The organism is Parafilimonas terrae, from assembly GCF_900115755.1.
Taxonomy (GTDB): Bacteria; Bacteroidota; Bacteroidia; order Chitinophagales; family Chitinophagaceae; genus Parafilimonas; species Parafilimonas terrae.
Window position 1 is genome coordinate 1 of the sequence record NZ_FOXQ01000005.1, and the last position, 57,671, is coordinate 57,671.

At 42.7% G+C, this 57,671-nt stretch carries 44 protein-coding genes (1 of these 44 running past the window's edge); 24 read left to right on the forward strand and 20 right to left on the reverse strand.

Annotation, left to right across the window (positions count from 1 at the left end):
• Window positions 1–527, forward strand: a 527-nt coding sequence (locus BM015_RS21715) for a hypothetical protein (protein ID WP_218148471.1), incomplete at its 5' end; no start/stop codon positions are given.
• 138 nt (window positions 528–665) lie between these two features.
• Window positions 666–911, forward strand: a complete 246-nt coding sequence (locus BM015_RS09450) for a hypothetical protein (protein WP_090657697.1) — start codon at window positions 666–668, stop codon at window positions 909–911.
• A gap of 241 nt (window positions 912–1,152) precedes the next feature.
• Here BM015_RS09450 and BM015_RS09455 read toward each other — a convergent pair whose 3' ends face one another.
• Genes BM015_RS09455 through BM015_RS09465 form a run of 3 tightly spaced genes read right to left on the reverse strand, consistent with a single transcriptional unit; the run spans window position 1,153 to window position 7,034 of the window.
• Window positions 1,153–2,049, reverse strand: a complete 897-nt coding sequence (locus BM015_RS09455; RefSeq protein WP_090657699.1) for a hypothetical protein — start codon at window positions 2,047–2,049, stop codon at window positions 1,153–1,155.
• Between the two features lie 36 nt (window positions 2,050–2,085).
• The gene (locus tag BM015_RS09460) at window positions 2,086–3,759 is read right to left on the reverse strand and encodes a SusD/RagB family nutrient-binding outer membrane lipoprotein (RefSeq protein ID WP_090657700.1); all 1,674 of its coding nucleotides are present in this window, start codon (window positions 3,757–3,759) and stop codon (window positions 2,086–2,088) included.
• A gap of 29 nt (window positions 3,760–3,788) precedes the next feature.
• Window positions 3,789–7,034, reverse strand: a complete 3,246-nt coding sequence (locus BM015_RS09465; protein WP_090657702.1) for a SusC/RagA family TonB-linked outer membrane protein — start codon at window positions 7,032–7,034, stop codon at window positions 3,789–3,791.
• Between the two features lie 993 nt (window positions 7,035–8,027).
• Between BM015_RS09465 and BM015_RS09470 the strand changes: the two genes are divergently transcribed.
• Window positions 8,028–8,456 (forward strand): MauE/DoxX family redox-associated membrane protein, encoded by a 429-nt coding sequence (locus BM015_RS09470; protein WP_177191861.1) that lies wholly within the window; start codon window positions 8,028–8,030, stop codon window positions 8,454–8,456.
• Between the two features lie 310 nt (window positions 8,457–8,766).
• On the forward strand, window positions 8,767–9,078 hold the full coding sequence (locus BM015_RS09475) for a hypothetical protein (protein WP_090657706.1): 312 nt from the start codon (window positions 8,767–8,769) through the stop codon (window positions 9,076–9,078).
• 72 nt (window positions 9,079–9,150) lie between these two features.
• On the opposite strand, the gene BM015_RS09480 is transcribed toward BM015_RS09475, so the two are convergent.
• The 4 genes from BM015_RS09480 to BM015_RS09495 all read right to left on the reverse strand — a co-directional run bounded on the left by BM015_RS09480 (window position 9,151) and on the right by BM015_RS09495 (window position 15,741).
• Window positions 9,151–10,494, reverse strand: a complete 1,344-nt coding sequence (locus tag BM015_RS09480; RefSeq protein WP_090657708.1) for a RagB/SusD family nutrient uptake outer membrane protein — start codon at window positions 10,492–10,494, stop codon at window positions 9,151–9,153.
• A gap of 10 nt (window positions 10,495–10,504) precedes the next feature.
• Window positions 10,505–13,705 (reverse strand): SusC/RagA family TonB-linked outer membrane protein, encoded by a 3,201-nt coding sequence (locus tag BM015_RS09485; protein ID WP_090657710.1) that lies wholly within the window; start codon window positions 13,703–13,705, stop codon window positions 10,505–10,507.
• The gene (locus BM015_RS09490) at window positions 13,702–14,859 is read right to left on the reverse strand and encodes a TlpA family protein disulfide reductase (RefSeq protein WP_090657712.1); all 1,158 of its coding nucleotides are present in this window, start codon (window positions 14,857–14,859) and stop codon (window positions 13,702–13,704) included. The genes BM015_RS09485 and BM015_RS09490 overlap by 4 nt, the downstream gene beginning before the upstream one ends.
• Window positions 14,860–15,387: 528 nt before the next feature.
• Window positions 15,388–15,741, reverse strand: coding sequence for a hypothetical protein (locus BM015_RS09495; protein ID WP_090657714.1), 354 nt, complete (start codon window positions 15,739–15,741; stop codon window positions 15,388–15,390).
• A 780-nt stretch (window positions 15,742–16,521) separates the two neighbouring features.
• Between BM015_RS09495 and dndC the strand changes: the two genes are divergently transcribed.
• Genes dndC through BM015_RS09525 form a run of 5 tightly spaced genes read left to right on the forward strand, consistent with a single transcriptional unit; the run spans window position 16,522 to window position 23,336 of the window.
• Window positions 16,522–17,844 (forward strand): DNA phosphorothioation system sulfurtransferase DndC, encoded by a 1,323-nt coding sequence (dndC, locus tag BM015_RS09505; protein WP_090657717.1) that lies wholly within the window; start codon window positions 16,522–16,524, stop codon window positions 17,842–17,844.
• Window positions 17,845–17,849: 5 nt separating this feature from the next.
• Window positions 17,850–19,946: a DNA sulfur modification protein DndD gene (dndD, locus tag BM015_RS09510; RefSeq protein ID WP_090657720.1), complete on the forward strand. Its 2,097-nt coding sequence runs from the start codon at window positions 17,850–17,852 to the stop codon at window positions 19,944–19,946.
• A complete protein-coding gene (locus tag BM015_RS09515; protein ID WP_090657722.1) occupies window positions 19,936–21,504 on the forward strand; it encodes a DndE family protein in 1,569 nt (522 codons plus the stop codon). Before dndD ends, BM015_RS09515 begins: the two co-directional genes overlap by 11 nt.
• Before the next feature lie 3 nt (window positions 21,505–21,507).
• The gene (locus BM015_RS09520) at window positions 21,508–22,083 is read left to right on the forward strand and encodes a hypothetical protein (protein WP_143075810.1); all 576 of its coding nucleotides are present in this window, start codon (window positions 21,508–21,510) and stop codon (window positions 22,081–22,083) included.
• A gap of 11 nt (window positions 22,084–22,094) precedes the next feature.
• Window positions 22,095–23,336, forward strand: a complete 1,242-nt coding sequence (locus tag BM015_RS09525; RefSeq protein WP_090657726.1) for a DNA sulfur modification protein DndB — start codon at window positions 22,095–22,097, stop codon at window positions 23,334–23,336.
• On the opposite strand, the gene BM015_RS09530 is transcribed toward BM015_RS09525, so the two are convergent.
• The 4 genes from BM015_RS09530 to BM015_RS09545 all read right to left on the reverse strand — a co-directional run bounded on the left by BM015_RS09530 (window position 23,333) and on the right by BM015_RS09545 (window position 27,977).
• Entirely contained in the window at window positions 23,333–24,514 is a 1,182-nt protein-coding gene (locus tag BM015_RS09530) for a cysteine desulfurase family protein (RefSeq protein WP_090657728.1), read from the reverse strand. The two genes, BM015_RS09525 and BM015_RS09530, sit on opposite strands and share 4 nt — an antisense overlap.
• A 37-nt stretch (window positions 24,515–24,551) precedes the next feature.
• The gene (locus BM015_RS09535) at window positions 24,552–25,748 is read right to left on the reverse strand and encodes a hypothetical protein (protein ID WP_090657730.1); all 1,197 of its coding nucleotides are present in this window, start codon (window positions 25,746–25,748) and stop codon (window positions 24,552–24,554) included.
• Window positions 25,749–25,801: 53 nt separating this feature from the next.
• On the reverse strand, window positions 25,802–26,689 hold the full coding sequence (locus BM015_RS21840) for a DNA cytosine methyltransferase (protein WP_090657732.1): 888 nt from the start codon (window positions 26,687–26,689) through the stop codon (window positions 25,802–25,804).
• A 514-nt stretch (window positions 26,690–27,203) separates the two neighbouring features.
• Window positions 27,204–27,977, reverse strand: a complete 774-nt coding sequence (locus BM015_RS09545) for an HNH endonuclease (RefSeq protein ID WP_090657734.1) — start codon at window positions 27,975–27,977, stop codon at window positions 27,204–27,206.
• 598 nt (window positions 27,978–28,575) lie between these two features.
• On the opposite strand from BM015_RS09545, the gene BM015_RS09550 reads away from it, so the two are divergent.
• From BM015_RS09550 to BM015_RS21550, 7 genes are all read left to right on the forward strand, one after another.
• Window positions 28,576–28,902, forward strand: coding sequence for a hypothetical protein (locus tag BM015_RS09550; protein ID WP_090657736.1), 327 nt, complete (start codon window positions 28,576–28,578; stop codon window positions 28,900–28,902).
• Window positions 28,903–28,906: 4 nt separating this feature from the next.
• The gene (locus BM015_RS21390) at window positions 28,907–29,557 is read left to right on the forward strand and encodes a hypothetical protein (RefSeq protein WP_143075811.1); all 651 of its coding nucleotides are present in this window, start codon (window positions 28,907–28,909) and stop codon (window positions 29,555–29,557) included.
• Window positions 29,518–30,273 (forward strand): sensor histidine kinase, encoded by a 756-nt coding sequence (locus BM015_RS09555; RefSeq protein ID WP_090657738.1) that lies wholly within the window; start codon window positions 29,518–29,520, stop codon window positions 30,271–30,273. Before BM015_RS21390 ends, BM015_RS09555 begins: the two co-directional genes overlap by 40 nt.
• Window positions 30,260–30,937, forward strand: a complete 678-nt coding sequence (locus BM015_RS09560) for a response regulator transcription factor (protein WP_177191862.1) — start codon at window positions 30,260–30,262, stop codon at window positions 30,935–30,937. The genes BM015_RS09555 and BM015_RS09560 overlap by 14 nt, the downstream gene beginning before the upstream one ends.
• A gap of 635 nt (window positions 30,938–31,572) precedes the next feature.
• The gene (locus BM015_RS09565; RefSeq protein ID WP_143075812.1) at window positions 31,573–32,634 is read left to right on the forward strand and encodes a hypothetical protein; all 1,062 of its coding nucleotides are present in this window, start codon (window positions 31,573–31,575) and stop codon (window positions 32,632–32,634) included.
• Between the two features lie 829 nt (window positions 32,635–33,463).
• A complete protein-coding gene (locus BM015_RS09575; RefSeq protein WP_090657746.1) occupies window positions 33,464–34,219 on the forward strand; it encodes a hypothetical protein in 756 nt (251 codons plus the stop codon).
• Between the two features lie 11 nt (window positions 34,220–34,230).
• Window positions 34,231–34,401, forward strand: coding sequence for a hypothetical protein (locus BM015_RS21550; protein WP_177191863.1), 171 nt, complete (start codon window positions 34,231–34,233; stop codon window positions 34,399–34,401).
• A gap of 98 nt (window positions 34,402–34,499) precedes the next feature.
• Here BM015_RS21550 and BM015_RS09580 read toward each other — a convergent pair whose 3' ends face one another.
• A complete protein-coding gene (locus tag BM015_RS09580) occupies window positions 34,500–35,741 on the reverse strand; it encodes a multidrug effflux MFS transporter (RefSeq protein ID WP_090657748.1) in 1,242 nt (413 codons plus the stop codon).
• Between the two features lie 352 nt (window positions 35,742–36,093).
• Here BM015_RS09580 and BM015_RS09585 point away from each other — a divergent pair, with 352 nt between their 5' ends.
• The gene (locus tag BM015_RS09585; protein ID WP_090657750.1) at window positions 36,094–36,996 is read left to right on the forward strand and encodes a bifunctional 5,10-methylenetetrahydrofolate dehydrogenase/5,10-methenyltetrahydrofolate cyclohydrolase; all 903 of its coding nucleotides are present in this window, start codon (window positions 36,094–36,096) and stop codon (window positions 36,994–36,996) included.
• A gap of 61 nt (window positions 36,997–37,057) precedes the next feature.
• Entirely contained in the window at window positions 37,058–37,660 is a 603-nt protein-coding gene (locus tag BM015_RS09590) for a 7-carboxy-7-deazaguanine synthase QueE (RefSeq protein ID WP_090658191.1), read from the forward strand.
• Window positions 37,661–38,052: 392 nt separating this feature from the next.
• Here the strand turns inward: BM015_RS09590 and BM015_RS09595 are convergent, their stop codons facing one another.
• The 6 genes from BM015_RS09595 to BM015_RS09620 all read right to left on the reverse strand — a co-directional run bounded on the left by BM015_RS09595 (window position 38,053) and on the right by BM015_RS09620 (window position 45,244).
• Window positions 38,053–38,301: a DUF4342 domain-containing protein gene (locus BM015_RS09595; protein ID WP_090657752.1), complete on the reverse strand. Its 249-nt coding sequence runs from the start codon at window positions 38,299–38,301 to the stop codon at window positions 38,053–38,055.
• Window positions 38,302–38,421: 120 nt separating this feature from the next.
• Window positions 38,422–39,117 (reverse strand): toll/interleukin-1 receptor domain-containing protein, encoded by a 696-nt coding sequence (locus tag BM015_RS09600; RefSeq protein ID WP_090657754.1) that lies wholly within the window; start codon window positions 39,115–39,117, stop codon window positions 38,422–38,424.
• 192 nt (window positions 39,118–39,309) lie between these two features.
• The gene (gene dapA, locus BM015_RS09605) at window positions 39,310–40,197 is read right to left on the reverse strand and encodes a 4-hydroxy-tetrahydrodipicolinate synthase (RefSeq protein ID WP_090657757.1); all 888 of its coding nucleotides are present in this window, start codon (window positions 40,195–40,197) and stop codon (window positions 39,310–39,312) included.
• 113 nt (window positions 40,198–40,310) lie between these two features.
• Entirely contained in the window at window positions 40,311–41,033 is a 723-nt protein-coding gene (locus tag BM015_RS09610) for a YebC/PmpR family DNA-binding transcriptional regulator (RefSeq protein WP_090657759.1), read from the reverse strand.
• 159 nt (window positions 41,034–41,192) lie between these two features.
• Entirely contained in the window at window positions 41,193–42,245 is a 1,053-nt protein-coding gene (gene rlmN, locus BM015_RS09615) for a dual-specificity RNA methyltransferase RlmN (RefSeq protein WP_090657761.1), read from the reverse strand.
• Window positions 42,246–42,385: 140 nt separating this feature from the next.
• Window positions 42,386–45,244, reverse strand: a complete 2,859-nt coding sequence (locus BM015_RS09620) for a TIM-barrel domain-containing protein (RefSeq protein WP_090657764.1) — start codon at window positions 45,242–45,244, stop codon at window positions 42,386–42,388.
• Between the two features lie 129 nt (window positions 45,245–45,373).
• On the opposite strand from BM015_RS09620, the gene BM015_RS09625 reads away from it, so the two are divergent.
• The 6 genes from BM015_RS09625 to uvrC all read left to right on the forward strand — a co-directional run bounded on the left by BM015_RS09625 (window position 45,374) and on the right by uvrC (window position 55,511).
• On the forward strand, window positions 45,374–46,567 hold the full coding sequence (locus tag BM015_RS09625) for a thiolase family protein (RefSeq protein WP_317040529.1): 1,194 nt from the start codon (window positions 45,374–45,376) through the stop codon (window positions 46,565–46,567).
• A 181-nt stretch (window positions 46,568–46,748) separates the two neighbouring features.
• Window positions 46,749–49,127, forward strand: coding sequence for an endopeptidase La (gene lon / locus BM015_RS09630; RefSeq protein ID WP_245751341.1), 2,379 nt, complete (start codon window positions 46,749–46,751; stop codon window positions 49,125–49,127).
• Window positions 49,128–49,410: 283 nt separating this feature from the next.
• A complete protein-coding gene (locus tag BM015_RS09635; protein ID WP_090657769.1) occupies window positions 49,411–51,222 on the forward strand; it encodes an ABC transporter ATP-binding protein in 1,812 nt (603 codons plus the stop codon).
• 296 nt (window positions 51,223–51,518) lie between these two features.
• Window positions 51,519–52,094, forward strand: coding sequence for an RNA polymerase sigma factor (locus BM015_RS09640; RefSeq protein ID WP_090657771.1), 576 nt, complete (start codon window positions 51,519–51,521; stop codon window positions 52,092–52,094).
• Window positions 52,095–52,117: 23 nt separating this feature from the next.
• Complete coding sequence (locus BM015_RS09645) at window positions 52,118–53,611, forward strand: porin family protein (protein ID WP_090657773.1); 1,494 nt, start codon at window positions 52,118–52,120, stop codon at window positions 53,609–53,611.
• 103 nt (window positions 53,612–53,714) lie between these two features.
• Window positions 53,715–55,511 carry an excinuclease ABC subunit UvrC gene (gene uvrC / locus BM015_RS09650; protein ID WP_090657775.1) on the forward strand — a complete coding sequence of 599 codons (1,797 nt, stop codon included), beginning with the start codon at window positions 53,715–53,717 and terminating at the stop codon, window positions 55,509–55,511.
• A 123-nt stretch (window positions 55,512–55,634) separates the two neighbouring features.
• On the opposite strand, the gene porN is transcribed toward uvrC, so the two are convergent.
• Both porN and porM read right to left on the reverse strand, forming a co-directional pair.
• The gene (gene porN, locus BM015_RS09655; protein ID WP_090657777.1) at window positions 55,635–56,705 is read right to left on the reverse strand and encodes a type IX secretion system ring subunit PorN/GldN; all 1,071 of its coding nucleotides are present in this window, start codon (window positions 56,703–56,705) and stop codon (window positions 55,635–55,637) included.
• A 10-nt stretch (window positions 56,706–56,715) separates the two neighbouring features.
• Window positions 56,716–57,671, reverse strand: partial view of a type IX secretion system motor protein PorM/GldM gene (gene porM / locus BM015_RS09660; RefSeq protein ID WP_245751343.1) — the 3' portion only. Its footprint extends 583 nt past the window's final position; the window shows 956 of its 1,539 coding nt (coding positions 584–1,539); its start codon lies off the right edge, out of view; the stop codon is at window positions 56,716–56,718.

Here is a 57,671-nt window from a genome sequence, read left to right on the forward strand (position 1 = left end):
GCGCAGGACTGAATGTGCTTTTTTTCATTTCTTACGTTTTAAAATTAAACTTTACTGTCTACTTTCAAAACGTACTGTTTTTGGGGAAGCTTACAATTGACTCCAAAGACTCTTTCATTGTTAGACTTTTTACTGACGAATACAGAAACAATGACAAGGAAATTATTCAAATAAGTTGCGACAAGAACGACTGTTCGGCTAAACAAATTCTTTTCAAAGAAACTTTTGACGGCAAAAATTATGTTAGACTAAAGGCACGAGAGCAAGCACTGCAATTACGCTATGACTGGAAATCATTTTACGATACCCTCATAAATAATCATTTATTGACTTTACCCGACAATACTAATAACTCCGACTGTTTTAATGAAGCAAAGGATGGGACAATTTATTCAATTCAAGTAATAAATTATTCTGGACAAAGACATTATACTTATGTTAATCCGGAGTTCTATGACAGCTCTTGCATTTCGGGATTATATTTCAATAACATTGTCAGAATGTTTAAATCTCTTGAAAATAAGTGACAAGCACTGCACATAACATATAAGGCTTAAACGAAGCTTTTCCTTCTCCGCAATGTCTCTTTAGCAAAGCCATGAGCACAGGAAAGGAAATTGCGGCCTACGGAGTACAAAAGCCCATCTTTTCCGGTAACTTCAACCATGCCTGTACGTAAAGCCATAGCAGAAAAAGGCGGAACTTATTTTATAACCTTCACTTGCAGTAATTGGCTGCCTCTATTTAAAATCTGCAATGCTTACGATGCCGTGTACAATTGGTTGGTTGAACTTCCGGAACAATATGAACATAGCTCAGCCAAATATTACTATACAGGCAATCAAGGAACCTATCCTGTTACAAGCTTTATGGAGTTAAGGGATATTGATTTAACAGCATTACATACATGAAACCGCAATGTCCTTCCCTCCGCACACAAGCAAGGCGAAGAGACATTGCGGCAAAGAGAAAAATGTATTTCAAGCGCAGGAACAAACGCTTGTTAGCTATTTGTTAAGGTATGCTATAATAAATATTTTGCATAAACATACAGCAATAAAAAGAGACTGCCTGGTTTGGCAGTCTCTTTAATTTTTACCGGTTACCCATAAAAACATGGGTATTTTATTTTCACCTCGTCTGATCAGGTTCCTATCCTTTCTTTTTCGCCTTAAACACAAAATCGCCAAAGGAACCTGCAGACACTGTATGCACAAGCCGTACACTGAATTCCTGGTCGCAGGGCGCTACATAATTATCCGTTGAGCCATCAACTGTCTGGCAGGAAATGGCGCCATAGCCTATACCATAACCATCAGGGGAATATACCTGCTTGGCCACGGAGGTAACATTGTTGCCGGTATTAACTGTAACAATTATTGGTAACGCATCCGGGGCGCCGAGTTTAAAGGAAAACTGGTTTTCGCTAACCTTTTCAACCGTAATCACATCGCCGGGGGCGTAGTCGGCCCATTCGTCTGTTTCCACCACAAACTGGCCTTCATAAATATCCGGGTCATAAGCACAGATAGCGCCAAACCTTGCAAATGCAGAATAACCGGGCATGCCGTTAGGGCCGGAGCCCGTGCCTATGCCACCGGCAGGAAAAGCTTCGTATTTTTTGCCATTGGCATAAATATCAGCACTGAAATCATAGTTATCGCCTACCTGTATTTCACCAAAGAGATTTTGTATTTCTTCTGCGGTTACGGTATAGGTTGCCGGCAGGGTGGTAACGTCGGCTTTATATACTTTTATGTTTGTTCCGCCGGCATTCGTTTTCTTCACCACCACATCTATTTTTTCTGGTGGCTTAGCCCCTTCAAAATAAAGCGCTACTGCAAATTTCCCCTGGAAGGAGGATAAGTTGGTAAGATCAATTGACTGGCTGCCCGCAGGGTCAATTGTTGTGGTTATAGCAGGCACCGCATCTATATCATTTAAAACATCTTCCTTTATGGGGCCATCATCCTTGGAACATCCTGCAAAGGCTCCGGCAACAAGAAGTAATGCGGGCAAAATGGATTTATATATATTATTTATTTTCATATTTATGTTTTATAAATTAACTGCCTTTGTTAATTATTATGGTAACCAGAATACTTTAAAAGTGGAAGGCACTTTTTGCGCAGGAGCATTGCTGTTCAGTTCAATTTCCTGTGTGCTCCATGGCAGGGAAAGCGGGTAAGGCGTTCCGTTGGAAACATTAACCACGCTTCCGTCAGGAACATTAACGCTTGTAACCGTACCCTGCGGTGCAGGGGCAAAGAGCAGCGGGTAACCTGTTCTGCGGTAATCAGTGTAATTATCAACGGAATTCCCTATTCTCGACAGCCATTTCTGGGTCATAATATATTCTAACTTCCTTGCCGGGGTGCCATTATCAAAAGCATTGAGCACACTGGTTTTATAAACACTGGTGGCCTGTTGGGATACCAGTGTGGGCACAGGCTGGGAAGGCTTTACATAATTGGTTATTACATAATCCACCTGTGCAAAAGATGCATCCAAAGCTTTGCTGAAAGCATCACGCTCATTGCCCGGCGCCAGTCCCTCATGAATTAATTCAGCTTCAAGGTAAAGCCTGTCGGCATAAGTGAGCGCCCTTTGCGGGGCTGCGCCGGTGCCCGCATTAATGGAAGCATATTCTCCGGTCGTGGCAGTTGCATTGATAGATTCAGCAGCCCCGTCATCATACCGGCCTCCTACCGGGTAAATACCGAGCAGTGAATAACTATTGCTGTTAGCGCCGCCCACACAGGGCCCGTTTGAGCCGAAGATGAGTGAAACAAAACCTCCGTCCCGGTAATCAGTACAGTTTTCTGTACCATCACCCGGCCCTTTTTGGTTATAGATGTAATATGGCATGCGCGGGTCTTCAACGCCATAATAAAGCTTTGGGTTAAGCCCCTTCATTATTTCATACATCCAGGGGCTCGGAAGTTCACCGCCACGCTGGGCAGCGGCATATTCGCCATAACCGGGGTACCTGTCATCAGTAGAGCTGTAGGGGCCAAACGCAAATAAAAAACTTTCATCCTGGGAATTAATAAGGGAAGACGGGTCTGCCAGCAATGCGGTGACTTCTGATTTTACATTGGCAACAAGCCGCATTTGCGTATAAAGCTTAAGCTTGATGGTATTGGCAGCTTTTTTCCATTTGGTAACATTACCGCCATAAACAATATCATCAGAAGACGGCTTCACATTATCATCCGGCGCATTGATGTCTGAAATTCCTTCATCAAGCAACGTAAATAACTGCGGGTAAATATCAGCACTTTTATCAAATGCCGGCTGCGTTATTCCCGTTTTAAAATTATCAAACTCGCTGAAGGGAATATCTCCCCACACATCCACCATCATGCTGAATGTATATGCCTTTAATATTTTGGCAACACCGGCATAGGTGGTGCGGCCTGCTTCTGTGGCCTGCGAAATGATTACATCAAGGTTAGCAATAGAACCGTATAAACCGCCCCAGGGGCCGTCTGAAGAGCCGCCATCCATACCATAGCGGTTATAGCCGCCATATTGCATAAGCTGATGGGTATAAACGCCAAGGCCGTCGCCAAGGGTGCTGCCAATGGCAAACTGGCTTGCAATATTCACCTCTGCGGTTGTAAGCAGCGTAGCTTCCGGAACTACCGTGGGGTCATTCAGGTTCTGGTTAACATCTAAGTATTTCTTACAACCCAGCCACGGCATTACTGCTGAGACCATGAATATGGCTATAAAAATGTTTAAATATTTTTTCATCCTTGTCATAATTATAATGATTAGATTTTTTAGAATGCAACACTAAGATTAATGCCATACCGCTTGGGGGAAGGAGCGCCTGAAATATCAAACCCCTGCGTGGTACCTGTACCAAATGAACTTACTTCAGGATCATAATGCGTGTACTTCGGCACATTGGGCGCCACAAACCACAGGTTGCGGCCACTTACTGAAATATTAACGTTGGAAAGCTTAAGCCTGCTTATCAGTTTGGAAGGAAGATCGTAGCCCAGTGTAATTTCCCTCAGGTGGTACACGGTAGCGCCATATATATTAAACTCACCGGCAGAATTGGTGGCAAACGAAGTAACATTCGCAACCCCCGCCTGGAAATACAGGTCGTTGGTGGTGATTTTTGTTTGATTCTGCACAGGCTTCCCGTCAATCAGTAATGGAACAAAGTGGTTCTTCCCGTCATCCCCAAGCTGCTGCGTCATATTTGCATAATAACCATCAATAACGCGGTTGGTTTCCCTGTCTTTTGTATCAAGCGTTACACCGCGGCCAAGCATACTGTTGATGGCTTCCGAGTAAAAAGAGCCACCCACCGTCATATCAAACAAAACACCTAATGTAATGCCTTTAAAAGAGAAGTTATTCGTAATGCCAAGCTTGTATTTTGGGTTAGGATTGCCTAAATAAACATTGTTGGGGTCTTCAACCGCCCATCCTGTATTTGGGTCAACAAGCAGTTTGCCCTCGTAACGGGCGGCTGCGGTGCCCCTGAAGTAGCCGTAAGGAAAACCTGCTTCAAGATACTCGCCTGCAAAATCAGTATAACCGCCGATAGGGATTCTTTCGAGGCCTTCAACCAGCTCATTAATGGTATTTTTATTGTGCGTATAAGCACCGCGTATTTCCCACGAAAAATTCTTGGTTACCACAGGTTTCACATTAAGCCCTATTTCCCACCCGGTATTTTCTATTTCACCTATATTGGTATAGAAACTGGTATAGCCGGTGGTGGAAGGCACATCCACGCTGTAGATCAAATCAGTGGTTTTTTTATCGTACCAGGTTATCTCTGCCCCTATGCGGTTTTTAAATAGCTGGAAATCCATGCCCGCTTCCAGTTCATGCGTAAACTCAGGGGTGAGATCGGGATCATACGTGGTGCCTGACCTGGCCGCCCTGGGCTGGCCGAGAAAGGAAGTACTGTACAGGCCAAAAACATCCTGCCCGTTTTGAGGATTGGCATCATTGCCCACCTTGGCATAACCTATTCTTAATTTACCGTAATCTAACCAGTTGGATTGCAGGTTGAAGGCATCGGTCCATATAAATGACCCGGAAATGCCCGGGTAAATATACTGTGCGTTTTTATAAGGCAGTGTGGATGTAAGGTCAGCCCTTCCTGAAATATTCAGGTAAGCAAAATTCTTATACCCGATAGTGGCATCTCCAAAAAAACCAACCAGCCTTCTTTTATTCCTCGAATCAGAATTAAATGTTTTGGTATTGGTGTTGGTTAAATTGTATAATCCCGAAACAATGAAATCGGAACCATATACCTGCTGGTACCTTGAAGTCCGCTGGTTGAAATCATTCCCCAGCTTAATATCGAGTGTAAAATCATTGCTGATTTTAGGTGTAATCACCGCCACTATGGTTGACTGAAGTTCCTGGTTCCTGTAAACGGTTTCTGTAATATTACCAACAGCATTGTCTGTGGAACCGTAAGAGCTTTCATCCACGATTGCATCGCGGTAAAGTGTATAATTATTTATGCCGAATGTATAGTTAACTGTAAGGAAATTATTTACCCTGTAAGAAGCGCGGAAAGTTCCAACAGTGCGGTCATCGGTAGTGGTAATGGTATTGTGATAGGCTGCCCATACAGGGTTGGTATATTGACCCGAGTTGAAACCGATCTGGTTTCCGCTTTTATCCGTACTGGGAAAACCCGCAATATCCCAGTTCCTGGCCATGGTAAAGGTGCGGCCCCACTGGGTTAAAAAAGATTGAACCTGCCCGAAATAACCGCCTAACTGTTTTGAATGGGCATAGGATACATTGCCCCCCAGCGTTAAGTTGCCCAATTTGGTTTGGCCCCCTACCGCTACATTGTTTTTTGTATAGCTGGAATTCATAATATACCCGTTCTGGGTTATATTCGATAAGGTGGCATTAAAACTGGTATTCTCCGTTCCACCGTTAAAGTTCACGGAATTTTCTACCATGTGGCCGGTTTCAAAAAGGTCTTTTACATTATCGGGATAGGCTTTATAGGCAGCGCGGCCATTGGGAAATAATTCAGGATAAGCGGCATACATGGCGCCCCAGGTGGCTGCAGGTATGGAATCTATGCCGGAAGATGATGTGCCAATTACATTTCCGTTTCCATCATAAATAACACCCTGTCCGAACCTGGCGCCCCAGGAGCCGTTTGAACCCTGCTCTTTAAAATTGGCGCCCGCCCCGTAAATGTTTTGAAATTCTGGCAGCCTTCCTATTTTCTCAATACTGTAACTCCCCCTGTAACTAACGTTCAATGGTTTTGGGCCTTTTCCGGCTGAACCGGATTTAGTAGTGATCAGCACTACGCCGTTCGAAGCCCTTGAACCGTAAAGTGCAGCCGCAGCAGCGCCCTTTAAAACATTAATAGAGGCAATATCATTGGCATCGAGGTTGGCAAAGCCGGTACCGGAAGCGCCTCCCCCGGAAAATACACTGCCCGAACCAATTTCATCGTTACTGTAGGGCACCCCGTCCACTACAATTAAAGGCTGTGTATTGAGCCCAATGGAGGAAATACCCCTTATCTGGATACGTGTGGCCGCACCCGGGGCGCCCTGGCCTACCCGTATATCAACACCCGGCACCTTGCCCTGCAGGCTCTTCAGTACATCCGGTTCTGATTTTTGTACAATGGCATCCGGGTCAACTTTTGAAATGGCATACCCTACCGCCTTTTCAGACCTTTTAATACCTAAAGCCGTTACTACAACTTCATTAAGGTTCTGGCTGTTCCTGTTTACAACAATTGACGATAAATCGGCATCGCCCACCGTAATTTCGGTTTTATCTATGCCCACCGCAGTAATAACCAAAACGTCGCCGGTATTGGCCGTAATGGTAAAATCAGCATTTGCGTCAGCAGATACAGCCATCTTCGAACCTTTTATGTTAATGGTCGCAAATGGCACCGCCTCCCCATTCTGATCAACAACCTTTCCCCTTACGGTACGGGATTGTGAAAAGGCCGCTAATGAGCATGCTATCATCACAAAAAGCGTGAATAGAATTTTTCTCATTTTAGACAATTTTAAAATGTGCTGTGATTTATATAAGAATTAAAAAAAGCAGTTTTATTCTGAAATATTGGTCAGCTTCCGGCCTGGTTAATTATTAGTTATCGCCTTGATTTAGTTTTCTCCGTGCTATTGTAAAAATATCAGAAAATAAACAAACGGTTAAAAAAAATAAAAAGTTTGGTTAAATTTAAATAGACTGTACAGGGTTTTTAAAAGCTGCATATAAACAATAAATAAATTTTAAATCGTTAACCAATTGATTTATAATTCATTTTAAATGTAATAAATAGATAATTTACAAGCCTGCATTAAGATAACTATCACTTGTTAGTAAAATGTTAAAGATTTTATAATAAGTATAAATGGTCTTCATTTGCTTCACACCAGGCAAAACAACCTGTTTAAGCGCAGGCCGGCAGCCTAAAACGCTCCCCGTATCTGCGCCACTCATTTGCAGGGATGGCATTAAATATCACCGGTATTCCAACAACTTTGTACACGCCAACAGCAATAAATAAGGGCCGTTTCAACAATGCTGTAAGGCTGCTTTGGCAAGCAGGTAGGGATGGGGGGATCCGGATATAGCAAGCTGCTCCCTTCAGCTCTCCAACGTTACTATGACCGGAGCCCTTGCTGCCGGTGTGGCTTCCTTCATGTCTCCTCCATACTTCCTCCGTACTTCCTTGTACCCTCCTTCATGGCCGGGCCATTAACCACTGCCTTACTTTTTTTGGATAAAATCACAGCCGGGGTAATATTGGTGGCTGGTTCAATTAACCCTGTTACCAGTATCTGCCAATAACAATAGCTTGTTCAGGCAGTTATATTTCATTTACCGGCTGGCCGGAAGCGCCGGGCTTTTTGCCGGAACGAAAACAGCCGTCAGCCTCCCGGAAATGGCATTAATACCGCTCAAAAATGCTATCGGTGCCTGTCATCGTCAAACTGAGCCTTACTACCTTACACTTAAGTTTTAAACATTCAGGCGAGGGCATGCAAACAAAAAATTATACCGGTATTTTTTTACAGGTTATCCGCGGGTTGCTCATATTGTTATGGGCTTACGCAGCTATAAACAAACTGGCAGGGCATACCGTTTTTCATGCACAGTTGCAGCAGTTTCCCTGGCTGGCGCCCGCAGCGGCATTCCTGTCATGGGCAGTACCACTGACCGAAGTTGCAGTTGCACTGCTGTTATTCTTTCCTGCCACGGCCCCGTATGGCTTGTATGCATCAGGCACATTGCTCACTGTGTTTACACTCTACCTGCTGGCGATGGTAATATTAAAAACCAGCCTGCCCTGCAGTTGCGGCGGCGTTATCGCCAGGCTTTCCTGGCAGCAGCATATAGCCTTTAATGTATTTTTTATGGCACTGGTTATAGCAGGGATAAGGCTGCACAGGAAGCGGGATTTTAAATGAAATGACATGGCCCGGATACCGGGGCTTTCAGGCCCGGGTTTAAAAAAACATTATCCAAAGGAAATCATCGCTTTAAAATGTAAAACATGATGTTTTGCATGTTTTATGAGTTTTAGGGAGTCGGAAGTCCTCTCCTTTGGAGAACCTGTCCCGGTCATCCGGGAGGATTTAGGTGAGGTTTATCGCAAGCTTTAAACATATCGCTTATCCCGGGCTCACGTTAACTATAAAATCTTTATTGCAATAAACAGGAGCCGCCGAAAACCTGTGAACAGAGTAGGCAATTAATATTTCACAAAAATGCTCAATTATGAAAAAGTATTTAACAGGCATCACTGCAATGGTAATTGCCGTGATCTGCTTTGCCTTTACAACCCCCCGCCCGGCTGGGAATGCTGCGGACTATTACTGGTTCTCCTATAGCGGCGACAACAGTTCCGCACAGGAGCAGCAGTTAAGCCGTTATACACAGGTACCAATGAACCCGAACTGCAACAGTGCCAACATCCTTTGTGCCATCCGCACCACAAAAGACGGTTCCGGCAACCCGGTGCTCGACCTTGATGCCAGTGGCCATGTAACCACCGGCGCCCATATTCAGCAGGTTGAATTTAAGCCGTAAAACACAGGCAATACAATCACAAAAGGGCAGCTTATAACTGCCCTTTTTGTTACTGCTTAACCGCTCTCTTTGCTAACGCGGGTTTTGCGGCATACCCGATAATGCAATCACCTGCTGCGGTATCGGCAGCGCATAATGCAGATCGCCGGGAGGGAGGCTTACCACAGTACCGTTAAGCCTGCGGTAAATGGTTACCGCCGTTTGCGGCGAAAGGTTTAATCTTTTCAGGTCAGCCCACCGCAGGTCACGGAACAGCAGCTCTTTCCTTCTCTCGGAAAGAATGATCTTCAGTGCCTCATCCGCATTGCCTGCTGCAAAAGGTATAAAGCTGCCCTTCCTCCAGCGCTTCACCATTAATGTATTCAGGTCATCCATCGCATCGCCGGTTTTACCGGCCCTTGCTTCGCATTCCGCCCGTATAAGGTACATCTCGTCCACCGCAGGGCCGCAGAAATAATAACCGCTGTTATTATAATTACCTTTAAAGGAATGGCTGCCATCCGCATTGCTGGTGAAGTAAATATACCTGCGCAGGTCATCCTTGTCATAGCTGTTGTATAAAACAGTATCAATCTTTCCATAGTAAAGATTGGATGACTGTATCATGCCCAGCGCTGTCATTACCTCTTCATTAAACAGGGGCACCGGCGCATTAGACAGGCTGTCGAGCCCGTTATAATCCATCAGGCCGGCCTGCAATGCCAGCGCCCTCGAAGCATATACCAAAGCCGAATCGTATGCCTGCATGCTGAGAAAACACCTGGCCAGCATACCAAAGGCCGCCGCCCTGCAGGGCCGCATGGCATGCAGCGCATGCTCCGGCAATAGCATATATGCCTGCCGCAGGTCTTCCAGCACCTGCTCATAGCCCTGCTGCACACTTGCCCGCACGGAAGTTTCATTAAAATCACTGCTCAGCCTTAGCGGGATGCCCAAATCCTTATCCGCCGTTCCGGGATTATAAACAACCGCCCACCCCCACAGCACGGTTAAAAAGGAACACCCCCTGAAAAACAAAGCGCTGCCCTTCACATTATCGTAATCGCCGGTATTGCCGCCTGTTACCTTATCAATGTTTTCCAGCACCGTATTGGCATAATAAACAGCATCGTACGACCTCGACCAGTCGTTGGGAAAATCATTATAGGTAATATCATCATCCCATATATAAAGGCTTTTGCTGCTCTCCCGGTAAAAACTGTTATAGTCTTCATCGGTGAGATAATAGTTATCAGCGCTGCCTTCGCCCACAGCCGCCCTGTTATTGTTCATCACATCATTGTTATCCATCAACGCCTGCAGGTCAGCCGGGGAGGAAGGGATAACGAGTGACTTATCGGGCTTCTTATCAAGGTATTTGTTACACCCTGCCAGGATGATGCCCAGGCAGGTTATTGCTATATATAAATTTTTCATAGCGGTTTGTTTAAAAAGTGATTTTTATACCTCCCGCCAGGGAGAATGGAACAGGTAGCTGGTTGGGATAATAGCGGTCGGGATCAAGCCCCTCCTTGTTGGCCCGCCATAAAATACCGGCATTCAGCACGTTCAGGTACAGTTGTGCATTGCTGAACATCCGGTGTTTTTGCCCCGGTGCCATGTTATAAACAAGGTATATGTATTGCAGCCTTATATGGTCGCCCCGCACCACCAGCGCTTCTGAATTATTGTAAAACTGGTCCCTGAAGCTGCTGTAGGGATACACCAGCGAGGGCACGCTTGTATGCTTTTCATCCCCCGGCTGCTGCCAGCGCTTTTCAAAATCCCTGTTCATATAGCCGTAATTGTACAGTTGGCCATAGTCAACAGAAGCCTTCCGGAACCAATATCCCAGCTTATAGCTGATGCTGATGGTAAGCGACCACTGGCGGTAACTGAAACTATTGTTGAAATAACCAAAATGCACCGGCAGCCCGGAGCCTGTATAAACAAGGTCATCCGCCATGGTCTGCTGAAGCAGGGCGGCATAATCGGTTGAAGGCTTGCCGTCCAGCCATCCCCTCGGGTCGCCGGTTTGCGGGTCAAGCCCTGCCCATTTATAACTGGCCACAGCATATAATGGCTTGCCCGGCGCAGCCGATATAATATTGCCGTCACTCACATAGTCGGAGCCTAAAGCGCTTTCTCCCCTGTAATAACGGGTGGTTTTGGAGAGGTTATAACCGTAATACAGCGTCACCTGCCATGAAAGGGGCGCCTTCAATAGCGTGCTGTTCAGCGTGGCGTCCACCCCGTCTCCTTTCATGGCGGCTGTATTTTTTATAATGGCTTGCTGGCGCAGCCCGCTGGTATAATCCAGCGGCGCATAACCCAGCAGGTCGGTGCCGTGTTTATGATAATATTCAATGCTGCCTGCAAGCAGGTTATCCTTCATGGCAAAATCAACGCCCGCATTCAGCATACCGGTTTTTTCCCACCGGAGGCCCGGGTTGGCAAACTGCGAAATATTGGCAAAGCTGTAGTTGGTATAGGAAGCTCCCGGCACAATGCTCAGGGTGGTCACGGCGCTGCGCTGCTGGTCCACGTCACCCGTAAAACCATAGCTCGCCCGCAGCCGCAGCAGGGGCAGCCAGCCCGCCTGCCACCACGGCTCCCGGTTAAGCTGCCAGGCGCCGCCGGCGCTCCATAAAGGTGTTCCCCTGTTATTGGTAGCCGCACCAAACAGGTTGGACGCATCCTTGCGGGCGCTGGCAGAAATGGTATAACGGCTGCGGTAGCTGAGCGCCGCATTGATATAGCCCGACAGGAACCGGTCTGTATGGCTGCTTAAACCCGTACCGGGATTAATATAATCTGAATAACCGCTCACATACAGCGGGTAGCTGTTTACCACATCGGCCGGCGTATAGCTCAGGGTGGCGTCATCATAGCCATACAGCGTATAGCTGCCGGCGCCTGATGCCGTCTGGCGCACCTCCGCCCCGGCAAGCGCCGTAAGCTCCATATTGTTCCAGCGTTTATCTATATCCGCCTGCGCCCGCAGGGCATGGCCCTCCACGGCAGCATAGCTGTTTACGGCAATACCGCCCGGCGGCACGGCATAAAACAAAGAGCCGTCACTGCCTGCCTGCGTATAGCTGTTTACCATATTGCGGGCATAATAACTCTCCGCATCCTGCAGGGCCAGGCCGGTTGTATGCTGCTTTTCATACCGATAACTTATGCCGGCCTTAAGCCATGGCAGCAGCCTCAGTTGGGTATTTACATCCAGCAGCAGGTCTTCCACCCCGCTGGTGGTGGTATTATGCCGGTAATCGTCAAGCGGGTAATAATGCCAGTCTTTCAGCAGCCCGCCACCCGCCGTATCCACATACGGCAGCGGGTAATCTTTGGTGATGGCCAGTGGCCGGCCTTCATCATCGGCCAGCCTCGTATAAGGATAAAGCAGCCGCCCGGCGGTAGGTATAATATTATCCCATCCCGGTTTGCCACTGGTGGCTTTGGACCGGGTGTACATAAACCCTATATGCAGCGTCAGCGCCTTAAAGGGCTGCAGGTCATTCTGCCCGCTGAAGCTGTAACGGTTATAGCCCGCGGAAAGCGCATCCGCATTGGCATTATAACCGGCGGAAAGCAGGTACCTTGCCTTGTCGCCGCCTCCCGAAAGCGAGAGGGCATACTGCTGCTGCAGCGAGCTTTTATAGATATAACGGTCAAAATCCCGCCGCACATCATTATGCCCGAGCGTATCCAGGCGCGCTGCCGCCTGTGCAGGTGTAATAAGCCCGTCACGTTGTTGTATAAGCGTTTCCACCACCGGCGACAGCGCCGGCCTGAAAGGCGAACTTTCATAGTAACTGTAAAAATCATTGTCAAAAAGCATTTGCTCCACCTCAATATATCCCGCACTGTTCATGAAATCCTGCGCCTTATACACATCCGGCTTTGCCGTATAGGTAAGCGATGCATTCAGCTCAAGCCGCAAAGGCTGGTTGTAAGCGCCTTTTTTGGTGGTCATCACAATTACACCGTTACCGGCTTTGGCGCCCCAGATGGAGGCTGCCGCCGCATCTTTCAGCAGGGTGATGCTTTCTATATTGTTGGGATTGATGTTATTGATATCGCCCTCGTATGGAAAATTGTCGAGTATGATAAGCGGGGCGGAAGGGCCGTTGATACTGCTGATGCCACGCACATTCAGCCCGCTGCTGCTCTTCAGGCGGCCGTCAAACAGCAGGCCGGAAGCCGCCCCTTTCAGGCGGTCGGTGATGCCGGTGGTTACCTGCCTGCCCAGGGCGGCGCTGTCAATGGTTGCAAACGAACCCGTTGCCCGCTCTTTTGGTAAAAGCTGGTAGCCGGTGGAAACAGTTACCGTCTCCAGGCTGGCCCCGGCAGGAACAAGCCGTACCTGTATATCGGTATCCGCCTGCGAAAAAGCTGCCGTTGCGGTGGCATACCCCAGCGCTTTCACCGTTATCCTGCCCCCCTTATCACCGGCAGGGATGCTGGCAAAACCCGAAGTATCGGTAAGGCTGTAATAACTGCTGCCGGCCACATGCACTTCTGCGCCCGCTACCGGCTGGTTATTGGAGGCATCGGTTACTTTTACCGTTAGCTGCCCGGCATGGCTGCATACACACAGCAGCAGGCATAGCAGCAAGCCTGCTGCCTTATTTATATAGCTCATAGCTGTTTTTTATTGGTGTTTGGAATAAATACAAAAACCGGCAGTGGCCGCAGCGCGGCTTCCAGCCGGAAACCAAAAGGCGCCAGCGCCTCGTTTATCTCCTGCACACCTGCCGCCTGTTGTATTACCGGCAGGTTGAAGGAGGTGGCGGCCAGGGCTGAATCTTCCACAATAAGCGGCATGCCCGGCAGGCTGTTCAGGTGCGCCGTCCAGTCCTGCAGCCTTGCCTGCCGCCCCTGCTGCGCAGGGGCATGCCCACCCGCCGTTTGCCGGAGCACATAACAGGGCATTACAGTATCGCGGATGCACCCGCTGCCATTGAAAGCGCGGTCCAGGTCCTGCTTCATATATTGCTTAAGCATGGCCGGCGGTGTGCCCGCAGGCGCAGTCAGTTCATAACAATACTGCGCATCAAGAAAAGACAGGGATGGCTGCGGCAGCCTGCTGTTGCCAATAAAGGCCTGCAGGGCCACCCCATACAGGGTGACGGCGGAGAGGTTCACGGCAAACAGCCTTACCCGGTTATCAACGGTATTGATGCCGGTACTGTGGCCTATACCGCTCACGCCGCCGCCGAAACGGCTCTCCCACAGCATGGCTTTCTCCAGTTGTGGCTGCACTGCAAAAGGGGCCTCATAGTCAAACCCTTCAATATCCTGCTTCACCGGCAGGGAGGCCAGCCTGCCTGTTATAAAAGCTTCCACATTGGCCGCCGTTACAGCTTCCCCGGCAGTAATGGCCCGCACCCGCAGGGCGGTGTCTATCCACACCTCATGCGGCACCAGGCTGTGCGGGAACAGGCTTTCCAGTACCCTGTCCGCCGCCGTTACCGGCAGCCTGTTGCTTTTTGCCGTTTTATTGTTCCTGAAAAAAGCGCTTACGGCGGCAGGCGCTTCCCGCGCCACCAGTATCACCCGCAGGTCAGCCCCGTATTGCTGCTGCAGTTCGTTCAGGTGCGGCAGCGCGGCTATGCAGCCCCCGCAATAAATGGAAAAGAAATCAAGCAGCAGGTGTTGCTGCCCGCTGAGGTGCAGGGTTGTGCCGTCCAGGCTCTTAAGCTCCGTTAACGGCAGCCGGTCATTTACCGAAAGCGGTCGCTGCGCCCTTCCATACAGGCATAGCACCAGCAGCACCGCAAAAACTGTTGTTTTCATTGCAGTTAAAAATTTTAAAATGAAGTAATTTGTTTGGTTGCGATGCCATCGCTTATTGCAGGGTAGAATGGTATTTGCTATACCGCCTGCAACCTTTCCGTTAGCCTATTTCAATAAGGAGGGGAAGCAGCCGACGGTCAACGGTCCACAGTCAACCGTCCACAGTCCACCGTTCTCCGCTATGGACTATCGTCTGTCGACCATCGACCTTCCTCTCGGTCCACGGTCAACCGTCCACAGTCCACCGTCCATAGAACCAACGCCCGAAGCTCGCCGCTCACAGCTCGTAGCTTCTTCTCCTTGCAGCTTGTAGCCTGAGGCTTGCAGCCTTCCTCCCTGTCATCCGTCAACGGTCAACGGTCAACGGTAAACAGTTAACGGTCAACAGTCCACAGTCCACGGTTCCCCGCCATGGCCCATCGTCTATCGACTATGGACCTCCTCTCGGTCAACGGTCAACAGTTAACGGCCAACAAACCATCGACCTTCCCCCTTTCTTCATCCTTAAATCACGTCTTTGCTAAACCGTTAGATGGGATTCTTTGGTTTCTTCGCCCACTGCGTTTTAAGCAGCATAAGCCCTTTTGCCGTGAGGCGTTTACAAAAGCGGGTTGCCTGCCACGAATAGTTTTGTATGTGGTATTTTATTTTGCCGGTGAGTGGTAGTTGCTGATAAGCTTTTTTGCAGGCTATCTCATGCATGATGCATTTATAAATAACACTGTGTATCTCCTGTTTGGTGAAGCCTTGTGCAAGGAGTTGTTCATATAGGTTACCCACATCCCCTGGAGGGGTATAATTGGTGCTGGACAGGGATGCAGCCCTGGTGCTGCCGGGAGGTGCAGTATTTGTTTTGTGTTTGGTTTTTAAATAGCGGTGCATGGCATGGGGTTTTATACATGCTGCGATTCTTTGTTATCCGCTATTGCCTTTGTAAGTTGAAATAAAGAAGCGTGGAACTCAACTTACCGCTTTTAGGTACCTCGGAGGACCCGCACACGAATAAGAGAGCCCACGCCGTAACGTGGGCATTCTACTTATCGTCCCGTGTGCGTTTGAAATTTCCGAGGTTTCAAAAGCGAGACTCAAAGCGAATGCTTCAAATGATTTTATTGAAGAATCGCAAATTTATTGACACCAAATATATAAGATTCAATTCAAATGCGGATAATAATCCGCATTATTTTTTTTCTTAAAGATTTTATTTGTTAGATGCAGAGGCTAAATGATGTGATTTGTAATTATATCAATCGTGAATGGATTGGAAAATGGAAAGGATCCATCAGGGCTTTTGCGACTGAGTATGACGTCGATGAAAAAACTGTTAGAAGAATCATTAATTCAGAAAACGATCCGTATTCAATAAGTCTATACACATTAGAAAAAATGTGTACCGCCCGAAAGATAACGCTTGAGCAATTTTTTGGTTTGATTAAAAGGTAATGGAACTTTTTACATACAACAAATAAGAACAAATGATAATAAAAATCCCACCAAGACTGGCGGGATTTTTTTCAACCCTAAAATGTAAGGGCTTAGGATACCTAATTTATAGATGATGATTGGTGAATTATTAATAACACTTATACTTCAGTTTTTCCACCAGATTTTTTTGAACCTTATGGACTTATCCTGATAACTTATCTTGCAACCTAAAAAAGAGTGGCATTAAACATTCAATATTTAGAAGCAGAGATAATAGATCAATTTTTATACAGCGATGAAAGCAACACCCCTTGGATAATAGGTTTTAGTGGCGGCAAGGACAGCACAATGGTTTTACAATTGGTATGGAATGCATTAAAAAAGATTGATCCTATATTAAGGCATAAGAGGCATGTGTATGTTGTATGCAACGATACATTAGTTGAAAACCCCAGGATCGTAAAATTTATAAACTCCACTTTAGATAAAATTCAAAAAGCTGCACCTAAACAGGATATGCCGATAACGGTTCATGGCACACGTCCTGTTCTGGAAGATTCATTCTGGGTTAAAGTAATTGGTTTGGGTTATCCGGCTCCCAATAAAATACATAGGTGGTGTACAGATAGGTTAAAAATTCACCCTACAACTAAGTTTATCTTAGAAACAATAAAAGACAGCAAAGAAGCTATAATACTATTAGGCACAAGAAGTGATGAAAGTGCTAAACGTGCCGAATCAATAAAAAAACATGAAGTAAGAGGCCAGCGCTTAAGAAAACATCCGTTACCCAATACTTTTGTGTATGCACCTATAAAAGATGTAACAACTAATGAAGTATGGCAATATCTAAACCAGGTAACTCCGCCATGGGGTGGAACGCATAAAGAGTTAGTTACTTTATACCGCAACGCTAATTCCGGCGATTGCCCATTGGTAATTGATACAACCACACCAAGCTGCGGAAATAGCCGTTTTGGATGCTGGGTGTGTACAGTAGTGAATAAAGATAAATCAATGGAAGGATTGATAGAAAACGGTGAAGAATGGATGCTGCCTTTATCTGAAATCAGGAATTTTCTTGTAGAAGCCAGGGACAATCCCGAAATTTGGAGGGATGATACTCGGCGCAATGGCCAAAAAGTTGAAGGTTCCTGGGGACCTTATAAATTTAGCACACGTGCAGAAATATTAAAACGTGTTTTGAAAGCGCAAAAGCAAATACAGGAAACAGAAGGAATAGAGCTTATAACCCACCAGGAATTAGTGTTGATTCAATATTATTGGTTCAGGGATTTATTTTTCAAAGTAAAAGTTTCCGATATTTATAACCGGGTTTATAAAAACAGGCTTGATATGGGAAAACAGGAAGAAAAATTTAAACAAGAAAACGAATTGCTGCGCAAGTCCTGCAAGGAGGAGCCAAAAGATGTAGAGTTTATTCAAAACCTGCTGGCACTGCAAAAAACCAAAACCCTGATGATGAAAAAAAGAGGCTTGCTTGATGATATTGAAAACCGGCTTGACCAATACATTGATGAACTGAACCCAGCGAAATAAATACAATGACTATAAAGGAAATTGAACTTTATAATTTCAGGATTTATAAAGGAGAAAATACAATTGACTTATCTACCAGCGGTAATAAAAACATATTTATTATCAGTGGGAGAAATGGTTTTGGAAAAACGACGTTCTTAATGTCCATGGTTTGGTGCTTGTATGGCCGTAACATGCAGGAGGTTGATGATTTATATAAAAAAGAAATTGAAGACCAGGGCGGATACAGCAAATACATAGCAAATTCCCTCAACCGCATGGCCCGGTCTGAAAACGATTATAAATTTCATGTTGCCATTAAGTTTGTTGATGTAAATATTCCAGAAGTTCCCTGTAAAGAAATTGTGGTTAAAAGAAGTTATAATACACTCACGAGCACCAGCGAGGATATTGAGATATTAATTGATGGATATTATAGCGAGTTAGCAAAAGATGTAGGCCAGGAAATCTTTATCAGGGAATTTATAATGCCGATTGAGATTGCTAAATTTTTCTTTTTTGATGCTGAGAAAATCGTAAACCTTGCAGAGGTTACTACCAACGAACAACGTAAACGTCTTAGCCGGGCTTATTCAGAAGTATTGGGTATAAAAAAATATGAAGACATAAAAGCAAACCTTGAAAGCCTGCAATTAAAACTTCGGCAGGAATCTGCCAGCGCAGCGGAAAGAAATATGCTGGAGCAATTGAAAGCAGATGTAAACAAAAACCTGAATTTAATTGCCGACAATGAAAATAAAATCCGAGAACTGCGCGAGTTAAGAAATGAAAAAAATAAGGAATCGAGGGACATACAGGAAAAGCTGATAAAAGAAGGCAGTTTAATAACAGTTGAAGAGTTGCAAAGGCTTAGGGAAAATGAAGATGAACTAACAAAGAGGCAAACTGCCCTACAAAATGAATTAAAAGATTCTTATGACCTAATACCTTTTGCCATTGCTGGTGATAAGTTTCTTGAAGTAAGTAAACAATTAGATAATGAAGCCAATTTTAAGGCCGCCCAGTTCAAAGATGAAAATGTAAAGGGGGTAACCAATAAAATTTTAACGGATTTATTAAATACCCCTAAGCCTGCAAGCCTTGCTATTGATCACCAGGTGCATAAGTTTTATTCCGATACTTTTGAAAAATTAATCCGCAAGCATTTTTTTGCTGACACGCCGCAATTGCCGGAAGATTTTAAAATGCTGCATGAATTTTCTGACACCGAGAAAAATGAAATGCATGCATTACTCAATAACATAAAGCTTTCTTTCCGAGAATCGTTTAAAAGAATTAATGGCGAATACAATCTTGTTCGCAATGAGTTGAATACCATTAAACGAAGGATAAAAGATGCCGAAGCCAACCAGGAAAACCCGATAATATCTGAATTAAGAAAACATAAGGAGGAGTTAGATAAAGAAATTATTCGCATAGACGATACCATTGATTCCCTGAACCGCGAAATTGGCGAGTACCAGAACGAAAAAATGCAGAAAGGCAAACGTATTGATGAGCTTTCGCGGAAATTAAATGTATCAGAAAAGAATAAAGAGAAAGATGCAATTATTTCAAGGAACATCAGTAACCTGAAAGATTTTATTTCCAAATTTAAAGCAAAGAAGAAGGCTTCATTGGAAGAGCAAATATTAAAAGGGCTTGAAACCCTTATGCATAAAAAAGGCTTTATTAAAAAAGTGGAAGTTGAAATTATTGGCGATGATATTGATATTGTATTAAAGAATAATCGTGGCGAAGAAATTAAAAAGGAATCATTGAGTAAAGGTGAACAACAAATGTATGCAACTGCATTATTACGTGGTTTGGTTGAAGAAAGCGATATTCAATTTCCTGTGTTCATTGATTCGCCAATGCAAAAGTTTGACGAGCAACATGCAGAGAATATTGTAAAATACTTTTACCCGAATGTTTCTGAACAGGTGGTTATTTTTCCGCTTATTAATAAAGAGCTTACAGAAAGGGAATTCAATATTTTATCAAAGCATGTTGCCAATACGTTCCTGATTAATAACATACATGAAGATAAAAGTGAGTTTTTGCCGATAAACCCTAAAGAATTTATAACTACTTATAACAGTATGTATAACCATGCTAATTAATATTCGTACTTCAGAAGCTAACAAAACCGTTGTGCAGGAATTAAGCCGTAAAGTTTTTCCCGGCGCTTCTGAAAATTATATTTCCCGTGTTGCCTTTGCTTATTCCATATCAAAGGGCAATCATTTTGATGTAAACAATAAAGAACATTTGCTTGACAGTCGAGGCAAAGAATATAAAGACGATATCTTATTTGGCAATTACCGGGACTACTATATTGCTATTATTTGCCAGCATTACCAGGTTTATAAAACAGACCCGAATATGGCAAAGTATATCAAAATGCACATTGACCATGGGTTGCAGTTGATGAATAAATTGTTCGAAGAGAATAAAAATTATTCAGGGCTCGATTTTCTTTTGGAGTACATAGAAAAAGGCATTGAATCTTTAGAAGAAAATACGGTAACAAATGAAGCTATCCTTTTTGATGAACAGATAAGAAAAAACCGTGTTACCAGCAAAGCTTATTATGCTGAACGGATTAAAATAAAAGTGGGCAGCAGTTTTGATGATGAACCTATTTATTTCAACATCAATGATACGAGCATACATAATAATGCCCATGTAGCCATTGCCGGTAATTCAGGAACAGGCAAAACTTATTTTGCCAACCGTTTTTTAGAACAGGTAGCGGCAGAAACAAAACACCAGGTAAATTTTATCTATCTTGATTTTAAGGGCTTGAAAAAAGAAGATGAAAAAGCGTTAGAGCCTTTCTTTAAGAAAACAAAGGCAGTTTATATTGATGCTCCTCAAAAGCCTTTTCCAATAAACCCGTTAGCTTTCATTGATAATGTAAATGAGAAAAACAAAATAATGGGCATCAACAAATTTGTTGATATCATCACCAGCTACAGCAATATTGGAAAGGTGCAGCAGCAAACCTTAAAAGATGCCACCCGCAATGCTTTTACTGCTGCTAAAAAAGGCGAGTATCCTTCCATAAAAGACATTTTTAATAATATTGTTTCCGTTGATAACAGGCCCAGCACTCTGATAGAAATAATGCAAACACTTAGCGAACTGGATTTATTTGAACCCAAAGTTGATTTTAAGAACAGCTTTCTCAACCAAAATTATTATTTAAGTTTATCAGGAGATTTACCAAACAACATTCGCTTTACTGCTGTTTTTTTGATAATCAATTATATTTATAACACGTTCATGAATATGGATAATGCACCAATTGAGGGAAAGTACCAGGGAATGCGTTATGTGTTTTTGATTGATGAAGCACACGTTATATTTAAAGAAAAGAAGAGCCAGGACCTGCTTGAAAAAATTTTGCGGGAAATAAGAAGTAAAGGTGTGTCAGTTATTTTGTTATCACAAGGCATTGAAGAGTTTAACCAGCCGTCATTTGATTTCAGTAGTATGTGTGAAACGGCATTCTTGTTTGATATAAAAGATAAAACCAATCTTAAAATGATAGAAAGATTTTTAGGCATTGGTGATAAATATTCAAGCAAGCTAAAAATGAGTATGGAGAATATTCAGAAATACCAGGTTGTAAGTAATTTGAAAGAATATAAGGTTGGAGAATTGTTTAAAGTATAGATAATGATTACTCAAGCTACTTTGGATTTATTAGATGCCGATATTCGAAAAGATGTTCGTAGATATAATCGAATGCCATTTAAGGATAGGCACAAGATTTTCTCACATGAGATTAGAATTGATCCCTATTGGTGTAATAAAAAATTTCAGCAAATTCCTGTTTTAAATTGGAGTGCTGACTTTAAGTTTTCATCTCATCCTGATTTTCAACAAATAATTACTACAAATGATATAGGCGTCTATATTATGTATGTAAAACCTGTAAATTTATTAATAGACATGCCGCAATATGTAATGTATGTTGGGATTTCAGGTGAAAACGGTTCCGCTAGGCCCCTGCGAGATAGATTAATGGATTATTTTTATATTAGTAAAATAAAGTTGCGAAACAATATACATACGATGCTTCAACTTTATTATGATCATGTTTATATTAAATACGCTCTATTTAATGGTACTTATCAATCGCTTGAACAGTTAGAAGAAATACTTCATGAATTTTTTTATCCAAAGTTTGGAAAAAGAGATTTTGAACCTGAAACAAAGGCTGCTCACTCTGCTTGGAATACCGGGCAATAAACTTTTTTGTAATGGAAAATAAACTTGTTATTCCTTGTATTAGGTCTGTGATGGGTGATTGGGTATTTTATTCGTCTGTAATGGATGTGATGGAAATATCAATAAGAGTAAAAACTGATAAAAAATATCGAGAGAATCCAGATTTAGATAAAATTCTCCAAAGAGACTTAAAGGAAAGAAGACAAAATATTGCAAAATATCTACTAACCAGCAAAAGCCGATTCTTTAATTCTATAATTATAGGAGTGTTTAACAGTATTCCACAGTGGCATGAGTTCAAAATTGATAAAAAATTAAACGAAATAAATGGAAGTAATCAAAACCAAGAGTACAATCATTCAGTTGGATTGTTAGAGTTTAGCGGAGATGAAGAAATGTTTGCAATAGATGGTCAGCATAGGGTAGCAGGTATTCAAATAGCTTTTGAACAAGAACAAAATAAACCAAATGATGAAAAGATTTTAAAAGATGATAAATTCCCTGTGATTTTTATTGCTCATATTGATGACAATTTGGGTAGAAAGAGAACAAGAAAGCTTTTTTCTGACATTAATAATACGGCACGGCCGGTTCAAGAGGGTGATAGAATAAAGGTTGATGAAGAAAATTTAAATGCAATTGTGACCAGGAGAATTTACGCTAATTATGAACATTTTAAGAATGGAAAATTAATATCACTAACTGAAAGAGAAAAGTTAGACAGCAAAGATGAGGATCATTTCACAAATCTTTTAGGGATTAATAATGCTAATAAAATATTGAAAAAACTTTTCAAAAAAAAACCTAAAACAAATGAATGGGAAGAAGAAAATGTGGAACGCTTTTATAAAATTGTCAAAGAATTCTATGATTATGTTATTGAAAATGTAATCGATTATAATAGCTTTTTTGTTAAGAAAAAACTTACTATAAAGCAAGCAAGGAAAAATAATTTGTATCTTTTATTTCGCCCGATTGGCCTAAAGCTTTTAGCTCGATTATATGTTTTTTATAGCGCTAAAAAAGACGGGCTTGAAGAGTTAAAAACGAAGATCAATAAAATCAGTTTTGTCTTCCCTGATAGTCCTTTTAATAATCTTTTATGGTCCGACGGCAAAATGAAAGCAAGAGAAAAAAATCAAGCTATAGCTTATGAGATCACTTTATATATATTTGGTGATTTACAAAACGATAAACAAAAAACTTTATTAGAAAGGTATAAGGATGTTGTTGGTAATCCAGCGATAACATTACCGCAAAAAATTAAAGTCTAAATAGGCAATATCATTTCGCGCAATTCATATATGCACTTTTTTACAACTTCAATTGTAATATAAATTTGTTCTATTCTACTGAACTTCCCAATCGAAAACCGAATACTACTAAACGAATCAATTTCATTTAATCCCATAGCAGTTAAAACATGAGAAGGCTCGATACTTGCAGATGTGCAGGCGCTGCCATTACTTACAGCAATTAAAGGCAAATCATTTTCCATATTGCTTAATCCCATTATCATAGCATCGCTATCAACATCCTTAAATAAAATATTTGTGGTATTGTACAAGCGGTGTTTTTTGTTGCCATTTAAACTGGTATCTTCTATTTGTAATAATTCGTTTTCAAGATAATCCCTTAATGCTTTAATATGTTGTTCGTTTTGCCTCATTTCTTTTTTGGCAATAGCGCAGGCAGCACCAAGCCCAACTATCCCCGGTACATTTAGAGTGCCGCTACGCAAACCCCTTTCATGGCCACCGCCATGTATTAGTGCAGGTAATTTTATACGGTTATTTCTCTGCCGTATATATAAAGCTCCAATACCCTTTGGTCCATATAATTTATGTCCGCTCATGCACATTAAATCAATGCCCATATTATCTACATCAATCGGTATTTTTCCAACAGCCTGTGTAGCGTCTGTCATAAAATACGCATCGGCAGCATGGGCTATCTCTGCAATTTCTTGTATGTTTTGCAATACACCTGTTTCATTATTAGCGTACATTACTGTTACGAGAATAGTATCATGCCGCAACGCTAACTTTACATCTTCAATGTTAATTAACCCGTCATTCGCCACAGGCAGGTAGGTAACTTCAAAGCCTTTTGTTTCGAGGTATTTACAGGTATCTAAAACAGCATAATGTTCTGTAGAAACAGTTATAATATGTTTTCCTTTCTTCTCATAATTTTCGGCAACGCCCTTTATAGCAAGATTAATAGCCTCAGTAGCACCACTGGTAAAAACCATTTCATTTGTTTCTGCGCTAATCAAATCGGCAACTTGGCGCCTGGCTTTCTTCACCGCTTCATGGCTTTCAACCCCAAACAGGTGTGTGCTATTGGCATTGGCAAAATTATCTTTTAAAAAAGGCATCATGGCATCCAACACACGTTCGTCAATCTGCGTTGTTGCATTATTGTCAAGATAAATTACCTGCTTGTTCATCTTACAAAGCTATTTACTGTTAAAAGAAATTGCAGAGTTAGTTTTTCACACTGTCAATTTTAATAAATGCTTGTTCAATTTTATTATTACGCATAGCATAATGGTCAATTATGTGCCCATCAAAACCAATATAGGAAAATACAATTTTGTATATAAATGAAAGCTGCCTCTGCATGATGATTACCATTTCCGCATCTTCTATATCTTTTATATCGCCATGCATAAAATCATTGCGCTTTTGTAATAATAAAATATCTTCATCGGTAACAGGCATAAAGCACTCAAATACCAACTTTGATTTTTCCATATTTTTATTATTTGAATAATTTTTTGGAAGCTTAGCTTCAAACACTTTATAGAAGAACTTCCTAAGCACTTCAATTACGATAAAAAAGCAGTTATTTCTTATTAGTAAAGATGTATCGCTGCTGTTAGCTTCATTAAACAATACTAAAGCATATTGTATTTCATTATTCTCTTGGGATAGCTGTGCCAGCTTAGATAATTGTTGAGGTAGTAAATATTTTAAAATATTCTGCTGGTAAATTTTTTCAGCAGTATCTTTTCCTAAATAATGATTATAGCCAAAAGGGTTGGCAGTAAAAGGATGATATATAGATTTATAACCCTTTCTTAATTTTTCATATTTGACAATCATTTCATCTTGATTATCTCGCGGGAAAGTAAATACCGCATCCTGGATAAATACGCCCGATACAAATCCAAGTGCTACCAGAATATTATAGGATATAACTGAAAAGTCTTCATAAAATATTTCAGCTTCATTTTCAATAACGATATAGTCGTCAAGTTGGCGTATAGAAATAGGTTTATGATTGACGGTTAGTTGAATCTTAGATGCTTTACCAAAAACCTGAAAAAGCAAATGTTTGGAAGAAGTGTAAAAAAAACTTCTGTATAAACCATATTCGTTCCAATTGCTGTTTTGAAAAGAAAAGACTTTGCATTCCGTATAATGCGAAACAAATTTTCGCTCAACAGATGTTTCCACGTTAACCGCAATTGCCTTGATTTGCAGGCTTAAGTCATCTGTAATGAAAAGAAAAGAATATTCATTAACATCAAGGTTTAATTCACCTTCTATTTTAAAAAGATAAGCGCCCTCCTTAAATTCTAATGCAGCGCTTTTGTTTTTATTATTGCTGCTCACATTTCCGACAAGTTCTTTCTGCAATGTTTTTATATATTCTATTTGTTTCAGGTAATTTTTCATATTAGTTATTATTTATTTCTATAAAATAAATTCAATTTAAACCAATTTCATTATCAATTAAAATACCGTACCGCCACTTCACCCACCCATTTGCCCATCTGCACCGGCACGGCATTGCCAATAAGCTTATAAGAAGAACGTTTCTCTTCAAAATAAAAGTCATCGGGAAAGCCTTGTAGTCTTGCGTATTCGCGGATGGAGAACGGCCTTACACCATATTGTGCCTGTTTATCTTTTACCAATCTTGTGCTGAGGTCTTTTGCATAATGCGCTACACAAGTTGGTGCAAAAGCATTAGGGTTATCAGCATCTATAATTATTGGCAAATCCCTGTATTTTCCCTTAATCCTTTTTATAACATAAGCAGGTATTTCAACCTGCGGGTTTCTTTCCAAAATATCCTTTATTCTTGGGCGGTTGTTGATGGCTTTTGGTTCACTAATATTAAAAGGTTTTCTTGTTCCAATCAGTATTAAACGTTTTCTTCTTTGGGGTAACCAATTCAACGCATCTACCGGGCAAAATACATGCACATAATAACCGGGAAGCTTGGTCATTGCCTCCATTACTACTTTAAACTTTTTCATGCCGGGCACGTTTTCCACTACATACATTTCTGGCTTCTCAATAGCTATATGACGAAAGAAATGCAGGAACAAATCATCGCCGGTACGGGTGCCATGTATATCGGCAATAGGGGAATACTTAGTGCAAGGGTAAGTGCCAATGATGATATCGGAATGGGGTTGCTCCAATACCGTTTTATCTTTTATATCGGCAGTGAGGATGGCATGGCCAAAATAGTGCTTGTTAGCCTGCATGCAAGCAGTAGCTTCCGCATCCAGATCAAGCGATTGTATAATGTTGACACCGGCTTGCTGCATGCCGAGTTCCATGCCGCCGCAACCGGAAAAATAGCCTTTGGCTGTGGGTTGATACATGAGTAAGGTTTATTTCGTTTTCATTTTAAATAAATTGATATTTAACATGAGTTCGGGATAAGAATTTTAATGATGAAGATGTTTGCGAATTGAACAGGGACTTGCATCGTCATGTCGAGGCAACGAGACATCTCTTGAAATTCAGGCTGGTTGAATGCTAAGAGATTTCTCCTGTCGTCGAAATGACGTTCGAAGCGTACTATATTTTGCAATCAGTTTTCAATTTCATAACATAACACCTCACATACGCTTATCCCGAACTCACGTTATTTACTTTTTCCCTTGATGGAAAAAGTAACAAAAAGATCAAGCACGCATGATATTGCGGCACATCCTGCACACGCCTTAATATAGCTATAGTTGTATTGCCTTTGCAACAGTTGAGCCTTGATGCTTAAATGCGGCCTGGTTACTTAAGTTTTTAATCCCTCAATATTTTATTTCTCAAGCATCTTATCATCCTTTGATAATTTTATCTATGCAGCGGTATAAATCCTCGGGGATTATAAAAGCATCATCCTTTAAAAATCACATCCATGTGGTATTGAAGAAACTTTATACCGGGTTGATATTTTTTAGGCATTACAATTTTTGAGCCTTGCAGCGGAGCAAAATGTATTTGATGATAGCCTTCATTTTGCTTCTTCTTTAATTGATTTGATAAGACGACCTCATATTTTTCAGTAATGCCAATATAGCCTTTATCATAAGCTTTATCATACAAAGGCGAAAGGCAAATGCCATTTTCGGGGTTCAACCTTTCCTCTTCATTTTTTGACCAAGGCAATATATGGCTGGCCAGCAAAAGATCGGGGATATCAATACCGGTAATGGCGCAGCGGCCATTATAGTTGGCAATAACGATCCGCCGGAAAACATTTTGGTTTACCCTTGTTTTAACTTCCCTAAGCTTGTACTCGCCTTTTAAATGGTTGATATCCTTTAAGTCCGGAGAATATTTATTTTCTATTGATGTATGTTCTTTTTCAGCCAATATCTTTTCGCTTTCAAATAGCAGTTCGTCTTTGTTATCAATGAACTCATTCCAAATTGGTTCCACTTGTTTTATGCCGCCGGTTAAGCCAACAATACCGCGTTGCCGGTGATAAGGGTCAACCGCCGCAAAATTGTTTAAGCGCATAGCTACTGCGCTTGCTGTTCTTTCAATAAGATTGGCCAAGTGAATTATTTCCGGCGTTTTGGAATGCAGTTTTCCAAAAGGCAGTTTAAGATAAAGGTTTAAGGCAAGTACCAGTTCATCCCTTGTCCAAAGTTTTCTTTCAGCCATCTTTAATTGGTTTTAAACAAAGCTAATTTTATGATTGGATTTTCTTGTGTACTATAAGACACGTTGCATAAGATGTGGATAGCAGAACGGTAAAACCTATAAGGTTTTTGAAACCTTATAGGTTTTACCCTTCCCCCAAACAACTAACGCTCTCCCCTCACAGCCCACAACTCACAGCTCAAAGCTCAAAGCTCACAGCTCACAGCTCATAGCCCAAAGCTGACAGCTATATCAGGTTCCAAAAGAGACTACAAAATACTCAGGCAGTTAACAGAACAGGAAACAGCAGCTTTACGTGCACAATATGATCTGTATTAATGCCGGAATTATATATCATTACAGGTTCTAATGGCGCCGGGAAATCCGGCATTGGCCCGGATTACTAAAACCTATAAGGTTTTCGAAACCTTATAGGTTTTACCGTTCCCCCAACAACTAACGCTCTCCCCTCACAGCCCACAACTCACAGCTCATAGCTCATAGCTCATAGCTGACAGCTCACACCCCCTCCCCCAAAAATAGCATCAATACCACCCACTTCTGGTATCAGTACCATTGCCCGCATGAACAGCCCTGCCTATTTTGCAAATAAAAATTTATGCCGGTAACACACGAAATCACACTGCAGCAGGCCGTTGATCTAACCACCCGCTGCCGCAACAACAAACCGTCCAGTTTACCCCTGAGCGAAACATTTGAAGCGGCAGCCATTGCCAGGCTGCTTTCCACCACAGGCTGCAGCTACCTGCGCATTTATTACGGTATGAAAGAAGATGGGAATATTGTTGCTATATTAGTAGCCGCAAATGAGGATAATGAGGACATGCTGCCTGCAGGTACTTCCTTAACCGGCGATGCCATTATTGTGGAAGAAGGTATTATCTGCCCGCCTATATGCCCGCCACCCTCGCCCCTGAATACTTAAACCCATGAATATATTCAATATAAGCATTGTTTTAAGCTTTTCGGTTTTCCTGCCGGTATGCGCCGTTATTTACAGGTGGAACCATATAGAAAAAGTGTTCCGGCCATTTACATGGCTGTTATGGCTTGGCCTGTTCAACGATACGCTTAGCCTTGTTTTTGCCTATACCCTCAAAACCACGGCTATCAACACCAATATCTATGTGCTGCTGGAGTATTTACTGGTATTATACCAGTTTGGCCGCTGGAACAATGCAGTTGTAAAAGCCTGCATCTCCTTTGCGGCACTGGGCGTAATCGTATGGGGCGCAGATAACCTGCTAATGCACCCCCTCGATAACCGTAATGGGGCATTCAGAATATTTTATTCCTTCATTATCATTTTTTTTAGCATAAATGAAGTAAATAAACTCATCGTGTACGAGCGGAGAAGCCTTTTAAAAAACCCGGTATTTTTAATTTGTTTTACATTTTTGGCTTATTACAGCTATAAGGCATTTGTAGAGGTATTTATTGCATTCGGCCTCAACCTGGGCAACAGCTTTACCCAGCATGTTTTTATGGTGCTTATTATTACGAATTTTATTTCCAATATTTTATACACAATTGCCGTTTTATGCATTCCCCCGAAACTCGAGTTGACACTGCCATACTAACCGGCCTTGCCGCATTGGCGGTTATACTGATTTTTTTCCTGGTTACCATTATTCGTTTCCAGCGTAAGAAAACCAGCCTTTACCGCAACCGGCTTGCTGCTGAAATCGCTGCCATAGAACAGGAAAGGTCACGCATTGCCAGGGACCTGCACGACGACCTTGGCTCTGCACTTGCCGCCATAAAACTGAAACTGCATTGCCTTGAACCGGAACGGCAGGAAAATATGGCCATTGCCGAACAGTCGGGTGCCTTTGTGGATGAGGCCATGCGGAGGCTCAGGTCTATATCTTTCAATATCATGCCCGGGGTGCTGCAGCGCAACGGCCTTAAACCCGCACTGCACGAACTGTTTAAAACCATGCAGTCCGGCAAAACAAAAATAAATGCCAGCTTGGATATTCCCCTGCCCGGAAGCAGCCGTGATATTCACATCTACCGCATTATACAGGAAATTATAACCAACAGCCTTAAGCATGCAAATGCCACTTTAATAACCCTCACAATGAAAAGGCATAATGGCTTTTTGCTCCTGCACATAACCGACAACGGTACCGGTTTTAATCAAAGGAAGGTACTGAAACAGGGCAGGGGGCAGGGGCTGCAGAATATTATATCACGGGCCGGCCTGCTGGATGCAACTGTTTTTTTAACCGCCGGGCCGGGCAAAGGAGTTGATTATGAAATTAAAATACCAGAATACCATGAACAACTGTAATAAAATAACCGTAGTAATAGCCGACGACCAGGATATATATCTCGAAGGGCTCGCCGGTTTATTAAACAGGGAACCCGGTATTAAATTGCTGGGCGGGGCCGCCGGTGGAAAAGAATTGGTGCAGCTTGTGGGGGAACTAAAACCCGATGTGGTGCTTACCGACCTTAAAATGCCGGGAATGAATGGCGTGCAGGCTATAAAGGAAATCAAAGCCTCCGGCGCCGCAACACAGTGCATCGTACTTTCTGTTTTCGACAGCGACCAGCTTATAATAGAAGCGCTCGAAGCAGGGGCTATGGGCTATATTGTAAAAAATGCAGCCAAAGGCGAAATAGTGGAAGCGGTACATACGGTTTACCGGCAGCGCCCTTATTATTGCAGCACCACTACCACGGCGCTGGCCCGGAAAATCTCCGGCAGCAGCCATAACCCTTATCCCAAAACCGCCCCGGCGCCTGTTTTTGATGAAAGGGAATTAAGTGTAATAAACGGGCTTTGCCGCGAATTAACCAGTGAGGAGATTGCCAGGGAACTCTTCTTAAGCAAAAAAGTAGTGGATGTTACCCGCAGCAGGATATTACAGAAATTAGATGTAAAAACAACTGTAGGAATTGTGTTGTATGCCATGAAACATGGTATTGGCGGCGAACAGGATAAGCATTAATAAAAGCGCCTGCACACCATCTGTGCAAATCAGTGCTATCTGTGAGAAATAAAATAGCGCCTGCATACCATCTGTGCAAATCAGCGCTATCTGTGAGAAATAAAATAGCACCTGCACACCATCTGTGCAAACCAGTGCTATCTGTGAGAAATAAATAGCGCCTGCACACCATCTGTGCAAATCAGCGCTATCTGTGAGAAAATAAAATAACGTGAGTTCAGGATAAGCGATATGTTTAAAGCTTGCAGATAAACCTCACCTAAATCCTCTCCAAAGGAGAGGACTTCCAACTCCCTAAAACTCATGAAACATGCAAAACATCATGTTTTTTTCTTGCCCTTCTCCTTTGGAGAACCTGTCCCGGTCATCCGGGAGGGTTGGGATGAGGTCGAAATAACAATCTAAGCTTATCCCCAACTCACGTTAAAATAGCGCCTGTACAAACCATCTGTGTAAATCAGTGCTATCTGTGAGAAAATAAAATAGCGCCCGCACAACATCTGTGCAAATCAGCGCTATCTGTGAGAAAATAAAATAGCGCCTGCACACCATCTGTGTAAATCAGTGCTATCTGTGAGAAATAAAACCGGAATATATTGCTCATGTCCTAAACCATTCTGAAAATGCAAACCGAAATGAAAAAACTGGCACTGCTGGCAGAGCTGGTACTGCACAAAAACACCCTGGTGCCCGTTACGCAAAAAGAATTGCTGCATACGCTGCACCAGTTGGAGGCAGCCCTTGTAAAGCAGCCCTTTTCCAATACCAGCCCCCTCGCTGTTAAAAACAGCCTGCTGCATACTTCAGGGGTATTGGCAGGTTTGGTATATAACCTCGGCAATCATGCATGTTCCAATTATTGCGGCAAACCAGGTGTCATTATAACAAAAGCCGCAGCATTGCAAAAGAAAATTGATGACACACTTGAATGGTATTGCTATCATCACCATCTTAACCTGTTACCTTTAAAAGTGCTCGCCAAATCCTTGCTGGAAGCAGAGATGCACCTAAAAAAGAACCCGCAGTTGGCAGCACTGCATACAGTCATCAAACCCGAAATAATAGTACTCAGGAACAACAAAATCCTGCCTTACCACCGCTGGCTGTGGTGGTCGCAGTTTTTAACAGCCCTACTGGAGAACCCGGCGATGGATGCGGGCAGCCTTGAAAACATCCTCGTATGCTTAAATTTTAATACGCCGGGCTTCATTAACCGGCTTTGCACAAACCTGCAGCAGGCAATTGACAATTGTGAAGCTCAGGCAGAAAAAACAAAACTGGTGGCTGCGGAGCTTTCAAAATACAGCCTCATGGCAACGCCTGTTCATGCCTATTTACCGGCAGAAAAGCCGGTAAAGCAGGTAATGCTTACCCTGCTGCGGCAGCATGCCTTTTATTTAAACCATGCGCCTGCTGCCGGTGGCGCCGGCAAGCAGCAGCCATCTTCCAAACTCAGTACCACGCTGTCGGTACCGCAGCTCGCCCTTTTTATCCGCCTGCTTACAGATGCCTGCATCATCAGTGAAACCAACCAATCAGCGCTATTGAAAAATGTGGCAGCCATTGTTTCTACCACTAAAACCGCATCCATCTCGCCCGAAAGCCTGCGCGTCAACTATTATACGCCCGGCCTCGCCGCCAAAAACATCATAAAAGACCACCTCATCAATATGATCAGCCTCCTGCGGAGATATTAATACACCGGAAATAACACTTCCAACCGGGTAAAATAACAGGCGGCAGGCTGCACTGTTTTCAACAGCTCATGCGTTAGGCGCCTTCTGCAGTTCGGTCACGCCGGAGGCGCGATTGAAAAAATCCGGAGGAAATTTTTTCAAAGAAGTGCAGGCAGCGCCGTCGCATGAGCGGGGCCATGCGGCCATGAGCCATAAAAAACATAAGCGCTTGAAAAACTAACCGCGCAGTTGAATTTGATATTGTTCCCCGGGTTTATAATAATCAGGGGCTCAATCAACAAAAAGAGCTTAACGAAAGCAATAAAAATGAATATGTGCCCAGCCGGAACCAGGACGGGCACTTTTCCAGGAGGATTGCAGTTGCAACCTCCAAACCGGTAAAATCACAGGCGGCGGGCTGCACCGTTTTCAACAGCTCATGCGTTAGGCGCCTTCTGCAGTTCGGTCACGCCGGAGGCGCGATTGAAAAAATCCGGAGGAAATTTTTTCAAAGAAGTGCAGGCAGCGCCGGCGCATGAGCGGGGGCCATGCGGCCATGAGCCATTAAAACCATAAGCCGCTTGAAAAACTAACCGCGCAGTTGAATTTGATATTGTTCCCCGGATCAGGAAAAAAATGCAGGTTGTCACACCCTGTCATCTGTCAACTGTCAACTGTCATCCGTCCACAAAAATCCCTACCCACCACTCACTAATAACCAATCACTTACACAGGGTACCGCTACCCCTGTTACCCTTTTTGCCTGCCCGGCTGCAGTAAGTTGCACCCGGTTGCCAGGCATGCAGGCAGCCATTAAATCAGGTTAAATCACATTTTAAAAAATTCAATTATGGCAAAGCAAAAAGGCCCTGCACCCATCCAGGGCACCATCGGTAACCTCACCTTCTTTAAATCACAGGATGGCTTTATGGTAAAAACCAAAAGTGAGGTGTCAAAATCAAAGATCCTTTCTGATCCCGGGTTTCAGCGCACCCGTGAAAACATGGCCGAATTTGGCAGCGCGGGTAAGGCAGGTAAGATACTGCGTACTGCTTCCAACAGTGTGCTGCAGCAATCGGCAGATAACCGCATGGTAAGCCGTCTCGCCGCACAAATGCTGAAGGTGATTAAATCCGACACAGTGGGCAAGAGAGGAGAGCGCTCGGTAACCAGCGGCAATATAGCATTGCTCAGCGGCTTTGATTTCAATAACAAGGGCATCCTCAGCACCACCTTAATAAGCCCTTATGATGTTGTTTACACAAGGGCTTCCGGCGATCTCACTTTCAGCCTGCCTTCTTTTATTCCGGCACAGGGTATTGTAGCGCCGCAGGGCGCCACGCATTACAAACTGCAACTGGCAGCAGCGCCGGTTGATTTTGGCATTGCAAACAATATGGCGCAACTCACAGCTTCTTCTGTTTTACCCTGGGATAATGTGGCTGCCACAGCGCTGACGTTGGCCTTGTCGCTGCCGGCAGCTTCTGCATTACCGGTATTTGTACTCTTGCAGGTGCAATTTTTCATCCGGGTAAATGCAGACGATTACCCGCTGAACAACGGGGCTTATAATGCCTGTGCAATAATCAGTATCAGCACGCCATAAAAACATATATCATGGAACAGTTTAAAAACACAGGTTACCCGGCATTGGGCGGCATTATTTTAAGCATCATCGGCATCAGCGGGCAGGATATTGCAAAAACAATAGTGCTGGGTATTATCGGTACGGTGGTAAGCTTTTCGGTATCGGCCCTGCTGGCCCGCTGGCCGGGGCGAAAGCGCTAACACTTTATCACAGGGGCTGCTTCCGGGAAACGGAACAGCCTCATTTTAATATCACCCCCGGCTTGCCGCTTGCAGCGTGAAGCTTGCAGCTTTCCTGTTCAGTGTAAAACATTAATGTCCACTTCTGCCTCAACGGTATTGTGCACACGGCCCTCTGTTGCCAGTAAAATAACGGCTGCAATCACTGAAGTAATAAGGATCAACAGGGATGCCGGGAAACTGCCTTTTATTTTTATAAACCCCACTGCGGAGGATAAAAGCCCGCCAATGCCCATTTGTATAAACCCCAGCAAAGCCGAAGCGCTGCCTGCATTACGGGCAAACGGCGCCAGCGCCACCGCAGCCGCATTGGGATAGCTTAATCCTGCACAGCCTAAAATGATAAACAGGAATACAAGCGTTGCCGCAAGGCCATACCAGTTATTGATAACCCCGGTAAAAAACAATGCCGCCGTAACAATTTGTATAACAATAACTGCCCTGAAAATCTTCTGGCTTTTATACCGCCGGGTTAATGCATGGTTGAGCTGGCTGGCGCCGATAAAACCCACCGACAATAAAGCAAAGATGCCGCCGTATATTTTGGCGCTCACCGCAAAACCATCCATGAAAATGCCCGGGGAGCCTGCCACATATACAAACAAAGCCGCAAAGGAAAACGTACCGGCCAGCGTATAAACATAAAACTGCGGCTGCGATAAAATGTTTTTAAAATTGATGATGATCGGCTTTGGCCTGAGCGATACGGAAACATCCGGCGGTTTCGCCTGTGGAAGAAAGATGAATACGAGCAGCATAACAATGAATGCAATGGATGCAAGGGTAATAAAAATGGAGCGCCACCCAAAAGCGGCAGCCACAAAACTGCCGGCGCCGGGCGCCAGCATAGGCGAAAGGCTTATGATTAGAATAAGGAATGAAATGATGGAGGCGCTCCTGGATGGCGGGTAAAAGTCACGCACCATGGCCAGTGCCGCCACCGCGCCCACGCTGCCGCTTAATGCCTGCAGGAAACGCATACTGAGAAATACAGCGGTGGTACCGGACAAACCGCAGGCAAGCGTTGCTATGATATAGCAGCCCAGGCCTATGTATAAAGGTATTTTCCTGCCAAACCTGTCGAGCAGCGGCCCGTATAAAATCTGCCCCGCAGCAAACCCAAGAAAATAAGTGGAAACAGACAGGGAAATGGTTTGAATATTTGTATGCAGTTCACCGGCTATTTCAGGGAATGCAGGCAGGTACATATCAATGGAAAAAGGGCCGATGGTGTTTAATAAACCAATTATAAAAATGAGGAGGAACTCCTGTTGTTTATTGCGGTTTGCAGCAGGTATCATTATTGTGTTTAATTAAAAGCGTTAAACATAAGAAATAATCAGGCAGGCTGCAGTTTAAGGTTGATAACTTCAGAGGTATCCTTCCTCCTTGCAGCCTGAAGCCTGGCGCTTGCAGCTCTCAGCTCACACCCCACACCCTTCTTCCGGTTTAATCTTTCCCCAACGCTCACCTGCTGTTATTGCTACAACAAACAGCCCGCCCCCAATGCTTCTTCCTTGCAGCCTGAAGCTTGCCGCTTGCAGCTCTCAACCCACAGCTCACACCCCACACCTCACACCTCACACCTCACACCTCTCACCCCACACCTCAAAGCTTTTTTCTCAAACAATCCCAATTGAATATTTTTGCAGTATGATACTACTCGAGGGCAAGCCCGCAGCCGCAGCCATAAAAGCAGGTTTACAGGAACAGGTAAGCGTACTCACTCAAAAAAACATGCGTTCCCCACATCTTGTAGCCGTATTAATTGGTAATAACGGCGCCAGCGAAACCTATGTGGCCAGCAAAATAAAAAACTGCGAAGAGATTGGTTTCCAGTCGTCTCTCATACGATTTGAAACATCTGTAACAGAAGGGGTTTTACTGCAAAAGCTGGAAGAACTGAATAATGACGATACGGTTGACGGTATCCTGGTGCAGCTTCCGCTTCCAAAACACATCAGCGAGGAAAAGGTGATCAATGTAATCACGCCCGGCAAAGATGTGGATGGTTTCCACCCGGTAAACCTTGGCAAGCTGGCCCAGGGCACACCTACTTTTATCCCCGCAACGCCCTACGGCATCATCCTGCTCATGCAGCATTACGGCATAAATGCCAAAGGAAAACATGCCGTGGTCATTGGCCGCAGCAATATTGTAGGCAGGCCGGTAAGCATTCTTTTAAGCAGCAACCAGCCTTATGGCAATGCCACGGTAACCGTTTGCCATTCCCATACACCCAATTTAAAAGAATTAAGTTTGCAGGCCGATATACTGGTGGCAGCGCTTGGTAAACCGGGCTTTGTTAAGGCAGATATGGTAAAAGAAGGCGCAGTTGTAATTGATGTGGGCATAACAAGGGTGGATGACCCGTCAGCCAAAAAGGGTTTCCGCATAAAAGGCGATGTAAGCTTTGATGAGGTTGCGGCAAAAGCATCCTGCATAACACCGGTTCCGGGCGGGGTAGGCTTAATGACCATCGCTGCACTATTAAAAAATACCATGACCGCTTATTTAAAACGGCATGGTTTAAGTGAATCCATTTTTAGTGAATAGTTTTCAAACCACATATAAACCTGTTTTAAGCAGTGAAAGCAATACCGCAACGCTACCGGTAATGGAAGCTTTTTATACGTTACAGGGAGAAGGTTTTCACCAGGGAAAGGCTGCGTATTTTATCCGCCTGGGTGGCTGCGATGTAGGCTGTTTCTGGTGCGATGTAAAGGAAAGCTGGGACGCAGCTGTGCATCCGCAAAAAACAGTAGCGAAAATTATTGAGGAAGCGAAAAAAGCAATCAGTTTTCAGCCATCGGCAGTTAGCCCCATTTTTGTTATCACCGGCGGCGAGCCTTTGCTGCACAACCTGGATGAACTTACACTCGGATTAAAAAATGAAGGTTTTAAAACCAATATAGAAACTTCGGGTTCCTCACCGCTTTCAGGTTATTGGGACTGGATTTGCCTTTCACCCAAAAAGTTTAAAAATCCCTTACCGGAAGTGTTTGCCGCGGCCAGCGAACTGAAAGTGGTGGTATATAATAAATCAGATTTTAAATGGGCCGAAGAAAATGCTGCGCAGGTTTCGGCAGATTGTAAACTTTACCTGCAACCCGAGTGGAGCAAAGCTCAATCAATAACACCTTCCATTATAGAATATATTAAACAACATCCCCGCTGGCAGCTAAGTTTGCAGGTGCATAAATACCTTGATATTCCATAAGGGGCTAAGCATCGGCTTACCTTGCCATGCCTCTTCCAGCCAATGCTTTCCGGATGCTTTTGTTATTTTTTCCGGCAGAATTGGGCAGCAGTTTCATACCTTTTGTTTATTAGGGGTATAAGTTTGATTGTAATTTCTACCACATTCCTGCCCTCCCCGGTGGAGCCCATTCTAAAACGATGAGCAACCGGCAGGCATATATTAACGTGAGTCCGGGATAAGGAACGGGGTGCACGTTATTTCGACGATAGGAGAAATCTCTCGGATACCAACCATCAGGAAAATCGTGAGGCCTTTCCTATCGTTGAGGTGCCGGCCCGCCTTCATAATAAAAATTGAACAACTTTATATTCAAAATAAATCAAACCTTCTTATCCAGGGCTCACGTTAGGTTATTCTTTTTCCCCGTCCCTTTCCACTCTTATAGTGCATTCGCCCACCAATGCTGCAACTGCGCCGATAGCCGCAAGCACAGGCGCTACCAAAGCGCCCACTACGCCAATCGTTAATGGAAAGCTCATTAACTCTTTACCGTCTTTATCAATAATGGTTATCTTTCTTATGTTGCCCTCTTCTATTAGTTCCTTAACTTTTTTAAGCAGGTTTTCGCCGTGCACTTTAAAGGATTCCTGGAAACTCATGGTATTTGCTTTATAGGTTGTTATTGAATAATGTTAGCCAATAATGAAATTAATGCAAATATCCTGCTTTATTAAAATTCAAAAAAACTGGTAAAACAGCGGAATACAGCGGGCTTAACTTCAATGGCTTATATGGATCTTTTTTATAAAGGCAAGTTCTTTTGTATTCCACAGGTACAGCATAACGAAAATGGTAAAATGATACTTGGTCTCAAACTGCACGGCAAACTTCTTTTTTATATTGCTTTTGGTGCCGTTAACCGTAATAAGGCTCACATCAGGCTGCCATCCATAGTCAAACCTGTATTCTGCCATTTGTATTTTTTCTAAAAACTGGCCAGGCGCTTCAATCCATATTTTGCCTTTGTACCAGTATTCATCTTCCAGCATAATCTCGTACTCCACGTTGTAAAAGGAGTTTTCGGCAAGAACGCCCTGCATCAGCCTGAAGAAATCTATGGTGAAATTATCAGTACTGTCAAGAATCTGGTAGCTGGCTATTTCCGGTATTATCTCAGCATAATTAAGCCGGTAAACAATCAGCTTGCGCATGCCGCTTTTCAGCTCAGATTCGCTTATCCATTTAAGCTCTTCTTTTACGTATGGGGAATTGATTGAATTGTTGGAATGAATAAGTATGAAGAAATCGCAGGCCTTTATTTTACGCTGTAATTCTGCTTTCCAGTTGGCGCCAACATGTATGGATTTAATATCGAGGAAAACATCATGGCCTGCATCAAGTTTGTAAATATGATTGCGGATGTTGTCTGCTATCGCAGCATCTTTTCGTGAGTAGGATATAAAGAAGTTAGCCATAATTGCAGTTGAAATGTTGACTGGTTAATTATTAGTAGTATAAACTTGCTTACCCGTCAACCAATCTGCCCTGGATTGCAATTGAAATGCTGACCTGCCCGGTTGACAAGTTGATTAGTTCTTACCTCCCAACCATTCAACCTATCACCCTCTCAACTAATCAACCTATCAACCAATCAACTATTCAACCATTCAGCCTTTAGCAACAAACGCATTCACCAGCAGCCGGTACTTTTCACTCAACGGAACCAGCGGCAGGCGCAGGTAGTTTTCTATCAACCCCATTTCTGCCAAAAATGCCTTTACACCGGCAGGATTATTTTCGGCAAACATCAGTTCATAAGCGCCGGCCAGTTTATCATTAATTGATTTCGCTGTTTTAAAATCATGCTTTAAGCTGCTTCTCACCATGTCAGAAAATGCTTTCGGGAAAGCATTGCCTGCAACGCTTATTACACCCTGCATGCCGCAGGCAATCTGTGCCATACCCAGCGCATCATCACCGCTTACCACCAAAAAATCTTCCGGCGCATCGCGTAACACTTTAACGCATTGGGCAAAATCGCCGCCGGCTTCTTTAATGCCTTTTATATTTTCAACATCCCTGGCAAGCCTGATGATCGTATCCGCTTCTACATTTTTAGATGTTCTTCCCGGCACGTTATACAAAAGAATGGGTTTGGGCGATGCTTCTGCCAAAGTTTTATAATGCTGGTAAATGCCTTCCTGCGACGGCTTGCTGTAATACGGCGAAGCGCTCAGCACAGCAATAGCATCTTCCAAAGGAAAGGTTTCAAGATCGTGCAGCAGTTCGGCTGTGTTGTTGCCGCCAATGCCAACCACCACCGGCACGCGTTTGTTTACAACATCATACGAGAATTTAATAATATCCTTTTTCTCTGCTGTATTCAGGGTGGGGGCTTCCCCTGTTGTGCCCAATACAACAATATATTCCACGTTGCCTTCAATTACATAATCGATCATTTTTTTGAAGGCATCGTAATCAATATCAAAATTTTTTTTGAAAGGAGTAACCAGCGCCACACCGGTACCGGTTAATGTATCTTTTAAAGAAGCCATGTTGCTTGTTTGTAATTGATAGTTGCTTTGTTGACAGGTTGAATGGTTGATAAGCTAAAAAGTTAACCGGGTATTTTCCCAATCAACTTATCAACAGCTCAACCAGTCAACTTCTAACCCATATTATGAAATACTTTGCTTACGTCATCGTCCTGCTCCAGGCGCTCAATGAGTTTACTCACATCTTCCGCCTGCTCTTCTGTAACAGGAACAGTGGTGGTTGGAATCCATTCCAGTTCTGCGCTTAAAGGTGTAATACCCTTATCTTCCAAAGCCTTTTGCAGGTTGCCAAAATCGGTGAAAGCAGAACGTAAAACAATTATATCGTCGCCGTTTTCATCGGTGCTCTCACCCATTTCTTCCAGGCCAAAATCTATCAGCTCAAATTCCAGATCTTCCACGTTCAGGCCTTCCGGTTTTAATTTAAAAACACCCATTTTCTTAAACTGGAAGCTCACGCTGCCATTATTGCCCAGCGTGCCGCCGCCTTTATTAAAATGACTTTTTACATTGGCTACTGTGCGCACATGGTTATCGGTTGCTGTTTCTACCAATAAAGCCACACCGTGCGGCGCATAGCCTTCATATAAAATCTCTTCATAGTTATCCATTTCCTTGCCCATGGCCCGCTTTATAGCAGCTTCCACGCGGTCTTTCGGCATGTTTACACTTTTTGCGTTCTGCATGCAGCGGCGCAAGGCCGGGTTGGTGGCGGCATCAGGGCCGCCGGCCTTTACGGCAATGGCAATTTCTCTCCCTATGCGTGTAAATTGTTTGGCCATCCTGTCCCAACGGGCAAACATGGTGGCCTTTCTAACTTCAAAAATTCTACCCATAACACTTTATATAAAACTGAACCTTTTATTTAAGGGGCGTAAAGTAAATAAAACTTTGGCGGAGTTTTTTTATATCAGCAAAATTTCTCTTGTGTAAACAGGAAACTTTATCATAAGAAATAAAACTACCGGGGATAACAGCCTGTGAACCCGTAAACATCAAAAACTATCCTTATTCGCCAGTTGCCCGCAGGCGGCATCAATATCTTTACCACGGCTGCGGCGCAACCTTGCGTTTACGCGATGGCTTTCAAGGTATTTCATGAAGTGTTCAATTGTTTCTTCGTCAGGCCTGGCAAAACTGGCGCCATCAATAGGATTGTATTCAATAATATTCACCAAATCGGCGGGTACCTGCCTGTATATTTTTACCAGTTCTTCTGCATCCTGCTGCGAATCATTAAAATCCCTGAACAGGATATATTCAAACGTTACTTCATTCTTTGTTTGCTTATAGAAATAATTAAGCGCTTCAATCAACGACTTTATATTGTTTGAATCGTTAATCGGCATTATTTCATGGCGCTTTTTATCGTTGGCCGCATGCAGCGATAAAGCCAGTTTAAACCGCACCTTATCATCGCCCAGTTTTTTTATCATCTTCGCCACGCCTGCCGTGGAAACCGTTATGCGGCGCGGGCTCATACCTAATCCATCTTCCGCAGAAATTTTATCAATGGCTTTCAGCACGTTGCTGTAATTAAGCAAGGGCTCGCCCATGCCCATGAATACAATATTGGTAAGATGTTTATTGTAAATGCGTTCCGTTTGCTCGTTTATTAAAGCCACCTGGTCGAAAATTTCATCGAATGTGAGGTTGCGGAGGCGCTCCATTTTGCCGGTAGCGCAAAATTTGCAGCTTAAACTGCAGCCGATTTGCGAAGAAACGCAGGCCGTTTTTCTCTCTTCGGTGGGAATTAAAACGCCTTCAACAAAATGGTGGTCAAAGGTTTCAAAGCGGCTTTTCACCGTTCCGTCTGCACTGTATTGCGTGGTATTAACGGTTAATGCAGGCAAAGAAAAATGTTCTGCCAGTTTGCTGCGCAGGTCTTTGCTGATATTGGTCATGGCATCAAAGCTGCCGGCATGCTTCTGCCAGAGCCATTCATATACCTGTTTTGCACGAAATTTCTTTTCATCAATTTCGGCAAAGAAATTTTCGAGCTCGCTTAAACTTAAATTCCTGATATTGTTTTGCTGCGCAGAAAGCATTTTGCAAAGATACTTTACAGCTCATTCAATAAATAACTAAGGTTATGTTTAAATTGATGCGCTATGGTTTCATGCAGATGACACGGGTTTCTGCAGCAGCAAATCCATCTGTGTTTATCTGTGCAATCTGTGAGCAAACCCTAATTCATCTTTACACTCACTGCATTGCCTTTGTATGAAACTGTTTTTTCCTTTTCATCAAAATTCAATGCAACACCCTTTTCCTTTGTTACCCAAACAATATTAAAGCTGCGTTTTGCAAGCATGCCATTGAAATTGCCTTCACGTTTTCCAATGGTGAGTGTTTTTGTTTGCTCGTTATATTGTATTGGAATGATGGAATATTTACCCTGCTCATAATTATAATTCGTGCCTTCATCTTCATACAAATCAAACTGCGCATCTTTTCCTGCATAAACAAATAATGTGATCTTATCCTGCGGCTTTTCATTCGTGTATTGCAAATCCACACCAAACGGAACAATCGAACCTTCTTTTACAAACACCGGCATTTTTTCATAAGGCGCATCTGCATTAATTGTTTGGCCGCCATTAAAATATTTTCCTGAATACAAATCATACCAGCCTTGCCCGTTTGGCAAATAAACTTTTCGTTCAGTTGCTTTATAGGTATAAACAGGATTGATTAAAAACGATGGCCCAAACATGTATTCATCATCAATATTTTTTATTGCATTATCGTTTGCAAAATCCATTATCAATCCGCGCATAATCGTGTAATCTTTCACATAACTCCAGCCTGACAAAGAATAGATATACGGCATTAAACGATAGCGAAGCTTATCATAATACAACATGCTTGTATAAGCCGGGCTTCCTTCCGGCGCTATGTTGTAAATTTCACGGAAAGGAAACTGGCCATGCACCCTGAACAATGGACAGAACGCACCAAACTGGTACCAGCGGGTATTCATTTCCCGCCATTCAACGAGGTTCTCGTCCTGCGGGTTTTGATAACGCTGTTCTGTTGCAAAACCGCCAATATCCATCGTCCAGTAAGGAATGCCCGATAAAGAAAAGTTGATGCCCGCAGCAATCTGGTCTTTCATATTAGGCCATGTTGAAGAAATATCGCCGCTCCATGTGGCTGCGCCATAACGCTGCGAACCGGCAAACGCAGAACGGGTTAATATAAAAACCCTTTTATCAGGATTGGTTGCACGCTGGCCTTCATAAATGCCCTTTGCATTTTCCAATGGATAAGCATTCAGATAACCGGCAGAGCTGCCCAATGCAAACGGCGTCATCTGCTCTTTTCTTTTGGTTGAATTTACATTGGAAAGAATATCGGGTTCGCTGGCATCCATCCACCAGGCATCCACGCCTTTTTTATACAATTTATCGTTCAGCAAATCCCAGAAACCCTTGCGGGCATCTGCATTAAAAGCATCATAAAAAGTGGATACATAACCTTGTGCAATCCAGTCGCGCTGGCTGTCGGCAATATTTCTTGTATATAACCAGCCATGTTTTTTGAAATCGTTATAAGAGGGGATGCCTTCATAAAACTTGGGCCACACAGAAATCATAAAATGTGTGTTGTATTTGTTATGCAGCACATTTATCATGCTGTCCGCATTGGGAAATCTCGATTTATCAAATTCCTGGCTGCCCCATTTATCCTGCTCCCAGTAATTCCAGTCGAGCACAATATTATCCAGCGGAATTTTTCTCTTCCTGAATTCATCAACAGTACTTAAAATCTCATCCTGTGTTTTATAACGTTCCCGGCTTTGCCAGAAACCCATCGCCCACTGCGGCGCAATAGTTGCTTTGCCGGTTAAGGTGCGGTAACCTGCAATAATATCATCTGCATTATTGCCATAAATAAAATAGTAGTCAAGCTGTTTGCCTGCTTCGGAAGAAAAGCTGTAATCGTTTATTTGTTCAGCAGGAATGGGTGGAAGATATTTTGCAGAAACATAAGATTCGCCGCCATCGGGCATCCATTCAATTTTGATAGCATATTTTTTTCCTGCATCAAACTGCTGATGCAGCACAACAGCACCGGGGTTCCATGCCTGCCGCCAGCGGTCAACCAGCAATTTGCCATCAATCCAAACTTTAAAATAACCGGCATACGTAAAGCGGAAATTATGGTCACCGGGAATGTCAGAGCTTACCGATCCTTCCCAAACAATTTTTCCATTGGCAATATTGAAATTGGATGGCAGCCTTTGTTTGGTATCGTTGAGAAAAGCATAATCAATTACTGATTCCGCTTTTATAAAATCGGCAGTTGTGTTGTTTTTATTGTTGAAATAAGAAGCAGTTAGCCAGCCCAATTCATTATCTTTTGAAAATAATTGTAAAGCTGATAAATTTTGATAAGGCCGTATATCGCCAACCGTTGTAAGCGAAGCATTATCCCAGAGAATACCATAATTTTTACTGGAAACAAGTAAAGGAACAGCTACTTCCGTATTGTTCTGAAACAGGTAAACCTGGTTGTTGCGATAGTTTACTATACCATCCTGGTGCTGTCCCAATCCATACAAAGCATCATCCGGCGTGGTGGTAAAAGTTTGCCTGATATTATAAAAAGGTTCGCCGTTAAACACAGCAGGCACAAGGCTCCTGCTATCAGTTTGCTTTTCCTGCACAATAGCTTTCCCGTTCAAATCATAAAAAGAAACAGCGCCGGTTTGTTTATTAACAGAAACCTGGAGCGCACTGGTTTTAAGCTGAACAAAATCATTCGCTTCCTCAACCGTAAAATTTGTTTTTTGTGTTAATGCATTATTTAAAACGATCAGGCTTTTATTCTCAAAACCATTTGTGGCGCTGGCTTCAACCCTTACAATTTTATCACTCACCGCCTGCAGCTTTACAGCCTGCACATTGCCGGAATAATTTTGATTTGGATAAACGATAACGCCATCACCTGTTTTTGTGAATGTTTGTGCAGATGTATTTGTGGAAATGAAAATGAACGATAAGAAAACAACGGTAAAAAAATAGTTGGCAAGTTTATACATCGATAAAAATTAAATGATCAATTCAGGTAAAAGTAAACCAGTTCAACAAATGAAAAATATCAAATGCCTGTACTTTTTTGCAGCAGGCGAAAGCGTAAAAGCAAACTATATTTGCCGCCTCATTAAATCATGATGAACGATTGTTATATAGTTGATGCAGTAAGAACACCTGTTGGCAAATATGGCGGAAGGCTAAGTTCCATCCGCCCGGATGATTTGCTGGCGCACGTAATAACCGCTTTACTCAACCGCAACCCCGTTGATCCGCGGGATATAGAAGATGTGATTGCCGGCGATGCCAACCAGGCCGGTGAAGACAACCGTAATGTGGCAAGAATGGCGGCGCTGCTGGCAGGTTTGCCTGTTACTGTTGCAGGCTGCACCGTAAACCGTTTATGTGCCAGCGGGCTGGATTCCATCATGCACGCAGCACGTGCCATTATGTGCGGCGAAGGCATGCTGTACATTGCCGGCGGCGTGGAAAGCATGAGCAGGGCTCCGTTTGTTTTGGCGAAGGCTGAAGGCGCTTTTCAGCGTAAGCAGGAAATGCACGATTCCACCATTGGCTGGCGGTTTACCAACAGGCAACTGGCTAAAATGTACCCGCCTTATTCCATGGGCGAGACTGCAGAGAATGTTGCTCATCAATTTAAAATAAGCCGCGAAGCGCAGGATGAATTTGCCCTGCATTCGCAGGAAAAATATTTCAAAGCCCTGGCTGAAAATAAATGGGAGGCAGAAATTGTGGCAGTAGAAATGATAGCCGATAAATTGATAACATGGTTTTCGCAGGACGAACACCCACGAAAAACATCGCTTGAAAAACTGGCGGCATTAAAACCGGCATTTGCCAAAGATGGCTCGGTAACGGCTGGCAATTCATCCGGCATAAATGATGGCGCTGCGGCTTTACTGCTGGCAAGCGAGGAAGCGCTGAAACTGTTTAACCTCGAACCATTAGCCAAAATTGTAAGCATGGGTGTTGCCGGCGTTGACCCGTCTATTATGGGTATTGGCCCGGTGCCTGCCACGCAAAAAGCCTTAATAAGGGCTAACCTCAAAGTAGCTGACCTGGATTTGATTGAACTGAATGAAGCTTTCGCTGTTCAATCATTAGCTTGTATTAATGAGTTGGAATTAGACATTAATAAAGTAAATGTAAATGGCGGCTCTATTGCCATCGGCCACCCGCTGGGTTGCAGTGGTTCGCGCATATCTGCCACTTTGCTGCACGAAATGAAAAGGCGGAATCTTAAATATGGTTTAGCCACCATGTGTGTAGGCGTGGGGCAGGGCGCTGCCATTATTTATGAAGGATTGTAAGGATTTCGTTTTTTAAATACATAATTTCAGCCGGGCAAGTTCAAATTCCTACAAGTTTGTCTTAAATTAATGCCATTAAACGCAAATTCTGCTTGTGGCATTTTAATTGAACGTATCTACCTTCGCTTTTTTAGCGCTATTAAATGACAAACTGACTTTTGAAAGGAATATGAATAAATTTATGCTTAGTGATGAAGATGCAGATTTTTTGCCCATCATACCCATCAACGAAAATGACGACCAGGATAAAAACCTGGTAGTTCCAGATACGCTTCCGCTTTTGCCCTTAAGAAATACGGTATTATTTCCGGGTGTTGTTTTGCCGATAACCGTGGGCCGCGATAAAAGCATTAAAGCGGTAAACGAAGCTTATAAAGGCGATAAACTGATTGGTGTGCTTTCCCAGAAAGATGCCAATGTGGAAGAGCCCGGGCCGGAAGATATGTGTGAAATTGGCACCGTAGCCAAAATTGTGAAGCTGATAAAAATGCCCGATGGCGGCACCACCATTATTATCCAGGGAAAGAAAAGGTTTAGCGTAACAGAAATTATTCAAACCGAACCTTATTATACCGCGTCTGTGCAGGTACTGGCCGAGAACGAAGTTTCGCCTGAAGAAAATTTTGATGCGCACCTGGCTTCTATTAAAGACCTGGCATCGCAAATCATACAGATTTCGCCAAACATGCCGGCGGAAGCGGCTATCATCCTTAAAAATATTGAAAGCCCTTCTTTTCTCATCAATTTCGTAAGCAGCAATTTAAACAGCGATGTAAGCGAAAAGCAAAACCTGCTGGAGATTGACGATCTTACACTTCGTGCAGAAAAACTGATAGAGTTGTTACATAAAGAACTGCAATTCGCAGAACTAAAGAATAAGGTAACCACTAAAACCCGCACGGAGATTGATAAACAGCAGCGTGAATATTTTCTGCAGCAGCAGTTAAAAAGCATAAAAGACGAACTGGGCGGCGATACCAACGAAAGGGAAATTGCCGAAATGAAGAAGAAAGCGGAAACAAAGAAATGGAGTGAAGCGGCAAAGGATATGTTTAAAAGCAATATTGCCAAGCTGGAAAGAATGCATCCTACAACGCCGGATTATTCTGTTATTTATAATCACCTCGACTTATTGCTTGACCTGCCATGGCAGGAATATACAAAAGATAATTACGACCTGAAGCACGCCGCCAAAGTGCTGGATGCAGACCATTATGGCATGAAGAAAATTAAAGAACGCATTCTTGAATACATTGCCGTTCTTAAATTAAAAGGCGATATGAAAAGCCCGATACTTTGTTTTACCGGCGCACCAGGCATTGGCAAAACATCGCTGGGCAAAAGCATTGCGCATGCCATTGGCAGAAGATATGTGCGGGTAAGTTTAGGCGGCTTGCATGATGAAAGTGAAATACGTGGCCACCGCAAAACCTATATCGGCGCCATGCCCGGCCGCATTATTCAAAACATAAGGAAAATAAAATCATCCAATCCTTTAATGGTATTGGACGAAATTGATAAAGTTGGCGCTGATTTCCGGGGCGACCCTTCTTCTGCTTTGCTGGAAGTATTAGATCCCGAACAGAATAATACTTTCTATGATAATTATCTTGAACTGGAATACGATCTGAGCAAAGTATTATTCATTGCCACAGCCAATAATATTCAAAACATACAGCCTGCACTGCGCGACCGTTTGGAAATAATTGACCTGAGCGGTTACGCCGTGGAAGAAAAAATTCAGATAGCACAGCGCCATCTTGTGCCCAAGCAAAAAGAGGCGCATGGTTTAGGCAAATCCAAACTTAAAATAAGCGATAAGGTTTTACAAAAGGTTATAGAAAACTATACAAGGGAAAGCGGCGTGCGTGAATTAGACAGGCAACTGGCGGCCATTATGCGCAACAAGGCAAAGGAATTTTCGTTGCGTGGCAGGGTTTCGCCCACCATATCTTTAAATGATATTGAAAAGATATTAGGCACGCAGAAATACAGCAACGAAATTTATAAAACAGCTAATATGCCGGGCGTTGCAGTTGGCCTCGCCTGGACGTATGTGGGCGGTGATATTCTTTTTATTGAATCTATTTTAAGCGAAGGCAAAGGCGAATTAAAACTTACAGGCAACCTCGGTAATGTGATGAAAGAAAGCGCTTCAACGGCTTTTAGTTACCTGCAAGCCAATGCCAAAAAATACGGTATTGACCCAACTATTTTCAGCAAGAAAAACATTCATATACATGTGCCTGAAGGCGCGGTCCCAAAAGACGGGCCAAGCGCAGGAGTTACTATGTTGAGCTCGCTGGCATCTGCATTTACAGGCCGTAAAATAAAACCATATCTCGCCATGACGGGTGAGATTACATTACGCGGCCAGGTGCTGCCTGTGGGCGGCATAAAGGAAAAAGTGCTTGCGGCCAAACGCGCCGGGCTTCGTGAAATTTTAATGTGCTATCTTAATGAAAAAGATGTAAAGGAAATTGACAGCAATTTTATAAAAGGCATCACGTTTCATTATGTGAAAAACATGCAGCAGGTACTTGATATTGCATTGGTGTGATGACGTGAATTGTGAATCGTCAAACGGGAATGTAAGTTTAGGAGGGCACGCTCATTTCGCGAATTCCTTAAAGCACAAAATAAGTGCTGCGCATTTATTTTTTATTTGGATTACCGGCTATAGTATTTCATGGCATTGCCTGTTGCGTCGCAACACTTGTACTGTAGTTTCTTACGGCAGCTCAGGCTTCACTGAAATATCAATACTACCAATATCCTTCAGCTAATTTTATGAAATTGCATTTAGCTAACATTCATTAAAAACATCAGTAAACAGTTGTTCAATGAAAATTTTACTTCAATATTTAAAACCATATAAATGGCTGGTTGCATTAGCGCTGTTGCTGGCAGCTATCAATCAAAGCTTTTCCATGCTCGATCCCTATTTCTTCGGGAAATTCTTTGATAAATTTCTTACGCACCCGTTTGATATAGGATACTTTGATGCAAAGAAAAACTTTATTAAAACTGCCACAAGAACAACCAATGAATTTGTATGGGGCGTAATTGGTTTTCTTGGCATTTTCGTGGGCGTGGCAATGGTATCAAGAATTGCCAAAGCTTTCCAGGATTATTTCACCAACGTTATTGTGCAAAAATTTGGCGCAAAGATTTTTACCGATGGATTAAAACATTCCATGCTATTGCCTTACCAGGATTTTGAAGACCAGCGCAGCGGTGAAACACTTTCCATCTTAACCAAAGTAAGGGCCGATACAGAGAAGTTTATCATATCATTCATCAATGTTTTATTCGCCATAATAGTAGGTGTTATTTTCGTAAGTGTTTATGCTTTCAGTTTGCACTGGTCTATCATGCCCATTTATACGCTTGGCATTGCAGCGCTTGCATGGCTTACCAGTTTTTTAAGCAGGAAAATAAAACTCATTCAAAAAAATATTGTTACAGAAACCAATGCGCTGGCTGGTTCAACAACAGAATCGCTACGCAACATAGAACTGGTAAAAAGCCTTGGCTTAACCAACCAGGAAGTTGACCGGCTGAATAAAAACACCTATAAAATTCTTGGGCTTGAACTGCGAAAAGTAAAAAGCATAAGAACGCTGAGTTTTATTCAAGGCACATTTGTAAACTTTTTGCGGCAGGTAATTATGTTCACTTTAGCCTGGCTTGTTTTCAGGGGACAATTAACTGCAGGACAAGTAATGACACTTACTTTTTATTCATTCTTCATTTTTGGCCCGTTGCAGGAAATAGGCAACATTATTATGTCTTACCGTGAAGCCGAAGCTTCGCTGATGAATTTTGATAATGTAATGAAAAGGCCTGCGGAAAGAATGCCCGTTTCACCGGTACATATCGGCAACCTTGAAAGATTAAGTTTTAAAGAGGTTTCATTTAAACATCAAACAGCGCAATACAAAGCGCTTGACCACATAAGCTTTAATGCAGAAAAAGGCGAGACGATTGCTTTTGTTGGCCCTTCAGGCGCAGGTAAAAGCACTCTGGTAAAAATGCTGGTTGGCTTATATCATCCGCAAACGGGCAATGTGTTTTATAATGGTGTTGACAGTAATGATATAGCGCTGGAAGATTTAAGAAAACAAATTGGTTTTGTAACGCAGGATACACAATTGTTTGCGGGCACTATAAAAGAGAATCTTTTATTCGTAAACCCCGGTGCAAGTGATGAAGATCTGCTGGATGCGCTTTACAAAGCAAGTTGCCAGAACTTACTGGAAAGAGCTGATAACGGCATTAGCACCATAATTGGCGAAGGCGGATTAAAATTAAGCGGTGGTGAAAAACAAAGGTTGAGCATTGCACGTTCTTTATTGCGCAAGCCACATTTGCTGATATTTGATGAAGCAACTTCTTCGCTGGATTCAATAACAGAAGAAGAAATAACTTCAACCATAAAGCAGATATCGGAAATGAAAGAACAGGTAACTGTTTTAATTGCACACAGGTTAAGCACCATTATGCATGCCGACAGGATTTATGTGCTTGAAAAAGGCCGTATAGTTGAAACAGGCTCTCATTATGAATTGCTGGAAGAAAAAGGCTTATACTATGCCATGTGGCGCCAGCAAATTGGTGAAAGAAAATTTGCTGCTTCAAAACAGCCTGCCTAACTTGTGTTAGCATTTCATGAAATAGTTGTTGAATGAAAAGACTTATACATACAATAGTGAGGCGATGATGAAGAGCAAATATCTACAGATGAATTAATGCAACTTATCCCATGCTTAATCTTACCTGCTTTATTGCATGGGTGGTAATGAGACTGGTGAAACTAATATTCAAACAACTTTCAGAAATTTCAAAAAAATTCTTTATTAAAAACCACTGCGATAGGCATTAAGATTTGTGATTTGCAGCACTTTGCATTTATAATTTGTCTATCTTGGTGGGTAATTAAATTACCTGCATGACGGAACAATCTATTTTAACCGGCTGTTTAAATAACGACCCGGTTGCACAGCGGGAGTTGTATAACCGGTACAGTCCCAAAATGCTTTCGGTTTGTTATCGTTTCGCACAAAAACGGGAAGATGCTGAAGACATGCTGCAGGAAGGCTTTATAAGAGTGTTTACACAAATAAAGTCTTTCCGCAATTCTGGTTCTTTTGAAGGATGGATAAGAAGAATAATAGTTCATACCTGCATCAACTTTTTGAAAAAGCATAAGAAGTTCAATGAAAGCCTCGATCTTGCTTATGTTACAGATGTGCAGGTGAAAGAAGAAACTGTTCCTTCTTTAATGATGGTGCGCCAGGTGGTTGAATGCATAAGGCTGTTGCCAATTGGTTACAGAACTGTTTTAAACCTATATGCAATTGAGGGTTACAGTCATAAAGAAATTGCACAGATGCTGGATATAGAAGAAAGCACAAGCCGCAGCCAATGCACCAGGGCCAAAACAATGCTGGAAACAATTCTTATTAAAAAGAAAATTATTGAAAAGCCTGCTGAAACATATTCTCTAACCGCAGCTTTTAAGTAGTACTGAACATTATAAAAGGAGCAATGCACGACTCTAACGATAGGGACGATTTTGAAGAATACCTTAAAGATCAGGTAAGCAGCCACAGGATGTATCCTTCTGACCGTGTTTGGCAAAACATACGTGGCAAAGTGCATACACCAAAAAAATGGCCGGCGCTTTCTGTTTTTACCGTATTGATTATTTCAGGGCTTTTAATAGGCACGCTTCTTAATAAGCCGGCTCCTGATGCCATAACACCAAACTTTGCATTTTCATTGCAAAGCCCACAGGATGAAATAAGCAAAGCAAATGATCAGGCAAAAGACAACACTCAACTCGCCAATAACTATGCAGTAGAACAGCTTACTGCCCGCTCTATAAACACCGTTGCAGAAAAAATAAGGATTGATAATGCCATTGCTTTGCAATTAGCTGCAATTGAAGATCAGATAAAAATAACAGGAACCAATATTACAGTTGCCAATATTCAACATGCTAATGCTTACTCAACGCCTGAAACTTCGGGAAGCGTAAAGCCAGTAATTATTGCTGAAAGGAACAGCGTTGCAACAAACGCCGGCACAAACGAAACTTCGCCTTCATTTACATTCAGGAATATTGACAATTACTTTTTCAATGTTACTTCAAGGTTAAGGGGCATACTAAATTCAGACCCTTTGCCTGCTTCTACAGGCGGTGCTGCATTCTTTCTGTCCGGCAAAAATGATTTTAATTATGATTATCTTGACCTAAGGGTTTTGCCGGAGCATAAGGACCTGCTGCCTTCTTTAAAAGATCTTGGCAAAGGCTCATCAAAATTCGATTTCAGGTTTTATATAGCGCCTGCTGTAAGCTACCGCAGAATTAAAGAAAACAGGGAGCCCGTTAAGCAAAGTTCAAGCGCCTCTTTACAGTCTGACCTTCGCATTGATCCTTCAATTGCTATTAACCATAGTCCCGCGCTTGGTTACGAAACAGGGTTAGGCCTTGGCTATAAGCTGAACAATAAATTTACACTCACAGGAGGCTTTCAGTTTAATATAAGCCAGTATAAGATAAACGCATTTTCTTACAAAGATGAGCCTGCAGCCGTTGTATTGGACGAAGGCGCATATTCAAGTACGGTTAACACAGTATCCAGTTTAAGAAGTGTTTCAGGCACCAGGCCGCTTACTATTAAAAACCGTTATTTTCAATTATCAATGCCTGTAGGTATAGAATGGAATATTTTAAACCGTGGCAGGTTTACCTGGGGTTTAGGAACTGCTATTCAGCCAACTTATACATTCGACAAACAACCTCTTATCATTTCTTCAAATTATAAAAATTATACTGACGGGTCTGCCTATGTGCGCAACTGGAATGTAAATGCCAATCTTGAAACATTCCTGGGTTATACTACCGGAAGTTATCGCTGGCAGATTGGCCCTCAGTTACGTTATCAAATGCTGCCTTCCCTTGTGGACAAATATCCTAACAAGGAATACCTGCTCAACTATGGTGTGAAGATCGGCGTTGTAAAACAACTTAAATAAGTTCCGGAAAACGCTGTCAAACTTCCTGTTATTTTCAACTGCATTCAAGCCTTAACAATGCCTGTAGCATTATTCTTTATTCGGTGAATTACTTTTGCAAACTATGGATGCAAAAGCATTTCAGGCAATTTCATCATCGCTTCCCAATAAGCCGGGTATTTATAAATACTTCGACAACGATAATGAATTGCTATATGTGGGAAAAGCAAAAAATATAAGAAAAAGGGTAAGCTCTTATTTCACTAAAACATTTACCAGCTATAAAACGCATGAACTTGTTAACCGCATTCACCGCATAGAATTTACAATTGTTCATTCTGAACAGGATGCATTCCTGCTGGAGAATTCGCTGATAAAAGAATTTCAGCCAAGGTTTAATATCAATTTAAAAGATGATAAATCTTATCCGTATATCATTATAAAAAAAGAACCTTTTCCACGCATCTTTCTTACAAGAAAAAGGATAAACGACGGCTCTGAATATTTAGGGCCCTTTACTTCAGCAGGCAAGGTAAGAGAACTTATAAACTTTATACGGCAATACATTCCGCTGCGTACCTGCAAGCTTAATCTTACCCAACAAAATATAGAAAGAAAAAAATTTAAGGTTTGTCTTGAATATCATTTAGGCAATTGTAAAGGGCCTTGCGAGGGATTGCAGTCGCAGGAAGATTATACCGAAGGCCTTATGCAGGTGCGCCAGTTACTTAAGGGAAATATGGCGCCTGTAATTTCAAAATATAAAATCATCATGAATGAATATTCGGCTAACCTTGATTTTGAAAAAGCCGAAATGATCCGTAAAAAAATTGACCATCTTGAAAAATACCAGGCACGTTCCGTTGTGGTAAGCAGGCATTTAACCAATGTGGATGTCTTCAGTATAGTTAAAGAAGCAGATGTTGCATTTGTAAATTATTTGATGGTTCAAAACGGAACAATCATTCAAACACATACCGTAGAATTGCAGGCAAGGCTTGAAGAAACTGAAAGCGATATACTGGTTTTTGCCATTGCACAGTTAAGGGAAAATTTCAACAGTACAGCTGCAGAGATAGTAGTTCCATTTGCGATTGATTATCCCGGAGAAGATACCATTATAACAGTGCCAAAAGGCGGAGATAAACTTAAGTTGGTAGAACTGTCGCAAACGAATGTGCAATATTTCAGGCAGGAATTAAGAAGGCAAAAGACATTGCACCTTGAACAAAATAATGAAGCGCAGCATAAAGTTTTGCTGGAGCTTCAGCAAAGCCTTGGTTTAAAAGAATTGCCTGCACATATTGAATGCTTTGATAATTCCAACTTCCAGGGAAGTTATCCTGTATCTGCAATGGTTTGTTTTAAAAACGGGTTACCAAGCAAAAAGGATTACAGGCATTTTAATGTGAAAACAGTAAAGGGCATTAATGATTTTGCTACCATGAAAGAAGTTGTTTTCAGAAGATATAGGCGTTTAATAAATGAAGAGCAGCCATTGCCGCAACTGGTGATTATTGATGGCGGCAAAGGGCAGTTAAGCGCTGCAATGGAAAGCATTCATGAATTAAACCTGGAAGGAAAACTCACTGTTGTTGGGCTTGCAAAAAATGAGGAAGAGATTTTCTTTCCCGGCGATACAGAATCTATAAAACTTTCATGGAACAGCGAAGGCCTTAACCTTATAAGAAGAATACGCGACGAAGTGCATCGTTTTGGCATTACATTTCATCGCAATAAACGTTCAAAAGGAACTTTTAAAAATGAATTGGAAAATATTGAAGGCATTGGTGAAAAAACAGCAACATTGCTCCTGCAGCAATTTAAATCGGTAAAGAAAATAAAAGAAGCATCGTTTGATGAATTGCAAAGTGCCGTAGGCAAATCGAAAGCTGAAATTATTAAGGCTTATTTTAATTAAAGGGGGCCGGATGAAAATCCGGCCCCGTTTTAAAATCCAATATCCTATGAAAAACCGTTACAAATGTATGTAACAACTTTCTCTTTTATCAATTTTTTTTATAATAAGTTTAATTTTATTTTATTAATAGCTCCACAGCGACTGCTCATAGTTAAATATCTTATCCTTAATCTTATCGCCCTGCAGTAATCTGAACAAAGTATTGTTTGGATATACAGCAGATAAAGGCAGGTTATAAGGATTATCAATAGTAGATTGAACAATATAACTGGTGAACAGCCTGCTTTCAAACAGTTCTTCCCACGTCATGCCGGCACTCATGTTTTTTGCATTATATACATTATACTTGGCAAGTATCGGCCTGAGGTCGGGATAGTAAACCCACCAAACCGGCCTGTCGCTGTTGGCAATTACATCACCGGTTGATAACTTGTAGGGAATTACCGGTGCAATTCCAATAATTCTTACATAAAGCTTGCTGCTTTCCTTATCAAACACCCATTCTTCTTTCAGGCGGAATTTATAAATAGAATCCGGGTCTGTTGCCTTTGCACGCACCTGGTAGCCTTTAACGTTACCATCATCATCATAAACTTTTACCGTATCAGAACCGCCGCCAAAAGCATTAATGGCATCATCGGCTGTAATAGGTGTTGTAAACCTGTCGTCATCTGCACTAAATGCAGTTACAGTGCCGTCTTTTATAGCTTTTAAAAGAATAGAAATAAAGCGTTGGCTGCCATTATCTTCAACACCCGCATACCGGAATGTCTGGTTCATTTTTTCCCTTGCATCAATTTCCCGCCAAACCCTCACTACATAAACAGCATCATCTTCCCTTATATTCTCATAAGGAAGTGGTATTCTTTCCCTGATAAGGTTTTTTTCAAAAATGCCATCAGTACGTAAAGACATTTTTGTGCTGTCCAATAACCCGTTATTGCTGCTTTGTATAACCTCCATAGGCAATGTAGTATCAATACCAACACCGGCATTGTTATCAGGACTGCCATAATTAGAGGGAGTTTGATTATTCCCGTTTATACTGGTATCCGGATCAGAATTATTCTGCTGAGTTGCCTGCTGCTCCGGCGCGCCATAATTGTTCCTGCGTTGAACAGGCCTTTGTGCATCGGCATAATTAGCCGCACAAAGCGCAAAGGCCAACAACAATATAACTGCAATACGCTTCATAATATCTTAATTAATATAAGTTAAACACAATTGGCGGCAATATTCTTGTTCCACCTGGACCGGCAGCAGCAATGTTATCAATCGTAACAGTAGAACCCGGCCTGCACTTCTCAATCAAGTCTTGTATGGGAGAAAAGCTTGCACCTTTTACATCCCTGAACTGTAACTGCGGGAACCCTGCCCCGGTTAAAACAATTGTATAACCTGTAACATTAAATTTTACTCCTTCAAATATAAAGTTCTCTAAATCTGCACGAACGCCAGGCTGCGCTTTAAAATCATTTACACGCATACGTCCGCCTTTATTTATTCCCACTTTACCGATTGGATCGGGAACATCTTTCACCTTAAATTCAAAGCTGCTTGCCTTTCCGTCTGCATTAACGGTTATAACTGCGGGCGTTCCAGCTTTTCCGGGACGAACAATATATTTTCCAGCACCTGTTTTTGTCAGGGTTCCATTGCTCATGCTCACATGTACCTTTTCATCACCAACACTCCCGCCACTTATAGTAACTGGATTATCCAGGTCTCTATAAAATACTTTCACTGCATCTGCACTTACACTAGCACCTGTTGGAGAACCCACCGTAATAGGTACATCATAAGTTGCCTGCTCCTGTTTGCCTGTAGCCTGGTTAAAATAAGAAATCACAACATGCTTTGTGTAAGAACCCGCGCTACCTGCAGTGAACTTATATTCGGCTACACCATTTGCATTTAATGAGGCAGTAGCCCCATCAATCGTTACTTTAGGCTGAGTTTCAGGGCTATTATTATAAGCACCAATGCCAGCGGTAATGGTTATTTCCTGGCCAGGCATGGCATAACTTGAGCTTTGCCCAACCAGCGGCTGATAAGTATTGAACACCTGTTTTACAGCGCCAACCTGCTGGTAAAAATAATCCACCATCATGGCTTCGCTGTTCTTAACATCATTCTCAAATTTGCTGAGGATGGTTACGG

What these genes read in the sequence shown, in the direction of transcription:
- BM015_RS09450 (WP_090657697.1), top strand. Translation starts at nt 666, where the DNA reads ATGCCTGTACGTAAAGCCATAGCAGAAAAAGGCGGAACTTATTTTATA.
- BM015_RS09455 (WP_090657699.1), bottom strand. Translation starts at nt 2,049, where the DNA reads ATGAAAATAAATAATATATATAAATCCATTTTGCCCGCATTACTTCTT.
- BM015_RS09460 (WP_090657700.1), bottom strand. Translation starts at nt 3,759, where the DNA reads ATGAAAAAATATTTAAACATTTTTATAGCCATATTCATGGTCTCAGCA.
- BM015_RS09465 (WP_090657702.1), bottom strand. Translation starts at nt 7,034, where the DNA reads ATGAGAAAAATTCTATTCACGCTTTTTGTGATGATAGCATGCTCATTA.
- BM015_RS09470 (WP_177191861.1), top strand. Translation starts at nt 8,028, where the DNA reads ATGCAAACAAAAAATTATACCGGTATTTTTTTACAGGTTATCCGCGGG.
- BM015_RS09475 (WP_090657706.1), top strand. Translation starts at nt 8,767, where the DNA reads ATGAAAAAGTATTTAACAGGCATCACTGCAATGGTAATTGCCGTGATC.
- BM015_RS09480 (WP_090657708.1), bottom strand. Translation starts at nt 10,494, where the DNA reads ATGAAAAATTTATATATAGCAATAACCTGCCTGGGCATCATCCTGGCA.
- BM015_RS09485 (WP_090657710.1), bottom strand. Translation starts at nt 13,705, where the DNA reads ATGAGCTATATAAATAAGGCAGCAGGCTTGCTGCTATGCCTGCTGCTG.
- BM015_RS09490 (WP_090657712.1), bottom strand. Translation starts at nt 14,859, where the DNA reads ATGAAAACAACAGTTTTTGCGGTGCTGCTGGTGCTATGCCTGTATGGA.
- BM015_RS09495 (WP_090657714.1), bottom strand. Translation starts at nt 15,741, where the DNA reads ATGCACCGCTATTTAAAAACCAAACACAAAACAAATACTGCACCTCCC.
- dndD (WP_090657720.1), top strand. Translation starts at nt 17,850, where the DNA reads ATGACTATAAAGGAAATTGAACTTTATAATTTCAGGATTTATAAAGGA.
- BM015_RS09515 (WP_090657722.1), top strand. Translation starts at nt 19,936, where the DNA reads ATGCTAATTAATATTCGTACTTCAGAAGCTAACAAAACCGTTGTGCAG.
- BM015_RS09520 (WP_143075810.1), top strand. Translation starts at nt 21,508, where the DNA reads ATGATTACTCAAGCTACTTTGGATTTATTAGATGCCGATATTCGAAAA.
- BM015_RS09525 (WP_090657726.1), top strand. Translation starts at nt 22,095, where the DNA reads ATGGAAAATAAACTTGTTATTCCTTGTATTAGGTCTGTGATGGGTGAT.
- BM015_RS09530 (WP_090657728.1), bottom strand. Translation starts at nt 24,514, where the DNA reads ATGAACAAGCAGGTAATTTATCTTGACAATAATGCAACAACGCAGATT.
- BM015_RS09535 (WP_090657730.1), bottom strand. Translation starts at nt 25,748, where the DNA reads ATGAAAAATTACCTGAAACAAATAGAATATATAAAAACATTGCAGAAA.
- BM015_RS21840 (WP_090657732.1), bottom strand. Translation starts at nt 26,689, where the DNA reads ATGTATCAACCCACAGCCAAAGGCTATTTTTCCGGTTGCGGCGGCATG.
- BM015_RS09545 (WP_090657734.1), bottom strand. Translation starts at nt 27,977, where the DNA reads ATGGCTGAAAGAAAACTTTGGACAAGGGATGAACTGGTACTTGCCTTA.
- BM015_RS09550 (WP_090657736.1), top strand. Translation starts at nt 28,576, where the DNA reads ATGCCGGTAACACACGAAATCACACTGCAGCAGGCCGTTGATCTAACC.
- BM015_RS21390 (WP_143075811.1), top strand. Translation starts at nt 28,907, where the DNA reads ATGAATATATTCAATATAAGCATTGTTTTAAGCTTTTCGGTTTTCCTG.
- BM015_RS09555 (WP_090657738.1), top strand. Translation starts at nt 29,518, where the DNA reads ATGCATTCCCCCGAAACTCGAGTTGACACTGCCATACTAACCGGCCTT.
- BM015_RS09560 (WP_177191862.1), top strand. Translation starts at nt 30,260, where the DNA reads ATGAACAACTGTAATAAAATAACCGTAGTAATAGCCGACGACCAGGAT.
- BM015_RS09565 (WP_143075812.1), top strand. Translation starts at nt 31,573, where the DNA reads ATGAAAAAACTGGCACTGCTGGCAGAGCTGGTACTGCACAAAAACACC.
- BM015_RS09575 (WP_090657746.1), top strand. Translation starts at nt 33,464, where the DNA reads ATGGCAAAGCAAAAAGGCCCTGCACCCATCCAGGGCACCATCGGTAAC.
- BM015_RS21550 (WP_177191863.1), top strand. Translation starts at nt 34,231, where the DNA reads ATGGAACAGTTTAAAAACACAGGTTACCCGGCATTGGGCGGCATTATT.
- BM015_RS09580 (WP_090657748.1), bottom strand. Translation starts at nt 35,741, where the DNA reads ATGATACCTGCTGCAAACCGCAATAAACAACAGGAGTTCCTCCTCATT.
- BM015_RS09585 (WP_090657750.1), top strand. Translation starts at nt 36,094, where the DNA reads ATGATACTACTCGAGGGCAAGCCCGCAGCCGCAGCCATAAAAGCAGGT.
- BM015_RS09590 (WP_090658191.1), top strand. Translation starts at nt 37,058, where the DNA reads ATGGAAGCTTTTTATACGTTACAGGGAGAAGGTTTTCACCAGGGAAAG.
- BM015_RS09595 (WP_090657752.1), bottom strand. Translation starts at nt 38,301, where the DNA reads ATGAGTTTCCAGGAATCCTTTAAAGTGCACGGCGAAAACCTGCTTAAA.
- BM015_RS09600 (WP_090657754.1), bottom strand. Translation starts at nt 39,117, where the DNA reads ATGGCTAACTTCTTTATATCCTACTCACGAAAAGATGCTGCGATAGCA.
- dapA (WP_090657757.1), bottom strand. Translation starts at nt 40,197, where the DNA reads ATGGCTTCTTTAAAAGATACATTAACCGGTACCGGTGTGGCGCTGGTT.
- BM015_RS09610 (WP_090657759.1), bottom strand. Translation starts at nt 41,033, where the DNA reads ATGGGTAGAATTTTTGAAGTTAGAAAGGCCACCATGTTTGCCCGTTGG.
- rlmN (WP_090657761.1), bottom strand. Translation starts at nt 42,245, where the DNA reads ATGCTTTCTGCGCAGCAAAACAATATCAGGAATTTAAGTTTAAGCGAG.
- BM015_RS09620 (WP_090657764.1), bottom strand. Translation starts at nt 45,244, where the DNA reads ATGTATAAACTTGCCAACTATTTTTTTACCGTTGTTTTCTTATCGTTC.
- BM015_RS09625 (WP_317040529.1), top strand. Translation starts at nt 45,374, where the DNA reads ATGATGAACGATTGTTATATAGTTGATGCAGTAAGAACACCTGTTGGC.
- lon (WP_245751341.1), top strand. Translation starts at nt 46,749, where the DNA reads ATGCTTAGTGATGAAGATGCAGATTTTTTGCCCATCATACCCATCAAC.
- BM015_RS09635 (WP_090657769.1), top strand. Translation starts at nt 49,411, where the DNA reads ATGAAAATTTTACTTCAATATTTAAAACCATATAAATGGCTGGTTGCA.
- BM015_RS09640 (WP_090657771.1), top strand. Translation starts at nt 51,519, where the DNA reads ATGACGGAACAATCTATTTTAACCGGCTGTTTAAATAACGACCCGGTT.
- BM015_RS09645 (WP_090657773.1), top strand. Translation starts at nt 52,118, where the DNA reads ATGCACGACTCTAACGATAGGGACGATTTTGAAGAATACCTTAAAGAT.
- uvrC (WP_090657775.1), top strand. Translation starts at nt 53,715, where the DNA reads ATGGATGCAAAAGCATTTCAGGCAATTTCATCATCGCTTCCCAATAAG.
- porN (WP_090657777.1), bottom strand. Translation starts at nt 56,705, where the DNA reads ATGAAGCGTATTGCAGTTATATTGTTGTTGGCCTTTGCGCTTTGTGCG.